This is a genomic window from Rhizobium sp. CSW-27 (assembly GCF_018760785.1).
Lineage (GTDB): Bacteria > Pseudomonadota > Alphaproteobacteria > Rhizobiales > Rhizobiaceae > Neorhizobium.
The window spans coordinates 281,277-336,224 of the sequence record NZ_JAHHZO010000005.1 but is presented as its reverse complement, the minus strand read 5'-3'; the positions used below and the strand labels follow the sequence as shown (position 1 = coordinate 336,224).

The window sequence follows — 54,948 nt, the reverse complement described above, 5'->3', positions numbered from 1 at the left end:
CATTGCCAGACAGGGTCGGCTTCACGTATACCGCCACGGCGCCGGCCAGAATTCCGGCAAAGGCAGCAATCAGGATCAGGCGGACGGACGGCAGACCCAGCGGTCTCTTGTTCGGCATATCAAACTCCAGGACGGGCACTCATGGCAGACGGCACGAAGGATCAGGCTTCCTCCAACCAGATGTGGGGCGGGCGCTTTGCCTCGGGACCGGACGCCATCATGGAGGAGATAAATGCCTCCATCGGCTTCGACAAGAAGCTCTATGCCCAGGACATCCGCGGCTCGATCGCGCACGCCACCATGTTGGCCAAGCAAGGCATCATTTCCACCGAAGATAAAGACAAGATCGTCGAGGGGCTGAACACGATCCTGTCAGAGATCCGCGAGGGCCGCTTCGAGTTTTCGCGCAAGCTTGAAGACATCCACATGAACATCGAGGCGCGGCTCGCCACGTTGATCGGCCCAGCGGCCGGCCGCCTGCACACCGCCCGCTCGCGCAACGACCAGGTGGCGCTCGACTTCCGCCTCTGGGTGAAGGAAGAGCTTGCCAAGACCGAGGCCATGCTGAGCGACCTGATCGCGGCCCTGCTCGACAAGGCGGAAGCCCATGCCGACACGGTCATGCCGGGCTTCACCCATCTGCAGACCGCCCAGCCGGTAACCTTCGGCCATCATTGCATGGCCTATGTCGAGATGTTCGGTCGTGACCGGGCCCGCGTGCGCCACGCCATAGACCATCTGGACGAAAGCCCGATCGGCGCGGCAGCCCTTGCCGGCACCGGCTTTGCCATCGACCGCCACATGACGGCCGAGGCGCTCGGTTTCCGCGAGCCGACCCGCAACTCGATCGACACCGTCTCAGACCGCGATTTCGCGCTGGAATTCCTGTCGGTCGCCGCCATCTGCGCCGTGCACCTGTCGCGTTTTGCCGAAGAGATCGTCATCTGGTCGACGCCGCAATTCGGCTTCATCCGCCTTTCGGATGCCTTCTCCACGGGCTCCTCCATCATGCCGCAGAAGAAGAACCCGGATGCCGCCGAACTGGTGCGCGCCAAGACCGGCCGCATCAACGGGTCGCTGGTGGCGCTGCTGACGGTGATGAAGGGCCTGCCGCTCGCCTATTCGAAGGACATGCAGGAAGACAAGGAACAGGTCTTCGATGCTGCGGAAAACCTGGAACTGGCACTTGCGGCCATGGCCGGCATGGTGCGCGACATGACGGTGCGCGCCGACCGCATGCGCGCGGCTGCCGGCTCCGGCTATTCGACCGCTACCGATCTTGCCGACTGGCTGGTGCGCGAGGCAGGGCTTCCCTTCCGCGACGCCCACCACGTCACAGGCCGCGCGGTGGCGATGGCCGAGGCGAAGGGCTGCGACCTCGCCGCCCTGTCGCTTGCCGATCTGCAGTCGATCCACGCCGCCATCACCGACAAGGTGTTCGACGTGCTGTCCGTCGATGCCTCGGTCGCCAGCCGCGTGAGCTTCGGCGGCACGGCCCCTTCGGAGGTGCGCCGGCAGATCGCCTGGTGGCGGGGCCGCAATTGATCCATCACCAGAATTGACTGCACAAGCGGGCGGAACTTCGCTATGAACGGGCTCCGCCCGCCTGCGCCCCAGGCCGTTGACAAAGGAACAGGAATGTCGAACCAGCGCCATCTCGCCCGCATCGCGATCGTGCTCTGCATCGCCGGCGTCGCCGTCACCGGCTGCGGCCGCAAGGGCACGCTGGACAAGCCGAGCACGCCCGTCGAGCAGCAGAACATCCGCAAGAGCAACGAACAGAAGAAGGAACCGGTGGCGGAAAAGCCCTTCCTTCTCGACCCGCTTCTCTGATCGCGAGCCCGCCCCCGTGAACCACTTCCATTACATCGACGGCGTGCTGCACGCCGAAAACGTCGCCATTCCGGAGATCGCCAAGGCGGTCGGCACCCCCTTCTACTGCTATTCGACCGCCACGCTGGAGCGGCATTATCGCGTCTTCTCCGAGGCCTTCGGCGACGTGGACGCCATGGTCTGCTACGCGATGAAGGCCAATTCGAACCAGGCGGTGCTGAAGACGCTGGGCAGGCTCGGTGCCGGCGTGGACGTGGTCTCGGGCGGCGAACTGCGCCGGGCGCTGGCCGCCGGCATTCCGGCCAGCCGCATCATGTTTTCCGGCGTCGGCAAGACGCCGGCCGAAATGGATCTGGCGCTGGAAGCGGGCATCTATTGCTTCAACGTGGAATCCGAGCCGGAACTGGAAGTCTTGAACCTGCGCGCCCTGAAGCTTGGCCGCAAGGCGCATGTCTCCTTCCGCATCAATCCGGATGTGGACGCGCGCACGCATGCCAAGATCTCGACCGGCAAGAAGGAAAACAAGTTCGGCATTTCCTATGAGCGCGCCCGCGCCGTCTATGCCCATGCCGCGACGCTTGACGGCATCACGGTCAGCGGCATCGACATGCATATCGGCAGCCAGATCACCGAGCTGCAGCCCTTCGAGGATGCCTTCCGCCTGCTGCGCGAACTGGTGGAAACGCTGCGTGGCGATGGCCACCGCATCGATCACGTCGATATCGGCGGCGGGCTCGGCATTCCCTACAAGGACGACAACAATCCGCCACCGCTGCCGGATGCCTATGCCGGCATCGTCAAGGCGCAGCTGAAAAGCCTGAACTGCAAGATCGTCACCGAGCCCGGCCGGCTGATCGTCGGCAATGCCGGCATACTGGTGACCGAAGTGCTCTACGTGAAGGATGCGGGCGACAAGACCTTCGTCATCGTCGACGGCGCCATGAACGACCTCATCCGCCCGACGCTTTACGAAGCCTATCACGGCATTCGCCCGGTCATCATTCCGGCCGACGACACGCCGCGCATCAAGGCCGACGTGGTAGGCCCCGTCTGCGAAACCGGCGATTACCTGGCGCTCGACCGCGACATGGCACGACCGCAAGCCGGCGACCTGTTCGCGGTCGGTTCGGCCGGCGCCTACGGCGCGGTGCAGGCCGGCACCTATAATTCCCGCCTGCTGGTGCCGGAAGTGCTGGTGCGGGGCAGCGAGTTCCATGTGGTCCGCCCGCGCGGCAGCTACGAGGATCTGATCGGCCTCGATTCCGTGCCGGCATGGCTGGGCTGAGACACCCCTCGCGTTCACATTTCAGCGAAACGACAAGAAAGCGGGGGCATTTGGCCGCCGCGCCCTCGTCTTCGCCACAAACACTGGTATCCTGTGCGAAGCGGGTTCGCGCGATGCGGTGCCCGACGTCGGTTGACGCCGCCACCCACAGGAGACGGACCGCATGAGCCCCAGCAGGATGCGCTTCACCCGCAAAGGCGCCTTCGATGCCCACCCGGATCTCGCGCGCCGCGTTGCGACGAAGCGGGCGGTCGCCCGTTTCGTGCTGTTCTGCGAAAGGCTGGCGCCCCTCCTGCTCGCGCCGCTCACCGTCATTGCCCTTTTCCTCGCCACCGGCTGGTTCGGCCTGTTCCGGCAGATGCCCGAGATCCTGCGCTGGGTGGCCTTCGGTCTTTTCGTCTTTGCCTTCCTGAGTTCCATCCTGCCGCTCGGCCGGCTGCGCTGGCCGGCCGCCAGCGATGCGGACCGCCTGCTGGAGGCCCGCAACCACCTGCCGCACCAGCCGGTTGCCGTGCAGGAGGACGAGCCGGCCTTCGACACGCCCTTCGCGCGCGCGCTCTGGAAGGAACACCAGATCCGCATGGCACGGCGCATCGCGGCCCTTGATGCCGGCCTGCCGCAGCCCGATATCGCCCGCCATGACCGCAACGGGCTGCGCGCCTTGCCGGCGCTGCTGCTGGTCGCGGCATTCGGCTATTCCTTCTCCAATGGCGGCGGCAGCCCTGCGGACGTCTTTGCCCCGTCTGCGCCGGCCGCGCGCACCAATCCGGATCTGCGCGTCGATGCCTGGCTCACCCCGCCCTCCTATACCGGCCGCGCACCGATCTTCCTCACCGGGCGCGAGGCGCCGGTGGAAGGCAGCGTGCGGCTGCCGCAATATTCCGAACTGACCGTGCGGGTGACCGGTGGCGAGGGCGACGAGCGGGTGAGTTTCGCACCGCTCGAGGGCGGGCCGGCCCGCGAGCTTGCCGCCGAAGGAGCCGAGACGCAGGGCGCGCCCTCCGCGGAGGCAGCGACACCGGCCGGCGCTGCCGCCCAGCCGCTCGGCCCGCGCAGCTACAAGATGAAGGTGGCGCAAAGCGGCGACCTGACCGTCAACGGCCAGCAATGGCTGTTCGACGTGATCGCCGACCGCGCACCGGAGATCGCCTTCGATCGCCAGCCGCGCCGTGCCGTCAACGGCGCGCTCGAAATCGGCTTCACCGGCAAGGATGATTACGGCATCCAGAAGGCCTTCGCACTGATCGAGCCGGTCGAGCCGCAGGATGACGGGGCAAGGCCGCTCTATCCGCTGCCGGACTTCAAGCTCGACCTGCCGCGACAGAATTCCCGCGACATCAAGGGCCTGACCAGCCGCAACCTGACCGAACACCCGCTCTCCGGCAAGCGGGTCCGCATCACGCTGGTGGCCGTGGATGGCGCCGGGCAGGAAGGGCGCAGTCCCTCCGTCGAGATGGTGCTGCCGGCCCGTCGCTTCGCCGAGCCGCTGGCCGCGGCGGTGGCCGAACAGCGGCAGATCTTTGCGCTGGACACCCGGCAGATGCCGCGTGCGATTGCGCTCAACGAAGCGCTGGCCCTGCGCGCCGACGAGACCATTCCAAACCTTACCCATTTCCTGCTGATCCGCTCGGCGCTGGAGCGCATGAAGCTTGCCCGCAGCGAGGAGCAACTGAAGGACACCGCCGACTATCTGTGGGAAATCGCTCTCGGCATTGAGGACGGCGACCTTTCCCAGGCCGAGCGCCGGCTGCGGGACGCGCAGCAGGCATTGTCGGACGCGCTGCAGAACAATGCATCCGACGAGGAAATCGCCCGCCTGATGAAGGAACTGCGCGAGGCGATGCAGAACTTCATGTCGGAACTGGCCCAGCGCATGCAGAACATGCCGCAATCGCAGCAGGACATGCAGGCGCAGAATGTCATCCGCCAGCGCGACCTGCAGAACATGATGGACCAGATCGAGAATCTCGCCCGCTCCGGCAATCGCGACGCCGCCCAGCAGATGCTGTCCGAACTGCAGCGGATGATGAACAACCTGCAGGCGGGCCGCCCGCAGCGGCCGCAGCAGGGCCAGCAGCAGCAGACGAGCCGCATGCGCCAGCAGATCGACAAGCTCGGCGAGATCATGCAAGAGCAGCAGCGCCTGATGGACCAGACCTTCCAGATGGACCAGGCCCTGCGCGACCGGATGCAGCGTGGCGATCCGGGCCAGCAGCCCTATGACCAGGGTCAGAACCGGCAAGGGCAGCAGCAACAGCAGGGTCAGCAGGGCCAGCAGTCACTCGACCAGATGACCGAGGAGCAGTTGCGCGAGGCGCTGAAGAACCTGCGCGCCCAGCAGGAGGGTCTCGGCAAGAAGCTGCAGGAACTGCAGAAGGGGCTGAAGGAACTCGGCATGCAGCCCGGCGAGGGCTTTGCCGAAGCGGAACGCGAAATGGGCAATGCCGGCGAAGCGCTCGGCAAGGGCCAGGGCGACCAGGCCGTCGAAGGCCAGGGCAACGCGCTGAACGCGCTGCGCCAGGGCGCCCAGAACATGATGCAGCAGATGATGCAGGCCATGCAGCCCGGCCAGGGCCAGCAGGGCCAGGGGCCTGGCGAAGGCATGGCCTCGCAGGGCGGCCAGAACGGCCGCGATCCGCTGGGGCGGCCGCGCGCCACGTCCGGACCGGAATTCGGTGACCAGGTGAAGGTTCCGGACGAGATCGACGTGCAGCGCGCCCGCGAGATCCTTGACGCCATCCGTGAACGGCTTGGCAACATGATGTCCGGCGAGGAAGAGCGGCGCTATCTCGAACGCCTGCTGGATATCCGCTGATCTGTGCCGCTCGGCGCCGCCTGCGGCGCACCGTCAGGCGGTCACGCGGCCGGCAGGCCTTGGTCAGCGACCCATCGGCCGGATCGGGTTCGGACCGCAAAAATCCGGAAGAGAGAGCGATATGAGGTGGCGGACCGGTCAGGCGGCCTTCGGGGCCAGCGCCTGCGCCACGGCACGGCGGATATCCGGCAGGGCAAATGGCTTGTCGACCACGTCGATGACCTTGGCCATCAGGTCGTCGGCGCGTTCGCGCTGCTCGGCATAGCCCGTCATCAGCAGGATCTTCAGCGACGGGAACTGTGCCGCGGCGCGATGCGCCAGTTCGATGCCGTCCATCACCGGCATGCGAATATCCGACAGCAGCAGGTCATAGCTGCATTCCTCCAGGCGCTGGAGGCCTTCCGCACCATCAGCCGCCTCATGCGTCTCATGGCCATCCAGGCGCAGGGCGCGTGCCACGAAGGAACGCAGCGAATCCTCGTCTTCAGTGATCAGGATCTTGGCCATGGCAGATTTCTCCCGTGCATCATGCATCAAATCGGGATCCAGATGACCCGGATTTCCTTTGCGAGGAGTAAACGGCCGGAAGCCCTGAAACCGGATGGTTAATGCCCGGTATCAGGTTACGCGCCTCAGCCCTCGGCCGGTGCATCTCCGGTAACCACCCCGACGAAGGGCAGCTCGCGGAAGGCGTAGGCGACATCCATTCCATAGCCGACGACGAAGTGATCGGGGCAGTCGAAGCCGACATATTCCGCCTCGAGCGCCTCCTTGCGCTTCATCCGCTTGTCCAGGAGTACGGCCACGGTGACGTTGCGCGCGCCGCGCTCGTAAAGCAGTTCCTTGGCGAATTTCAGCGTGCGGCCGGATTCCAGAATGTCATCGATCAGCAGCACGTCGCGGTCCTGCACGTCCGAATCGATGTCCTTGACGATGCGCACACCCTGCGAGACCGTGCCGGCGCCGTAGCTGGATAGCGTGATGAACTCGACTTCCGGCGCAAGCCCGGTCTCGTGCAGGGCACGCAGCAGATCGGCGGCGAAGATGAACGAGCCCTTCAGGATGGCGATGACGAGGAGATCCTTCGTCGGCCCCTGAGCGATCTCGCGGGCAAGAACCTGGTTGCGGTGAGCGATCTGCTCTGCGGTGTAAAGCGGCTCGATAACTTTGCCGCGCACGATGGGCATGGGGCGTCTCCCGGACTTGTCAAACCCCGCCGATATCACGTTTCAGGAGCGGGAGGCACCCTGCCCTTCGAAGGAAAGGCGCAGTTGCGGGCTTTTTCCACCGGGGTGCGGCAGCGTAAGCGAAAAGCCGCGGCTGTGACCGCCATCCATCACAGCAACCGGCGCCGCGATGAGGGCCGAAGAAACCACCCTGTCACCTTCCGTCAGGTCGGCGCGGATCGGCAAGACCTGCAGCGGGCGTGCGGCACGATTCTCCACCACGCCGCTCACCGTCAGCACCGGCTGCTGGCCGGAAAAGCCGGGCGTCAGCGTGACATGGGTGATGTCGAGCCCCGCGCCCTCATGCGCATCGGCGCTTTCGCCGGAGATCAGCGAGAAGCCGCCGCACAGCGCAAAGACGACGACGAAGACGAAGGCCACGACGGCGGAAAAGAAATCCGCCGACATGCGCATCAAAAGCGCTTCCAGCCGTTCCGTCACCCTGGCAAGGCGCGAGGCCGGTTCGCCGAGCAGAGGCGCGCGGCGGCGAAAGGCACGGTGCAGGTTGTCATTGCCGACGGGACGCGGTCTCGCACCGCAGGTCGAACGTGGCGCTGCCTCGCCGAGCGTCTCGAAGGTGGCATCCACCACATCCGCCGCGCGGCGCGGTGCGGCCGGGCGGGGCGATGGCCTGTTCTGCGGCGGCAGAATGTCATGGTCAGCGGCGTCGTGACGGTGCGAGCGGAATGCGCCCATGGTTCTCTCCCCGCCTCTTCCACATGCGTGTGGACGTCAGGCATTGAAACGAATCCCGCCTAGTCGTAAATTCGAATGGTTAATGCTTCGCAAAGCCCCTCCGGAAACACCGGATTTTCCGGGTTGGATTCAGGATCCATAAACCCTTGCCATTTACCAAGGGCCCCTCAGCAATACCAATGGACTGGACGACGCGTTGATCCATTTCGAAAATGTCGGTCTGCGGTACGGAATGGGCCCGGAAATCCTCCGGGATCTGACCTTCGATATCCCGAGACGCTCCTTTCAGTTTCTCACCGGCCCTTCCGGCGCCGGCAAGACCACGCTTCTGCGCCTTCTGTTTCTGTCGCTACAGCCGACGCGCGGCCTGATCCGCATGTTCGACCGCGATCTGTCGCAGATTCCGCGCGCCGAACTGCCGATGCTCCGGCGCCGGGTCGGCATCGTGTTCCAGGATTTCCGGCTGCTCGACCACCTGACCACCTACGAGAATGTCGCGCTGCCGCTGCGCGTGCGCGGCAAGGAGGAAGCCGGCTATCGCAACGACGTGATCGAACTGTTGAAATGGGTCGGGCTTGGCGAGCGCATCAACGTGCTGCCGCCGGTGCTGTCCGGCGGGGAAAAGCAGCGCGTGGCGATTGCGCGCGCCCTGATGGACCGTCCGGAAATCCTGCTCGCCGACGAGCCGACCGGCAATGTCGATCCGCCCATGGCCCGCCGGCTGCTGAACCTGTTCCTCGAACTCAACCGGCTGGGCACCGCCGTGGTGATCGCCACCCACGACCTGACGCTGATGGACCAGGTGGATGCCCGCCGCATGATTCTGACCGAAGGGCGGCTCGATATCTATGAATGAGATCAGCCGCACCCGCGCCGGCCGTCAGCCGGACCAGAAGGCCCAGGCCGCCGATCCGGCCGCCTCCCCGCAGCGCCGCCCGGAAATGCGCGTGCGTCCCACCGGCCCCATCCTGCCGCCCTCCAACATCCAGGGCAATGCGCTGATGGTGGTGATCGCCATCATGTCCTTTCTCGCCTGCCTGACCCTCGGCTCCGTCAGCATGGTGCGCTCCACCGCCGCCAGCTGGGAAAGCCAGATCTCCCGCGAGATCACCATCCAGATCAAGCCGGATGACGGGCTGGACATGGATGCGACGCTGAAGAAGGCACGCGATCTGGCGCTCAGCTTCGTCGGCACGAAGGAGGGCACGATCATGGACGATGCGGCAACCGCGCGCCTGCTGGAGCCCTGGCTCGGCACCGGCCTGGATCTCAAGGAACTGCCTGTTCCCCGGCTCATCATCATCACCATCGATGAGCGGCATCCCCCGGATTTCGCCGCCATGCGCAACCTTCTCAAGACGGAAGTGCCGCAGGCCTTTCTCGACGATCACCGCACCTGGGTGGATCGGCTGGTCTCCATGGCCCATACCACGGTGCTGATCGGCACCGGCGTCCTCATTCTCGTCTTCACCGCCATGATCCTGACGGTGATCTTCGCCACCCGCGGCGCGCTGTCGGGCAACCGGCACATCGTCGAGGTGCTGCATTTCGTCGGGGCCGAAAGCGCCTTCGTCGCCACAGAGTTCCAGAAGCACTTCCTGAAGATCAGCCTCAAGGGATCGGCGGCAGGCGGGGCACTGGCGGCATTGCTGTTCGCCACGGCCGGCTTCTGGCAGAGCCAGACGCGAGCCACCCCGGAGACCGACCAGGCGACCGCGCTCTTCGGCACCTTCACCATCGACTTCATGGGCTATCTCGGAATTCTTGCCACAATCATCGTTATTGCCTTGCTGACGACGCTGACGGCGCGTTTCACCGTCATGCGCACGATTGACGAGATCGACCTGATCCGCTCCGACCCGGCGCGTTCCGATGGCCTGCCCGGCAGCTGATTGCGGCCGGGGGCTGTTCTCGCGGCAAAACTCGGGCTAAGGACGAGGCCATGACCCTTGGCGAGACCATGCGCAAATCCGGATTGCCGCGGCCCCCGGGCAGGCAGGGATGGTCCAGCAGGCGCAGCCTATTCCGGCGCTGCCTGCGCTACGCCGGCATGGGCGTGATTCTGGCGGGCACGCTGCTGTTGGGCGGCTTCCTTTGGTTTGCCGATGCCGTCACCTCGCTGCAGGCGCCCGAGGGTATCAAGGCGGATGCCATCGTGGTTCTGACAGGCGGATACCAGCGGATCGACCAGGCACTCGGCCTGCTGCGCGACGGTGCCGGCAAGCGCCTGCTGATTTCCGGCGCCCATCCGTCCGCTTCGCCCGCGCAGATCCGCCGCTCCACGCAGGGCTCGCCCGATCTGTTCCACTGCTGCGTCGACGTGGGCTATGGCGCGATCGACACCATCGGCAATGCCAACGAGATCACCCGCTGGATTCGCGACCACGGCTACCGCTCGGTCCTGGTCGTCACCAACAACTACCACATGCCGCGCAGCCTGCTGGAGCTGCGCGTGCTGGACCGCCACACCGATTTCATTCCCTATCCCGTCATCAATGCCGACCTGAAGCGCAAGGCCTGGTTCACAGAGCCGGACGTGCTGCGCATCATGCTGGCGGAATATGCGAAGATGGCGGCCGCCAGCCTGCGCTCCTATTTCGGCATCAGCCAGGGCACGGGCCTGCGCACCCAGGAGGAGATCCGCGAGGAAAGCACGAAGCCGCCGCCGCATCGATAGGCTGCTTCCGTCGGACGGCCGGATGGTGTAGGCACGGCGCTGCCGATGCCCATCTGGAAGCCCGTCATGCTGGTCCTGCGTTCATTCCTGTTCAACACCCTCTTCTATGCCAACCTGATCCTGAGGATGATCGTGCTGACACCGGTCTATTTCCTCCTGCCGCGCAAGAAGGCCTTCGCCATCCCGAAGGGCTGGGCCCGCTCGAACCACTGGCTGATGGAAAAGATCGTCGGGACCACCTTCGAGATCGAGGGGCTGGAAAACATTCCGAAGACCGGCTGCATCTTCGCGCCGAAGCACCAGTCCTTCTGGGATACCTATGCGCTTCTGCCGTGGATGGACGATCCCGTCTACATTCTGAAGCGCGAGCTCACCTGGATTCCGCTGTTCGGCTGGTATGTGAAGAAGCAGCGGATGATCCCCGTGGACCGCGGCGCGCGCGGCAAGGTGATGGTCGAGGTGATGCGTCGCACCAAGATCGAGATGGACAAGGGCCGCCAGCTGATCATCTACCCGGAAGGGACCCGCCGTCCGCCGGGTGCGGAACCGGCCTATCGCTACGGCATTGCCCGCATCTACCGCGACACGCAGGTTCCCGTGGTGCCGATCGTCATGCATCCCGGCCTGTTCTGGCCGCGCCGCAGCACCCTGCGCTATCCCGGTCACTTCAAGGTGCGCATCCTGCCGGCCATAGAGCCCGGCCTGGATCCGGATGCCTTCTTCGCCCGACTGGTGGAAACGCTGGAGACGGCAAGCGACCAGCTGCTGCTCGATGATGTCGCGGCCAATCCGCAGCTGCCGCTGCCGCCGACCGCCGCAAAGCGACTGGCAGAACTGAAGGCTCAGGCGAGCGCCGTCCGGGCCTGAAGCGCCGCGACACAGGCGGCCACCCCTTCCAGCCAGTGATCACGAATGCCCATGTCCTTCAGATGCGCCACCGTGTTGGCAACATAGGCATGGTTGGGGCCGGACTGCCCCCTGGAGACATGCACGATACGCGCAGCCTCCTCCACCTCGAGCGCCCCTGCATATTGCGGATGGCCGCGATCCACGACATAGCCCACCGCCTTCACCTGGCGGCCATCTTCCAGCAGCAGAGGCAGGTGCCGCTCCAGATAGACATGGGTGACGAGTTCGCGCTGGCGCAGATAATCCAGCACCGCCTCGCGCTTCGCCTCGGCCACGCGGAAGGCCACGCCGCGGCAGGAGCCGCCCCTGTCAAGACCCAGCACCAGGCCCGGGCGCTCCGGCGTGCCACGATGGACAAAAGAGCGGACACACAGGGAACGTCGATAGCCATGCGCACGCGCGCCCAGCCGCATTTCGTAATCGAAGCCCGGATTCCACATCAGGGAACCGTAGCCAAACACCCAAAATTCGTCCATATCCCACGCCAAACCGCACGCACTCGAACGAGCACCATTGGAGAACATCATGGCAGCGTCAAGCCGAAGCGGCGTTTCCGCAAAAATTTGGGCACTGGCAGCGCTGATCGTCGTGGCCATCGCGCTCTATACCGCAGGCTGGTTCTATGCGGCCGCAACGCTGAAGGCCAATACGCTGGCAGCACTCGGCAAGCAGCAGGATCGCGGCGTGACTGCCGAATGCGCCGACGCGACCTATCGCGGCTATCCGTTCCGCATCGGCCTGTTCTGCTCGAAGGTCACCATCGATGACAGCGCCAAGGGCATTTCCGCAAGTTTCGGCGCGCTGCGCTCGGCCGCGCAGGTCTATGCGCCGAGCCACATCCTCTGGGAACTGGATGGCCCGTCCGAACTGCGCACCGGCAACGGCCTTTCCGTTACCTCGCAATGGAACGACCTGCAGGCAAGCCTGAACACCGTTGCCGGTGGCCTCGAGCGCAGCTCGACCGTGATTCGCGGCCTCACCGCGGCCATCACTTCGTCACAGACCGGTCAGGCCGTCGATCTGAAGGTCGAGCAGGCCGAGATCCATGCCCGGCAGAACGGCGCCGATCTCGATGCCGCCCTCACCCTGCGCAACTCGGACCTGACGGCCCGCGGCCTGCCCCTGCAGATTCCCCGCTTCACCGCCGTTGCGGATGTGACGCTGGCCGGCAAGGCCGGGCTGCTGGAAGGGCAGGACGATACCGGCACCGGCCTTTATGGCACGAAGGGCGAAATCCGCCAGTTGGGCATCGATCTTGGCGACGGACAGATTCTCAGCGTCAGCGGCCCGATTTCCATCGACACCGAAGGCCGGCTATCCGGCAAGCTGAAGCTGCAGGTGGAAAAGATCGGCGCATGGCGCGAACGCCTGTCCGGCAACTTCCCGCAGCTGGCAAAGACCATCGACACCGCCTCGAAGATGCTGTCGGCCCTGACGGGAGGCGGTGACAGCGCAAGCCTCGACCTGACGCTCAATCGCGGCAAGATCCTGGTCGGCGGCTTCATCGCGGTTGGCGAGATCCCGCCACTCTGAGGGCGGGGCCTTCTACGGCCCCATCCCGGATATCGTCAGGTCTTCGGATCGAGCGCGTGGCGGCCGAAATCCGGCGCGTCCACGTCCTGGCCCGCCTCGACGATCGAGCGGCGGATGGTGCGGGTGCGCGAGAACAGGTCGAACAGCTTGTCGCCCTCGCCCCAGCGGATCGCCCGCTGCAGGGAGGCGAGGTCTTCCGAAAAGCGCGCCAGCATTTCCAGGATGGCGTCCTTGTTATGCAGGCACACATCGCGCCACATGGTGGGATCGGAGGCCGCCAGACGCGTGAAATCGCGGAAGCCTGAGGCGGAATACTTGATGACTTCCGATTCCGTCACCGTTTCCAGATCGTCCGCCGTGCCGACGATGTTGTAGGCGATGATATGCGGCAGGTGCGAGACGATCGCCAGCACCTTGTCATGGTGCAGCGGATCCATCTCGTCGATGCGCGAACCGAGTGCCGCCCAGAAATCGCGTAGCCTTCCAAGCGCCTCCGGGTCCGTGTCCGGCAGCGGCGTGAAGATGCACCAGCGGCCCTTGAAGAGGCCGGGAAAGCCGGCATCCGGGCCGGATTTTTCCGTGCCCGCCAGCGGATGGCCGGGAATGAAGTGGACGCCTTCCGGCACATGCGGCTGCATCTGCGCGATCACGGAGGCCTTGGTGGAACCGACATCGGTGAGGATGGCGCCGGGCTTCAGGCTGGGCGCGATCTGTTCGGCCACCATGCCGGAGGAACCGACCGGCACCGAGACGATGACCAGATCCGCCCCCTTCACCGCCTCGGCTGCCGAGGTTAGATAGCGGTCGCCAAGCCCCAGCTCTTCGGCGCGCTTCAGCGTTGCCTCGCTGCGGGTGGAAATCACTAGCTCGCCGGCCAGGCCCTTGTCCCGGATGTCACGCGCGATGGAGGATCCGATCAGGCCGATGCCGATCAGCGTGATCCGCTCGAACAGAATGCCACTCATGCCTTGCTCATGAACTCGCCGAGAGCCTCGATCACGCCGCGATTGGCCTCTTCAGAGCCCACCGTCATGCGCAGCGCATTCGGAAAGCCGTAGCCCTTGACGGCGCGCAGGATGAAGCCGCGGCTCGTCAGAAACTCATCGGCGTCCGGCGCCCGCTTGCCATCCACATCGGGAAAATGGATCAGCAGGAAGTTGGTGACCGACGGAGTGACCTTGAGACCGAAGGTTTCGAAGGCCTGCGTCAGCTTGGTGAGCCACAGCTGGTTGTGCTCCACGGCCTTGCCGATGAAATCCTGGTCGCGGATGGCCGCAGCACCGGCGGAAATGGCCGGCGCATTGAGATTGAAGGGGCCGCGCACGCGGTTCAGCGCATCCAGAATGTCGGAGGGGCCATACATCCAGCCGACACGCAGCGCCGCAAGCCCGTAGACCTTGGAGAAGGTACGCGTCATCACGACGTTCTGGGCGGAGGACACCAGTTCGATGCCGGCCTCGTAGTCGTTCTCGCGCACATATTCGGCATAGGCCGCATCGAGAACGAGGATGACGTTCTTCGGCAGGCCGGCATGCAGGCGGCGCACTTCGGCGGCCGGCACATAGGTGCCTGTCGGGTTGCCGGGATTGGCGATGAACACCATCTTCGTCTTCGGCGTCACGGCGGCCAGAATGGCATCGACATCGACGCGGCAGTCCTGTTCCTTCACCGTCACCGGCGTCGCGCCGGCGCCCATGATCTGGATCTTGTAGACGAGGAAGCCGTGCTCGGTGATGATCGCCTCGTCACCGGCGCCGAGATAGACATGGCACAGCAGGCCGAGCAGTTCGTCGGACCCGTTGCCGCAGAGGATATTGGCGATGTTCAGCCGGTGGGTTTCGGCAATCGCGGTGCGCAGTTCGATTGCCTGGCCATCGGGATAGATCTCGAGGTGGCCGGCCGCCTGGCGGAAGGCGTCGAGCGCCTTCGGGCTTGCGCCGAGCGGCGTCTCGTTGGAGGACAGCTTGAAGACGCGCGCAACACCCGGCGCATGTTCCTTGCCCGGCACATAAGCGGCGACATCCAGGATTCCGGGGCGGGGAACGGGCTTCAGCTGGGCGCTATCCATCGGGCAAGACCTTCGAAAAAGATGATCCTTCGCCCTTAATCCTGTCGGCCGCTTTTGTCGAGGCCACAAGGCCTCAACTGCGGCTTCTGGTGGTCGGAACACCCTGCGCGCCGAGCACCGGCACGAAGACGCGCCGCGAGGCGCGCGCCGCAACCGGCAGGCCCTGGTAGAGCCGCTTCTGCGCCTCCAGCACCAGCACGCCGGAAAAGGCCGGCCAGAGCCGGCGCCCGATCCGCTCGAAGCCGTGCCTGAGCTTCAGTACGGTGCGGAGCTTCGACGGCGGAAAGAACAGCGCTTCGGCGCTGGCGGAAGGGGTGAAATTGGTCTCGCGCATCAGATTGGTCAGCTGGCGGCGCGAATAGGGACGGCCGGAGCCGAAGGGGGTGTGTTCCATGCGCGCCCATACCCCGCGCCGGTTCGGCACGACGATGACCAGCCGCCCGCCGGGCGCGAGGATGCGCCACAGCTCCTTCAGCGTCTCGCGCGGGTTCTCGGCGAATTCCAGCGAATGCACCATCAGCACGCGGTCGATGCTGGCATCCGGCAGCGGCAGCTCCTCATCGAAGACAAGCGCGGTGGAAGAAAGTTCGCCGACCGGCCAGTTCACCGCCCCCTGCCCCGCCGGCATGAAGGCGAAGGTGCGCTCGGTATCGGCACGGAAGCGATCGAGATAGGGCACGGCATAGCCAAGCCCCACCAGCCTTTCCTCCGGCAGGCGCGCCCAGAGCGAGGCGAGCGCCATGGTGATCGAATGCTCGGCAAAGCGGCCGAGCGGCGACTGGTAGAACTCGCGGAGGTCGACGATATCGGCGTGCATGGCGAAAAGCTATCAGAGGGTGGTTGGACTTCAAGTCGGTGGCCTCTACATTGGGGCAAGACCGTTTACACGCAATGGGCAGCACTGATGAAAACTCTGGCGATTGAAGTCTTTATGTGTCGCAGCGACAATTATGGCGTGCTTCTGCACGATCCGGAAAGCGGGCTGACGGCCTCGATCGATGCCCCGGAGGAAGCTCCGATCGTGGCGGCGGCCGAGGCCCGGGGCTGGACGATCACGCATATCTTCACCACGCATCACCACACCGACCATGTCGAGGCGAATCTGGCGCTGAAGGAGCGTTACGGCTGCGAAATCATCGGCCCGGTCAACGAGGCGGTGGCAATCCCGGGGCTTGACCGCACGGTGGCCGATGGCGACGAATTCCTGTTCGGCGAGCATCCGGTCCGCGTCTTCGAAACACCCGGCCATACCGCCGGCCATGTCTGTTACAGCTTCCCCGAGGACAAGCTGCTGTTTGCCGCCGACACGCTGTTTGCGCTGGGCTGCGGCCGCCTGTTCGAGCGCACCGCTGCCGACATGTGGCATTCCATGCAGAAGCTCTGCGTGCTGCCGGACGAGACCGCAATCTACTTCGGGCACGAATACACCCAGTCCAACGCCCGCTTTGCCATCAGCATCGATCCGGACAACGAGGTACTGCAGCGGCGCGTGCGCCAGATCGATGAGGTGCGTGCCGAAGGCCGCTTCACCATTCCGACCATGATGGGACTGGAGAAGGAAACCAACCCCTTCCTGCGCGTCGCAGATCCGGCCATCCGCCGCACTCTCCTGATGGAGGGTGCGACCAATGAGGAGGTGTTTGCCGAAATCCGCAAGCGCAAGGACAATTTCAAGTGACGGCCGACGAGATCATCACGGCGCTCGCCATGCAGCCGCACCCGGAGGGCGGCTGGTACACGGAAACCTTTCGCGACGTGGACGGCGGTGCCCGCGGCCATTCGACGGCGATCTATTACCTGCTGAAGGCCGGCGAGCGCTCGCACTGGCACCGCGTGAAGGACGCGGCCGAAGTCTGGCACTTCTATGCGGGCGAACCGCTGAAGCTTCGGCTGGCGAAGGATGGAGAAGCCGCGCGTGCGGAAATCCTCGGGCTTGACCTGTCCAGGGGCGAGCGGCCGCAGATCGTGGTGGTCGCCGACGAATGGCAGTCGGCCGAGCCGCTGGGCGCCTTCACGCTGGTCGGCTGCACGGTAGCGCCCGGTTTCGAGTTCGCAAAATTCGAAATGGCGCCGCCCGGCTGGGAACCCGGCGCCTGACACGCCCTATTCTGCCGGTGCCTCGGCCGCCGGCCGGCGACGGATCATGTCCTTTGCAGCCAGCGCCGCACCGCCGGTGATCAGCAGGCAGGCAAGCGCGATCCGCAGACTGGGCTCGGCAAAGTCGAACAGGACCAGGATCAGCGTGGAGAGCAGCGGTGCCGCATAGCTTGCGGCACCAAGGATCTGGATGTCGCCGGCCTTCACCCCGTAATCCCAGGCATAGAAGGCCGCCCCCACCGGCATCAGGCCAAGCCCGACAATGGCGATCCACTCGCTTGCGCCAGCGGGCCAGACCGTCTGCTCGAGCGCCAGATGGCAGAGCATCGACAGGATGGAGGTCGCGAGGCAGAAACCCGTCACCACATCGGTGGACACGGCCTCGAAACGCCGGGTCAGCAGCGAATAGCCGGACCAGGTGAAGGCGCAGAGGAAGGCCGCGCCATAGCCGACGAGATAGGCGCCGTCGAAGGAAATGCCGGCGCGGGAAACGATCGCGACGGTGCCTGCCAGCCCCGCCAGCGCGCCGGCCAGATGATGCCAGCGCAACCGCTCGCCCGGCAGCAGCGCCGAGCCGACGACGATCAGCAGCGGCCAGAGATAGGCGATCAGCCCCGCCTCCACCGCTGGCGCATTGCGCAGCGCCGTGAAATAGAGAAAGTGATAGCCGAACAGTCCGCCAATGCCGGTCAGCCAGACCTTTGCCGGCTGGCGCAGCAGTTTCAAACGTTCGGGGCGCACGACAAGCAGGAGAACGCCCGGCAGACTGCCGATGGCAAAGGTGATGGCCGAAAGCTGGAAGGGCGGCATGGTGCCGGAGGCTGCCGTCATCAGGGCCAGCAGCGACCACATCAGGATTGCCGTAAAGCCGATCAGCGTACCCTTGATCTTCACATCTGCCCCCTGCAGCCCTTGTGCCCCAGGAAGCCCCGGAAAGCCTTTTGCCGGGCCGACAGGATCGACCCCGATTATCCGCCGTATTTCACCGCCGTCACATAGACGTCCCCGACCTTGGTCGGAATGCGGGCATAGACGGGAGCATATACATTGACCTTGTCCGCCTTGGCAAACCAGACCTCCATGCGCACACCCTTCAGATATTCGATGTCGCTGCGGCCCTGCTTGTAACCCGATTTCGGCACATAACGCACCTCGCAGACGATGGCATCGCCCTTGTAGCCCTCGGTGGAGAAGACCTTGCTGCCCTTCGGCGAAAGAATGAGGTCGAGCCGCGATTCCCCGTCATAGATCGGCAGCCGACTGGGGCAGATCCGGGCCCCTTCCGGAAAGATCAGCCCGGAAAGCGGATCGAGCACGGCGCGCAGGTCGCCATTGCTGACCGGAATCCAGTTGGACGGCCGCGCCCTCGGCTCCGGCTCGACGGAGGTGGAAACCACGTCACCATTGCGATAGCGGATCTCGTAGCGTCGCGTCTTCTTGTCCTGGCGATAGACCAGCGAATAGGCGCGCGCCTGCAATCGCTCGCCGCGAACGGCACCGCTGACGCTGGTATCGGCCGAGATGTCGCTGAACAGGCTGACAAGGCCGGATGCCTTGAACGAGCCGTCGATCCTGTAATCATTGCGGTCGAACTCGCTGGAGAACGAGGCGCGCGCAATCGGCAGAACGCCGAGCGAAATGTTGTACTCGCTGAGGTGGCGGATGCCGGCGGTTGTCGCCGGTGTTGCGGACAGTCCCAGACAGGCGGCAAACAGGAGGAGGGAACGGCTCCGGCGGAGCATGGTCTTGCCTTGGTTTTGAAGTGACGCTTGCTCACTATAGCCTGTGCAGTGTGGCAAGAAAATAGCGGGAGAAATCGCAGCCCGCGTCGGAATCTGGCCCGCCGCGCCATGTTTGGCTTGACGGGGACGGCCTCACTGACTATAGAACCGCAACTTTCCAATCAGGACCAGTTGGATCGGCAGGCCGGGCATTGCCCGAATCCCCGTTCAATTGCTAAGAAGAACAAAGGTGTACCCATGTCCCGTGTGTGCGAATTGACCGGCAAGGGCGTCCAGTCGGGCAACAATGTCAGCCATGCCAACAACAAGACGAAGCGTCGGTTCCTGCCGAACCTGTGCCATGTCACGCTGATTTCCGATGCTCTCGGCCAGCGTTACCGTCTGCGCGTTTCCGCCCATGCCCTGCGCTCCGTCGAGCATCGCGGTGGCCTGGATGCCTTCCTTCTGAAGGCAGACGAGACCGAACTGTCGATGCGCGCTCGTCTGCTGCGCCGCCAGATCGTCAAGAAGACCGCCGAAGCCGCTGCTGCCTGAGGCTCAAGCGTCCATCACTGGTTTCAGGAAGGCTTGACGGTTCGCCGTTCAAGCCTTTTCTGTTGCCGTTCGTTTCCTCTTGCTGGTGGCATCACCCAGGGTAAAAAAATGCAGTATCTCCGCGCGACCATCATTTACGTGCTGCTGATGACGCTTGTCGTCGTCGCCTCCAACTTCCTCGTGCAGTTCCCGGTTCTCGGCAGCCTGTTCGGCATCCAGCTGAGCAATCTGCTCACCTGGGGCGCCTTCATCTATCCCGCCGCCTTCCTGGTGACCGACCTCACCAACCGCCAGTTCGGGCCGAAGATCGCCCGCCGCGTGGTCTTCGCCGGTTTCGTCGTCGGGGTTGCGATTTCCTATTACACCTCGCTGCCGCGCATCGCGATGGCCTCCGGCACGGCCTATCTGGTCGGTCAGTTGCTCGATATCTCCGTCTTCAACCGCCTGCGCCGCCAGACCTGGTGGCAGGCGCCGCTCGCCGGCTCGCTGTTCGGCTCGATGCTGGATACGGTGCTGTTCTTCTCGCTGTCCTTTGCACCGGCCTTTGCCTTCCTCGGCGCCAATGACGATTTCGCCATCAGCCAGGCGCCGATCCTCGGCATCTTTGCCGCCGAAGCGCCGCGCTGGATCTCCTGGGCGATCGGCGATTTCGTCGTGAAGCTGCTGGTCGGGCTGGTAATGCTCCTGCCCTATGGCGCGCTGATGAGCGTTCTGAAGCCCATGCCGCCTGCCAAGGCGGCCTGACCTTCCGTCTTACGATGCCTGGCCGATGACGGTATGGCGGAGCACGACCTCCGCCAACTCCTCCGCAGGCCGCATCGAATCGAGCCGCAGGACAGGTGTCTCGCGGCCGGCAAGCCAGGCCTCATGGGCGGCAAGGCTGCGCTGCTCCGGCCCGGCGGTATCGTAACTCGCCGCCCATTCCAGAAAGGCGCGACTCGTCTCGGCCATGTCGCCACCCGGCAGGATGCGGTTGCCGTAGCGCTCGGCCTCGCGGCGGCGAATGCGCTCCATGCGCACCGCAGGATCGAGCTGAAGGAACACGATGAGATCGTAGAGCGGCTCCAGCGGCGTGCCCCATTTGAGCGCCGAGCCGGTGAGCACCCAGCCCGGCGCCCCCGCCATTGCCTGCTCGATCAATTGAAGGCGTTCCGGCACCGGGCGCGGCGTCGTGAAGGGCGGCTCGGTCGGCATCCAGAAGAAGGTGTCGGTGTCGAGATGCAGGATCCGCAGCCGCTCGCCGATCAGGCGCCCAAGCGTCGTCGTTCCGGAGCCGGACGCTCCCAGAATGTGAATCCGCACCATATGTATTGCCTCCGGGCCAGCCTACTGCATCAGGCGGAATTCCAGCATCAGGCTGCGCTGGAGAACCGACTGGTTGTCATCTGATACGAGAATGACATGCGGATGACCATCCGTCCCGGCAATGACGTCTATTCCTTCCATGTTGTCGATCGCAAAGCCCATGTCTGCCTCCAGCAGCACCGGCCCATCGACCAGCGCGCCGGGCCGCAGCGCGCTGCCGGCAATGCGGCGAATGCGCATTCCCACGCCCCCGATCACGCTGAAGCGACGCTCCAGCAGCAGAAGGTCACCGCCGGGGAGGAAAGCACCGTCCGTCACGTTCCACGGCTCATGGTGCACCACGCGGAATGCCCCCTTCAGCGGCCCGTCCAGGATCGCCGCATGCAGATGACCCTCACGGTCCGTGCTGTCCTCGGCAACCGTCAGCAATGCGCCCTTCAACGGGCTCGCAGCCGGTGCCGCGACCAGTGTTTCCAGGCCGCCATTGCTGCGCATGTCCCCCTTCGGAATCAGAATGTCGAGGCTGCGCTGCGGCCGCGCCTCCTCGAAACCGGGATCGGAGTAGAGATCGACGCGATGCCGCCGTTCGAAGCTGACTGCGGCCTGTCCGGCGCGCAGCGCCAGCCCTTCCGCATCGATGTCACCCTTGTTGCGCGGCTCGCGGCCGCGTCGGTCGCGCATCGCGGTGATGCGCACCTCCGTAAGGCCGGAAAGACGGCCGCTCGCCTCCCGCTCGATGCGCCCCGTCAGCCAGTAGCCATTATCCAGCACGGCGACGAAACGCTGCCCGTCCGGTCGGAACCGGATGGCCGACAGCGAACCGAACAGCGGCTGGGGCGAGGTGAGTTCGAGGCCGCCGACGAATTCGAAGGCGCCGAAGCGGCGTTCATCGGAGCCGCTGTGAAAGTTGTCGATCGGCCGGGCCGCGACCGGGGCCGACACCGTCTCTGCCGCCGTCATGGTGACGGAGGCGAGAAGCAGGCCGAACATGCACGAGACGCGCCGCAGCTTCATGCGGGGCGCGCGATCAGCCGGCCCGCCTGAGGCGTCCGCGCGGGCTGCCGCTGTTCTCGTCGAAGAGCGAGGCCAGCTGCTCGGTCATCGCACCGGCCAGTTCGTCCGCATCGACAATGGTCACGGCACGGCGATAGTAGCGCGTCACATCATGACCGATGCCGATGGCCAGCAGTTCGACCGGCGAGCGGTTTTCGATCTGGTCGATGACCGCTCGCAGGTGCCGCTCGAGATAATTGCCCGGATTGACCGAAAGCGTGGAATCATCAACCGGCGCGCCGTCGGAGATCATCATCAGGATCTTGCGCTGCTCGGGACGACCGATCAGGCGATTATGCGCCCACATCAGCGCTTCGCCGTCGATGTTCTCCTTCAGCAGGCCTTCGCGCATCATCAGGCCGAGATTGCGGCGCGAACGGCGCCAGGGCGCATCCGCCGCCTTGTAGACGATGTGGCGCAGGTCGTTGAGGCGGCCGGGCGTCGGCGGCTTGCCGCTGGCAAGCCACTGTTCGCGGCTCTGGCCGCCCTTCCAGGCCTTGGTGGTGAAGCCGAGGATTTCCACCTTCACGCCGCAGCGTTCCAGCGTGCGGGCGAGAATGTCGGCGCAGGTTGCCGCCACCGTGATCGGGCGACCGCGCATCGAGCCGGAATTGTCGATGACAAGCGACACGACCGTATCGCGGAACTGCGTGTCGCGCTCGCGCTTGAAGGAGAGCGGCTGCATGGGGTCGATCACGAGACGCACCAGACGGGCCGGGTCGAGATAACCCTCTTCGAGGTCAAAATCCCAGGAGCGGTTCTGCTGCGCCATCAGGCGGCGCTGCAGGCGGTTCGCGAGACGCCCGACGGCACCCTGCAGATGCGAGAGCTGCTTGTCGAGGAAGGCGCGCAGGCGATCCAGTTCCGCCTCGTCACACAGTTCTTCCGCGGTGATCTCCTCGTCGAATTCCTGCGTGAAGATGTGGTAGTCCACCTTCTCGTTGAAGTCGTCGAAGGGCAGGTTCGGGCGACGGGTTTCGCCGGGCGTCTCGGACTGGTCGTCCTCGTCGTCGCTCATGTCGTCGTCGGAAATCTCCGCGCCGTCCATCTCGCCTTCGTCAAGCTGCTCTTCCGCAGCCTGGCTTTCCTCGGCCGGGGCCGCATCGGAGCCCGCATCTTCCTCGACCTCGTCATTCTCGGTCTCGTTGCTGCGCGGCTGCTCCTCGTCGTTCTCGTTCTCCATCTCCTCCGGCTGGTTTTCCTCGTCGCCGTAATCCTCCGCCATCTGCATGGAGGAAAGCATGTGGCGAACGAGCTTGCCGAAGGCCTGCTGGTCCTCGATCACGCCCTTCAGATTGTCGAGTTCGGCGCCGACCTTCTCCTCGAAGAAGGGACGCCACAGATCGAGAACCTTGCCGGCGCTCGCCGGCGGCTTGGTGCCGGTCAGCTTTTCGCGCACCAGCATGGCCATGGCCTCGCCGATCGGCGCGTCCTCCTGGCGATCCACGCCGGAGAAATTCGCCTTGGAATATTTCTCGGCATTCATGCTGTTGAGATTGGCGGCAACGCCCGCCATGCGCAAGGCGCCGAGCGATTCGACACGCGCCTGCTCGACCGCGTCGAAGACGGCGCGCGCATCCGTGCCCTGCGGCGACATCGTGGCGTGCACGCCGGTATCGTGGCAGGCGAGCCTGAGCGCCATGGAATCGCCGAGACCGCGGGTCACGGCCAGTTCCTGCGCCGTCGGCCGCTTGGAGATCTCCGGCAGGCGGATGCGCTCGCCCGCCATGCCGGGCCGCTCGTTGGCGAAGGACACCTCCACCTCGCCGCTGCCGGCAATCGAGCGAACGCAGCCGGTGATGGCCCGGCGCAGCGGCTCGGTATCAACCGGTCCGCCGCTCTTTGCCTTCGAATTGTCACCCCGGCCTGCCATTTCGATCTACCTTGCTTGCCTGCCTGTTGGCCTTATGCGCCCAGAACGATGTTCACGGCGCTTTCCTTCAGTTCGACACCGAAGGCGCGCTGGTACTGCTCGGCCACCAGCGTGCGCTCCAGCTCATCACACTTGTTGAGGAAGGTGATGCGGAAGGCGAAGGCGACATCGCCGAAGATTTCCGCGTTTTCCGCCCAGGTGATCACGGTACGGGGGCTCATGACAGTCGAAAGATCGCCGTTGACGAAGGCCGAACGCGTCATGTCGGCAACGCGCACCATCTTGGAGACGGTTTCGCGGCCTTGAGCGGTGGCGCCGAAGCTTTTCACCTTGGCGGCGACGATATCGACTTCCTTCTCGTGCGGCAGATAGTTCAGCGTCGTCACGATCGACCAGCGGTCCATCTGCGCCTGGTTGATCTGCTGCGTGCCGTGATAGAGGCCGGTCGTATCGCCGAGGCCGACCGTGTTTGCCGTTGCAAACAGGCGGAAGGCCGGGTGTGGACGGATGACACGGCTCTGGTCGAGCAGCGTCAGGCGACCGGACGATTCCAGCACGCGCTGGATGACGAACATCACATCCGGGCGGCCGGCATCGTATTCGTCGAAGACGAGTGCGACATTGTGCTGGTAGGCCCAGGGCAGGATGCCGTCCTTGAATTCGGTGACCTGCTTGCCGTCCTTCAGAACGATCGCGTCCTTGCCGACGAGGTCGATACGGCTGACATGGCTGTCGAGGTTGACGCGCACGCACGGCCAGTTGAGGCGGGCGGCGACCTGCTCGATATGGGTGGACTTGCCGGTGCCGTGGAAGCCGGACACCATGACGCGACGGTTGTGCGCGAAGCCGGCCAGGATGGCGAGCGTCGTGTCGCGGTCAAACAGGTAGTCGGGGTCGAGGTCGGGAACGTAAGGGTCGCCATTGCTGTAGGCCGGAACCCTCAGGTCGGTATCAATGCCGAAGACTTCCCGGACAGACACCGTCGTATCCGGGAGGTTGGAAATATCAAGATCGATTTTGCTCATCACCACTCCACGCCGCACCCAGGACGGTACGGCCGCAATCCTTGCTGCCATGCATCAGAACGGCTTAACAGAAACCGGACTGCTTTAACAATTGGTAGGCCTGTACGACAGCGCGAAAACGTTCCTCCGAACCGCGATCGCCGCCATTCGCGTCCGGATGATGCTTTTTGACGAGTTCCTTGTAGCGGCCCTTGATTTCAGCCGCCGTTGCGCCCGCGGTCAAGCCCATTGTGTCGAAAGCTTTCGCTTCCAGCGTCTTTAGTCTCCGGACCGCCGGCTGGACGGGCCGGCTGCCTGCCTGGCTGTCGCGCACGAAGCCGAACGGATCCTTCACCCGGTTGAAGCTTGCTGCCGAACCGGAACGCTGGCTGGCATGCAGCGGCGCTTCGCGGGCGGCCTTGTTGACGCCAACCGTCCAGGTGGGGCGATGGCCGGTTATCGCCTCCTTCTGGTAGCGGGCAATCTCGTTGTCCGACAGGCCGGAAAAATAGTTGTAGCCCTTGTTGTATTCCTTCACGTGTTCGAAACAGAACAGGAAGAACTGACCCTCCGCATTGCGGCCAACGGGGGCGCGGTGGGCACCCGGCTTGTCACAGCCGTCCCACTGGCAGGTCGGCGCCTGCGGCGCCGCGTCCTGCTCCCGTTTGCGGCGCGTTCGGATACGGTCGAAGTATTTGGAATCCAGTCTCATGCGAGCAGATTATGGGGTGCCGAGGCGGGGACAACAAGAATTGACAAAGCGGTTTGTTGCTGCTTTCTGGGACCCCCTTTTCACAGGTCCGGAGCCTGCCCATGAGTGAGCCCACATCCGTCCGTGCCCGCATCGAGACGAGGCTGTCCGAGGCACTCGGCCCGGAGCGGCTGGAGGTGATCGACGAAAGCCATCACCATGCCGGTCATCGGCCGAACATCACCGGCACCGGCGAAACGCACATGCGCGTGCGCGTGGTCTCCGCGCGCTTTTCCGGGCTCGGCCGGCTGCAGCGTCACCGCATGGTCAACGAACTTCTGAAGGCGGAACTTGAGGCTGGCCTGCATGCGCTGGCAATCGAGGCGGCAGCCCCCGGCGAGGCGACGCGCTGGTAGCTGGGCGACAAAAGGTCGCCGTCGGCCACGTCAGCCCTTCAGCGGAATGTCTTCAGCAGGGCGGATGCGCAGCCTGGTGATGCGGTTCTTCTCCCGTTTCATCACCGTGAAGCGCTTCCCGTGGAAGGTAAAGCTCTGACGCTCCTGCGGGATCAGCTTGGATTCGTGGATGACGAGGCCGGCAATTGTGGTGGCCTCCTCGTCGGGCAGGTTCCAGTCAAGCGCGCGGTTGAGGTCGCGGATCGGCACCGCACCGTCGACCACGATCGAGCCATCGGCCTCCTGGCGCACGCCCTGGATCTCCAGATCGTGCTCGTCGGCAATATCGCCGACGATCTCTTCCAGAATGTCCTCGAGCGTCACGATGCCCTGCACCTCGCCATATTCGTCCACCACGACAGCGAAATGCACCTTGCGGCGCAGGAAGGCGTTCAGCTGATCCTTCAGGCTGGTGGTGTCCGGCACGAACCATGGCTTCTGGGCAATCTTCACGATATCCAGATCGCGCGGCTCCATGTCCGGTTCGGCAAGAGCACGCAGGAGATCCTTGGCATGCACGACGCCGATGATGTTCTCCGTCGAACTGCGCCACAGCGGCATGCGGGTGAACGGGCTTTCCAGCACCGTGCGCACCACCACCTCCGGCGGATCGTCCGCATTGATCGCCCGCATCACCGTGCGGTGCTTCATCACGTCGGAAACCTCCAGTTCCTCAAGGTCCAGCAGCCCGCCCAGCCGGTCGCGGTCGGCCTTGATGAACGAACCTTCCTTGTGCAGCAGGTCCAGCGCACCGCGCAATTCCTCATGCGCCGAGAGCATCGAGGTGCCGTGCGACAGGTTGACGCCGAAGAGGGAGAGGATCAGACGCACGATGGCATTCACCCCGCTGGACAGCGGGCCGGCAATGCCGACGAAGATGCGCACCACCGGCGCCACCGCCATGGCGAAGCGGTCAGGCGTCGAAATCGCCCAGCTCTTCGGCAGAACCTCGGAGAAGACGACAAGCAGCACCGTCATCAGAAGCGTGGCCGCCGCCACGCCGGTCTGGCCGAACAGGCCGAGAAACAGGCTGGTGGTCAGCGATGAGGCCAGGATATTGACGAGATTGTTGCCGATCAGCAGCGCTCCGATCAGCCGGTCGCGCCGCTCGATCAGCCGGTTGACCAGCCCTGCCCGCAGATCGCCATTGCTTTCCAGCGTGTGCATGCGCGCCCTCGACACCGCCGTCAATGCCGTCTCGGAGCCGGAAAAGAAGGCCGAGGCGGCAATCAGAAGGACGATGGAAACGAGCGTCAGCCAGTATTCGGCCAGAAAGGCAAGGATCTCCTGCAGCATCACGCCTTTCGCATCTCCTCGAGGAAGGACTGGACTTCGGAGGCCGGCACGTCGTCGGCAATGAAGGACTGGCCGATGCCGCGGGTGAGGATGAAGGTCAGCTGGCCGCCCTTCACCTTCTTGTCCTGGGCAATGGCATTCATCAGCACCTCGGTCGGCAGACCCTCTCCAGGTATGTCCAAAATCCGCGTCGGCAAGCCCACGGCCTGCAGATGCGCCTCGACGCGGGCCGCGTCGTCCGGGCTTGCGAGGTTGAGGCGGGCCGAGAAACGATGGGCAAGCACCATGCCGATCGCCACGCCTTCGCCATGCACCAGCCGGCTGCTGTCGTAATGGGTGGCGGCCTCCAGCGCGTGGCCGAAGGTGTGGCCGAGATTGAGCAGTGCGCGACGACCGGTCTCCCGCTCGTCCTCCACCACGACATCGGCCTTGGCCTGACAGCTGACCGCGATCGCTTCGGCGCGGGCGCTGCCGCCGGCAAACACCGCCTGCCAGTTCCTCTCCAGCCACTCGAAGAAGTCCGGCTTGTCGATCAGTCCGTATTTGGCAACCTCCGCATAGCCGGCGCGGAATTCGCGCTCGCTCAGGCTGTCCAGTGCACGGGTATCGGAAAGCACGAGATCCGGCTGGTGAAAGACGCCGAGCAGGTTCTTGCCATGGCGGGTGTTGATGCCGGTCTTGCCGCCGACGGAGGAATCGACCTGCGACAGAAGCGTGGTCGGGATCTGCACGAAACGCACGCCGCGGCGCACGATGCCGGCGGCAAAGCCGGCGAGATCGCCGATCACGCCGCCACCTAGCGCGATGATGCAATCATTGCGCTCGATGCGCGCCGACAGCGCCATGTCGCAGACCGCCATCAGCGGTTCGACGCTCTTGGTCTTTTCGCCGGCCGGCAGCGTCAGCGAAACGGCCTCGATACCGTCCGTCTGCAGGCTGTCCATCAGCGCTTCCAGATAGAGCGGCGCCACATGCTCATCGGTAACGATCGCCGCCTTGCGGCCCTTCAGCCGCGCGGTGATTTCGCCGCCGGCATGGGCGATCAGGTCGGGCCCGATCAGGATGTCATAGGCCCGCTCGCCCAGCGGCACGTGGACGAGACGATCCGGATTGCTCTCGACTGCAGTGTTCATCAGGCTTTGCCTTCCTCGGCCGATGCGGCAAGGGCGGCCAGAACCTCCTGGGCCATGGCGTCCTTGCGAATGTCGCGGGATTCGACCGTCAGGTCGGCCTCCGCATAGATGGGGTAGCGCTGGTGCATGAGGTTTTCCAGCGTCTGCTTCGGGTTCTCCGTCTTCAGCAGCGGGCGGTTGTCGCGCTTGTTGACCCGCTCCCAGAGAATGTCGAGTTCGGCCCTCAGCCAAAGCGACAGACCACCGCGCTTGATGACGGCGCGGGTGCGCTCGTTGATGAAGGCACCGCCACCGGTCGAGACCACCCGCGGCCCGCTCTTCAGCAGGCGCTCCACCACGCGCGTTTCCAGCGCCCGGAACTCTGCCTCGCCATAGGCGGCAAACAGTTCGGGGATCGTCATGCGCGACACGCGCTCGATCTCCGCGTCGGTATCGACGAACGGCAGGGACAACTGCTGGGCAACAATGCGGCCGACGGCGGACTTGCCCGCGCCCATCAGTCCGACGAAGATCAGGTTCCGGCCGGCAAGGGCCGCGCGCGCCCGATCGCTCAGCGTCAGGGGCTCTGTCGATGGTATGACAAGATCGGGCATCGCGGTCTTAAAGCTGTCCTCTAGCAGTCCTCTGGGCAACCCTATCGACAAATGGCACAGCAGCGTCAAGCCACGGCGGTGCTGAAAGCGGGTTGCGGCGCGGGTTCTTGCGCTCCTCTTCCGCATTGCCCATAAGAGGGGCGCCTCGAAATGCGGAGCAAGGCATGCCGACCCTCTTTCGTTTTCTGTTCATCATCGCCGTGCTGTGCGGCCTGATCTACGGAAGCATGATGGCCCTCGTCCTCCTGGTCGAGCCGCGCGAGCGGGACGTGACGGTGCGCGTCCCCTCCGAGCGCCTCAATCCGCCCCAACCGTGAGTGCTGCCGTGGCCGACCTGTCCCGCGCCCATGCGGAAGCCTTTCTCGAAATGATGAGCGCCGAGCGCGGTGCAGCCGCCAATACGCTCGCCTCCTACGAGCGCGACCTCGAGGACCTTGCGAACTTCCTGTCGACGCGCCGCACCGGCCTGACCGCCGCCAGCAGCGCCGATCTCACCGATTATCTCGCGCATCTGGCCCGCCAGGGCTTTGCCGCTTCCTCGCAGGCGCGCCGGCTCTCGGCCATGCGGCAGTTCTATCGCTTTCTCTATACGGAAGGCCTGCGCGAAGACGATCCGACCGGCATTCTCGATGCGCCGAAGAAGCAGAGGGGGCTGCCGAAGATCCTGAGCGAGGCAGAGGTGAGCCGGCTTCTGGCGCGCGCCGCCGAGGAGGCCTCCGCGACCGACGGATCCATCGGCGAGCGCATCGGGCGGCTGCGCATGCTCGCCCTCCTCGAACTGCTTTACGCGACAGGCATGCGGGTGAGCGAACTCGTCTCGCTTCCGGCCAAGGTGCTGGACCAGGAAGGCCGTTTCCTGATGATCCGCGGCAAGGGCAACAAGGAACGGCTGGTGCCGCTGTCACGCTCGGCAATTGCCGCCATGGCCGCCTATGGCAGGACGCGCGCCGAAGCGATCTCGGCAGGACGCGAGGCGGAGAGCGCGTGGCTGTTTCCCTCCGCAGGCAAGCAGGGCTACCTGCCGCGCCAGGTGTTTGCCCGCGATCTCAAGGGGCTGGCGGCACGGGCCGGGATCCGCACCAGCGCCATTTCTCCGCATGTGCTGCGCCATGCCTTTGCCAGCCACCTGTTGCAGAACGGAGCAGACCTGCGCGTCGTGCAGGAACTGCTCGGCCATTCGGACATTTCCACCACACAAATCTATACCCATGTGCTGGAAGAAAGGCTGAGAGAAGTGGTGGAAATGCACCACCCTCTTGCAAAAGCCACCAAAAACCCTGATTAGAGCGCGGGCGGGGGGCGGCACGGCCGCCAACACGATCGGAACACGGAGCTCATGCAGACCTATCTCGACTTCGAAAAGCCCATCTCCGACCTGGAAGGCAAGATCCACGAGCTGAAGAAGCTGGCGGCGGAAGATGAGAGCATAGACACATCCGACGAGATCCAGCGTCTGGAAGTGCGCGTGCGCGAGGCGATGCAGGACATCTACTCCAAGCTTAACGCCTGGCAGAAGACACAGGTTGCCCGCCATCCGCAGCGCCCGCACTTCATCGATTACCAGAAGCGCCTGTTCACCGAGTTCACGCCGCTGGCCGGCGACCGTTCCTTCGGTGAGGACGCCGCGATCCAGGCCGGCCTTGCGCGTTTCCGCGGCCAGCCGGTGGCCCTTATCGGCCAGGAAAAGGGCAACGACACCAAGTCGCGCATCAAGCACAATTTCGGCAGCCCGCGTCCGGAAGGCTATCGCAAGGCGATCCGGATCATGGAAATGGCCGACCGCTTCGGCCTGCCGGTGATTTCGCTGGTGGATACGGCAGGCGCCTATCCGGGCGTCGGAGCTGAAGAACGCGGCCAGGCGGAAGCCATTGCCCGCTCCACCGAGATGTGCCTGGCGCTGAAGGTTCCGATGATCTCGATCGTCATCGGCGAAGGCGGCTCGGGCGGCGCCATCGCCATTGCCACCGGCAACAAGGTGTTCATGCTGGAGCACGCGATCTATTCGGTCATCTCGCCGGAAGGGGCCGCCTCCATCCTGTGGCGCGATTCGACCCGTGCCCGCGAAGCCGCCACCAACATGAAGATCACCGCCGAGGACCTGAAGGCGCTCGGCGTCATCGACGACATCATTCCCGAACCGCTCGGCGGCGCACATCGCGAACCGGAGACGGTGATCGACGCGGCCGGCGCCCTGATCGAGGCCTCCCTGCAGGATCTCGGCCAGCTGTCGCCGGAGGATGTGCGCAAGCATCGGCGCCAGAAATTTCTGGAAATAGGCCGCAATCTCTGATCAATTGTCGCATCGTGTGGCGCTTCCGGCGCCACGCTTCACGATTTCGTGCAGGGCGACCGGCGCGACATGGTAAGATAATGTAAAGCTTACCGCTTTATTACGAATGGCAGAATGGGTATGTGCTTATCGGCCTGCCCTTTAGATCGTCACACGTGATTTGTCCGATGCGCTTGAAACTGATCGCTACCGTCCTTCTGATGGCCACTGCGCTGGCGGGGTGCAACGACACCCTCGACACGGCGATGGATCTTTCCAAGGTGAAGAACAAGGTCGAGCAGCCTCTGCCTGACCGCATCATTGCGGAAATGCAGAAGAAGGACATGCCGCGCAATTCGCCGATCATGATTCGTGTCTTCAAGGAAGAAGGCAAGATGGAGATCTGGAAGGCGAAGGCGGACAACCGATTCGACAAGATCGCCGAATACGATATCTGCGCCTGGTCCGGAAAGCTCGGCCCGAAGGTCAAGGAAGGCGATCGCCAGGCGCCGGAAGGCTTCTACAACCTGACGCCGGCGCATCTCAACCCGAATTCGAAATATTATCTCGCCATCAATACCGGCTTCCCGAACCGCTACGACGCGGTGAACGGACGCACCGGTTCGAACCTGATGATCCATGGCGCCTGCTCCTCGTCCGGCTGCTATTCGATGACGGACCAGCAGATCCTCGAGATCTATGCCTTTGCCCGCGACGCCTTCCGCGGCGGCCAGACCACGGTGCAGCTGCAGGCCTTCCCCTTCCGCATGACGGCGGAGAACATGGCCCGCCACCGCAACAGCGAGAACCTCGAGTTCTGGAAGATGCTGAAGGTCGGCTATGACAATTTCGAGGTGACGAAGCGTCCCCCCGAGGTGAATGTCTGCGAGAAGAAATATGTCTTCAACCAGCAGATCCAGGGTTCGGGCAGTTTCTCGCCCGCCGCCGCCTGCCCGCCGATGTCGACGCCGCCGGCACTGACCGCCTCGCTCGCCTCCTATGAGAAGGAATACCAGCTGGCCTATACCAAGGCGATGGACAAGCTGGATGGCAAGGTCTGGTACGAGCCGACCGAGGCCGAACGCAAGGCGATTGTCGCCGACAAGCGCAAGGGCCGCGATCTCGCCTACGCCCCGACCGGCACCTCGCTTGCCGCCGGCAAGCTGGTCGAGCCGGAAGAGTTTGAAAAATTGATGGCGGCGCGCCTCGCCAGGAGCCAGCCCGCCGGCACCCTGCTTGCCTCGGCGGCACCGGCCGGCGCATCCGGCAGCGCTGCCAAGCAGGGCCGTCTGCCGGCCGGCACGGCAAGCGTCCAGCCGGGCGAGCGCTCCGCGATGTCGGTTGCCACCGCGATGAACGGGACCGGCCGCTCCGCCGCCGCATCCCCGGCGCAGCAGACCCAGACCGCCGCCGTCCAGCCGGCCAGCACCACCACCGGCGCCATTCCGGTGCCCGCGCCCAATCCGCTGGCCTATGCCGCCGTGCAGCCGGTCAGCGACGAACAGAAGAAGCCCTTCTGGAAGTTCTGGTAGGGCCGGTGGCATCCCCTCCGGTCTATGATCTCAGGGGGCTGAAATGCCCCCTGCCCGTGCTGAAGACCCGCAAGAAGCTCGCCAGCCTGCCAATCGGCGCGGAACTCTGCGTCGAGACGACCGATGCACTGGCCGCGATCGATATTCCGCACGCCTGCCGCGAGGATGGTCAGCGCCTGCTTGCCTGCGAGGTGACCGCATTCGGCCACCGCTTTTTCATCCGCAAGGAATGCGATCCGCCGCCGCGTGGCGACGAGGAGTTCTGAGTGCCGGTCGGGCAGACCCGTGCCCTCCCCTGGCGTCGGAGCCCTCTTGTCAGAGCCGCAGGCCCGGCACAGCGAGCGGATTATCCTCGAGGGCCGCGCGGTCCGGCCGGTCGATGCGCGGCTCGCCGGTGAAGGCGGCAAACAGGTCGGTTACGAAATCCTCGGACAGGCCCTGGGTGATCAGCACCATGCGCGTGCGCCGGTCGCTGCCGTCGGGCCAGCGCGGCAGGCGCTCCGGCGGATGAAAGATGCTCTGCACCCCGTGCAGCACAAGCGGCCGCTCCGGATTATCGGCAAGCTGCACGATCGCCTTCATGCGCAACAGCTTTTCGCCATGCGCCGAACGCAAAAGGTCGACGAACATTTCCACCGCCATCGGCGCAATCGGCCGGTCATGCACGATGGCAAAGGAGCGGATGTAATCGCCGTGACGGTTGACGTCATGATGATGGTGATGGTTCCCCCGCGGCGCATGACCGTGACCATGGTCGTGAGCGTCGCCATGGTGATGATCATGATGGTCGTGCCCATCATGATCATCGTGACGGTGGCCGTGATCGTGGTCGTGGTCGTGGTCGTGATCCTCCTGCAGCCAGCGGGAGACATCGGCGATCTTGCTGTCTGGATCGTAGAGGCCGTTGACAAGCAGCGCTGCGGTACCCGCCTGCTCGGCATCGCCGTCGCAAACGGCTGCTCGGGGATTGAGTTCGGCCAAGCGTCGCATCAGCGGCGACAGCGCGTCGGGTGCTGCCAGCCGCTTCTTCGTCAGCACCAGCCGATCGGCCACCGCCACCTGGCGCAGCGCCTCCGGATGGCGCGCAAGCGTCGAAAGACCATGAACCGCATCGACCACGGTGACGACGCCATCGAGCGAAAAGCTCTGCGCGATCACCGGATTGCCCATCACCGCCTGCATGACGGGCGCCGGGTCGGCGAGCCCCGTGGTCTCTATGACAACGCGACGGATCGGCTTCAGGCGCCCGGTCTGGATCTGGTCGACGAGCGAGGCCAGCGTCTCCACCAGCTCGCCGCGCACCGTGCAGCACAGGCAACCGTTCGACAGTTCCAGCAGCGTGTCGCCGGAGGTTTCGACCAGGAAATTGTCGATGCCAACCTCGCCGAATTCGTTGATGATGACGGCTGTATCGTGCGCCTGCGGGTCCCTGAGGATGCGATTGAGCAGCGTCGATTTGCCGGCACCGAGAAAACCGGTCAGGATGGAGACCGGAATGCGATCGCTTGCCAGGGCCATGATGAAGATATCCTGTGAGGGTTAAAGCGATGCCGGACGCGGGATCGGCACCGGCACGGAGGCCTCCGGCACATCCGCGCCGCCCGCCGTCTTCGGAGCTTCCGGCGGTGCGATGATCTCGGCCAGGCTGAAGGCCGGCGGCTCGGTTCTTTCCAGAATATAGGGCGAATGGATCACCATGCGCCCCTGCTCGTCGCGGCCTTCGCTGCGCACCTTGGCGGCCTTCGGATTGCAGATGTCGGCGCTGATATCCACCACTGCGTCGCGATCCGGCCCGTAGGGCGCAAGGCTGGAAAGCGGCACGCCCTTGCCGGGATCCTGCGTCAGTGCCGCCTGCAGGAGCGCTGCCGATTCCTCGGCGCGCCCCGCGAGACTGTCGGAGCCGAGCACCACCGATACCACGGTTCGGCCGTTGCGGGTGGCAGACGACACCTGGTTGAAGCCGGAGGCACAGATGAAGCCGGTCTTCATGCCGTCGGCACCATCGAACCGGCCGATCAGCATGTTGTAGTTCGGATAATCCTTGGCGCCGGTGGTGATGCCTTCCAGCGCGAAATAGCTCGCATATTGCGGAAAACTGCGACGCAGCGTCAGCGCCAGCACCGCGAGATCGCGCGCCGTGGTGTACTGCCCCTTGCCAGGCAGGCCATGCGGGTTGATGAAATGCGAGGATGTCATGCCGAGGCGTTGCGCCGCATCGTTCATCATCGTGACGAACTGGTCGGAACTGCCGCCGCCCACGGTTTCCGCCAGCCCCATGGCCACGTCATTGGCGGACTTCACCACCAGGATCTTCAGCGCGGCATCGATCGTCAGCGTGGCGCCGGGCTTCAGGAACATCTTGCTCGGCAGCTGGTCGACGGCCTTGCGGCTCATCACGATCGGCGTTTCCAGCGTCACCTTCCCCGCCTTCAGCGCCTCGAAGGTGACGTAGATGGTCATCAGCTTGGTGAGCGAGGCGGGATACCACCTGCGGAAGGCTTCCTGATGCGAGATCACCCGCCCGCTGGCCACATCCACCACCATCTTCGGATTGGCCTCGGCCAGATGCGGAAGCCCGGCGCCGAGAAGCGCGACGCTGAGGACAAGGGCAAGCCTGCGATACGCGGCTGACGGTCTATTCGGACTGTGGGGCAAGGAGCGGCCTCGTGATGGACTGCCGGATGTTCCGTGGCGGGTAGAACGCCTCTATGGCCAAGGAATGGCAAAGATCATTGATTCCGTCAATTCTGCGGCGCAATATCGCCGCCGATGACCGGCGCTTTGCGCCAGCCCGTGCCAGTGACAGGAATTGCGATGCCGATCTTGAACAGAGCCGCCGAGATGCAAGCGGAAATCAGCGCCTGGCGGCGCCATATCCATGAAAATCCGGGCCTTCTCTACGAAGTGCAGGAAACCGCCGCTTTCGTGGAGGAGAAGCTGAAAAGCTTCGGCGTGGACGAAATCGTCACCGGCCTCGGCCGCACCGGCGTGGTCGGCCTCATTCGCGGTCGCGGCGAGGGCGGCCGGGTGATCGGACTGAGGGCGGACATGGATGCCCTGCCGCTGACCGAGATCACCGGAAAGGCCTGGGCCTCGCGCCAGGAAGGCAAGATGCATGCCTGCGGCCACGACGGCCATACCGCCATGCTGTTGGGGGCTGCGAAATATCTGGCCGAAACCCGTAATTTCAACGGCACCGTCGCCGTCATCTTCCAGCCGGCCGAGGAAGGCGGGCGCGGTGCGCTCGCCATGGTCGAGGATGGGCTGATGGACCGCTTCGGCATTCAGGAAGTCTATGGCATGCACAACATGCCGGGCATGGCGCTTGGCACCTTTGCCATCCGCAAGGGCGGCATCATGGCCGCCCCGGACAAGTTCACCATCCAGATCAAGGGGCGCGGCGGCCATGCGGCAGAACCGCACCGAACCGCCGACCCGATCGTCATCGGCGCACAGATCGTCGGCGGCCTGCAGATGATTGCGGCGCGCAACGCCAACCCGCTGCGCTCCGTCGTCGTCTCCGTCACCCAGTTCCATGCCGGCACCACGCACAACATCATTCCGGAGGAGGCGGTGATCGCCGGCACCGTCCGCAGCCTCGATGAGGGGGTGCGTGATCTCGCCGAAGCCCGCATCCGCCAGATCGCCGAGGGCATTGCCGCCACGCATGACGGCGCGGCCGAGGTGGATTACGAGCGCGCCTGCCCCGTGACCGTCAACCATCCGGAAGAGACGATGCACGCGGCCAAGGCGGCAATGGCGATTGTCGGCGAGAAGAATGTCAATACCGAGGTCGACCCGAGCATGGCCGGCGAGGACTTCGCCTTCATGCTGCAGGCCCGCCCCGGTGCCTATATCATGATCGGCAATGGCGACACCGCCGCCCTGCACAATCCCGCCTATGATTTCAACGACGAAGCCATCGGCTATGGCGTCTCCTACTGGGTGAAGCTCGCAGAGCAGCGCCTCGCCGACTGAGGTGGCAACAAAGGCCCTCCCCGCCGGTCTGCCGACTTGTCGGCAGCGCCCGGCTGCGGTATGTAGCCAGTCGAAAGCGTCAGTCCACGTAGCTCAGCAGGATAGAGCACAGGATTCCTAATCCTGGGGTCGGAGGTTCGAATCCTCTCGTGGACACCATTTCTCCCCTTACTCCAGCCGATTATCCCCTTGCCGCCGGCTGATCAGGCCGCCCCACCGGAGGCAAGGCCCAGCCAGTCGCTGATCAGCCACCAGCCGCCCAGCAGGACAAAGGCGGTGAAGGCAAGCGCCAGAAGTCCGAGGCCCAGTCCGCCGGCCACGGCCGCCCCATCCCTTTGCGCAAGCCCCAATGCCACGAAGAAGATCGACAGGCCCGGCAGCACATTGCCGAAAGGGATCGGCAGGGCGATCAGCACCGCCATGACAAAAACGACGCCTCCCAGGGGCCGCAGGGCGGCACGACCGGCCAGTGCCGTGAGGCGCGGCCTCAGCCAGGTTTCGAGCCAGGCGAGCTTCGGGCCGAGCCGCACCGCCATGGCCTTCAGCAGGGCCTCAGGCACCTCGACCCGGGCAAGCCGTTGCGGCAACATGAAGCGCTCGGCACCGATCACCAACTGCCCGGCCAGCAGTGCCAGCGCCGTGCCGAACACCATGCCGGCCGGAATGCCGGGCGTCGGGATGATCGCCGGAATGGAAAAGACCAGCAGCACCAGCGCGGTCGCCTGCTCTCCCAGGAGAGACAGCAGCCCGCCGAGCGTTGCCCGCCCCGGCCCCATCCGCTGCGGCAGTTGCGCCAGCAGCTCGGCCAGCCCTTCCGCACGGATATCCGCAGAGGATGTCTCACCCATGCCAGCCTTCACCAGCCGTTCTCGGGCCATATGCTGCCTGCGCCGCCGCAGGATGCCTCTCGGTGCCGATTTCGAATTCTCGCCTTTTCACGCCGCTCCTTTTCCGGTTCGCCGCGTCAAGGGCAAACCGACAGGGACAGGATATGGGAAGGCGGATGGGCGATGCGAAGGGCAGGCCCGGCAAAAAACCGCGCGCCGCCGCCGGCACCGGCGCTGAAGGCAGGTGTCCGGCCGGACGTTAGCGCTATCATTTTGCCGCCAGCGATGCGCCGCCGGGAGAGATCGCCTCCATGAAGACGATGCTCTGCTGGCAGAGCCTTGCCTCGTCGATGAAGGTATCGAGGCATTCCAGCAGACGATTGCGGCGGCACGCCACCTCCTGCTCCGGCAGGGGCGAGAGGTTGAAGGCACCAATTCCGGCAAGGAAGGCCTGCAGCGCCGCGCTGAGCGAGGGCATCAGGTCGATGAGGTAGACGCTCGGCTGACGCGGATCCAGCGCGGCGGTCATATAGGCGGACAGGTTCCTCGGAATGGAAAGGGCATCCTGGCGGCCGCAGGTCGCCACCAGATCCCGCAGCCTGTCTGCATCCACTTTGTCGATTGTCATGGTCGTTCCCTGGCAGGACGTTTTCAGTCTCAGTTCCGATGCAGGCAGACGACCGACGCGGGACTTGCCCCCCCATCCTGCGCCCTGATGACGCCGCTGCTTCCGGAACGCGAAGACAAGGTTGATGTTATCACGAAAAAATGAGTAGCCTCAGAAATGAGCGTGTCAATGCTAGCGCTCAAAGATTGAGCGAAGCTGTGGACGATGAAACCGCCCGGAGCGGGCGCACATCCGCGCCCGCCTCAGCGCTCCCGCACATGCTCCATACGAAAGCCAAGGCCCATCAGTCGCCCGGCAAGATGCGCCAGCAGCGGAAAGCGGGCGATGCCGCGAATAAAGGCCGGCGGGCCCTTGCTGCGCTTCTCATCCACCCGATCCTTGCGCCGGCTCGAGCGCATCATCAGTTGCAGCTTCTGGGTCGCCTTCGTCGGAAACAGCCGGCGTTTCTCCACCGCGGCCAGATGGGCGTCCGTCAGGCGGCCCTCCTTCAGCGGCCGGGCAAGGAGATTGCCAGCCGCCACCGCATCCTGAATGGCGAGATTGACGCCGACGCCGCCGATCGGCGACATGGCATGCGCCGCATCGCCAATGGCCAGCAGGCCGGGCTTCCACCAGCGCTTCAGCCGGTCGATCCGCACCTGCAGAAGGCTGACATCCTCCCAGCCGGCAATCTCGTTCATCCGCGACGCCGGCAGCGGCGAAACCGCGCGCACCATGTCACGAAAGGCTTCCAGCTCTCCGGCGCGGATCTCGGCAAAACTGCCACGCCGGACGATATAGCCGCATTGCCAGTAATCGCCGCGATCGATCAGCACGAAACCCTGGCGCGGCCCGGCATGTCCCATGGTCTCGGCGGGATCGCCCTCCTGTTTCGACAGCTTCATCCAGACCACCTCGCTGGGGCTGCCAAAACTTTCGACCTCCAGCCCCGCCTTTTCGCGCACCACGGAATGGCGGCCATCGGCCGCGACGACGAGGCTCGAACGTAGCATCATTGGACCATCGGCACGCTGGAGTGCGAGCCCGGTGACACGACCACCCTCCTCCAGCACATCCACCACCTTCGTTGCCATCATCAGCCGGAAGTTGGGGTACTTCCCCGCCTCCTTTGACAGGAAATCGAGAAAATCCCATTGCGGCATGAAGGCGATGAAGCGGTTGCGCACCGGAAGCCGGGAAAAATCCGCCATGGTGATGGTGCGTCCGCCCATCTCCGCCGACAGTTTTGGCGCGCGGGTGTGCGGAAGCTTCAGGAACGCCTCTTCGAGGCCCAGTTCGTGGATTACTTCGAGTGTCGAGGGGTGGATGGTATCGCCGCGAAAATCGCGCAGGAAGTCGCCGTGTTTTTCGATGACGGTGACATCGACACCCGCGCGGGCCAGAAGCAGGCCGAGCATGAGGCCCGCGGGGCCGCCGCCAGCAATGGCGCAGGTTGTTGTCAGATCCATTTCCGCCATGTCACCCCTCCGCGAACGCATTGTCTTGCAGTCTACCGCATCTGGCACCGGCGGGGATGAAATTCAATGCGACGCTTCCGCCCTTGTGAGCTGTCTGCGGCCCCTGTAAACGAGCGGTAACAAACGCGGACCCTTGGCATGACAGTGACGAAGCGCAGCATCTCCATTCTCGGCTCGACCGGCTCCATCGGCACGAACACGCTGGATGTGCTGACGCATCTGGAGGATCACGACGCTTTCGAGGTCGTTGCCCTGACCGGTGCCGGAAACATCGAGCTTCTGGCCGAGCAGGCGAAGGTACACCGGGCGAAGCTCGCCGTGACCGCCGACGAAAGCCAGTATGTGGCGCTGCGCGATCTTCTCTCCGGCACCGGCATCGAGGTGGCGGCGGGCCAGACGGGCCTGCTCGAAGCCGCCAGCGCCGAGGCCGGCATGGTGATGGCGGCAATCGTCGGCACGGCCGGGCTTGCGCCGACGCTTGTCGCGGCACGGCGCGGCGCCGATATTGCGCTTGCCAACAAGGAATGCCTGGTTTCGGCCGGCGACCTGTTCGTCTCGGCGGTGAAACAGGGCGGCGGACGCCTGCTGCCGGTCGACAGCGAACACAATGCGATCTTCCAGGTGCTGGAGGAAAACCAGCGCCACGCCATCGAGCGTGTGATCCTGACGGCCTCCGGCGGACCCTTCCGCACCTTCACCAAGGCGCAGATGGCGGACGTGACGGTGGAGACGGCGCGTGCCCATCCCAACTGGTCGATGGGCCTGAAGATCTCCATCGACAGCGCCTCGATGTTCAACAAGGCGCTGGAGATGATCGAGGCGAAACATCTCTTTGGCCTGTCGCCCGAGCAGGTGGAGGTGATCGTCCATCCGCAATCGATCATTCATTCCATGGTGGGTTATGCCGATGGCTCCGTGCTGGCACAGCTCGGCTGCCCGGACATGCGCCACGCGATCGGCTATGCACTGCACTATCCGCGCCGGGGAAAGCTGCCGGTGGAGCGGCTGGACTTTGCCAAGCTCTCCCGTCTTGATTTCGAGGCGCCCGACGAGGAGCGGTTCCCAGCGCTGAGACTGGCGCGGCTGGCCATGACCCGCGGCGGGGTGCAGGGTGCCGTGCTGAACGGCGCCAAGGAAGTGGCGCTCGACGCCTTCATTGCCGGCGACCTTCCCTTCCTCGCCATGGCGGAGATCACCGAAGCGGTGATGGAGGAGCTCGCGCATCTGCCAGCCGCGACCAGCATGGACGATGTGTTTGCCGCGGACCTGGAAGCGCGGCATGCGGCAGGTCGCCGGCTGGGATAAGCCTCAGGCGGCGCGAACTTCGCTCAGCAATTCTGGATGCTGGTCCAGCAGGCGCAGCAGCTTGACGAGGGCCACGGGCGGGCGGCTTTTGCCGTTTTCGTAGCGGGAAAAGGCATTGACGCCGCCGCCGAAAATTTCGCCCGCCTGCTTCTGGTCCAGTTTCAGCTTGCGGCGAACGGCTGCGATATAGGCAGGATCGACACGCACGGCATTCACCTGCCGCTGGAATTCGCCGATCAGACGGCTGAACCGGTCACCCTCAACAGCATCGAGGATCACCTCGTCGCAGGCCGGGCAAAAGTCTCCCGTGACCGCGGGGATCAACGTCTCTTCACCCTTGTAGACATAGGGTACATCGCGCGTGTCTCGCACCAGATCGGCAGCACCACAGCACGGACATTTCATGATCACAGCTCCTTGAACGACACGATCAGCACGTCATCGATGACGGTGAGCTTCAGATAGACAAGATCGCCAAGCTGGGTCCGCGTCCGGTAGACATCCTGCCAGATGGCATGATCGGCATGCGTGGTCATCGCCTTGTAAAAGTCACGCAAAGTGAGCGCCATGACCACCTCGCACATGCTGGCAAGATCAACGATGCCAAGCGCCCGTGCCCCGATGAAGGCCGATCCGGTCGCCCTGACGCGGCCCGCCTGCACCAGCAGTTTCACACGATCCAGAGGGCAATGCGGCTTCCGTTTCTCCATAAATAACCTAGTAGGTTAACCGAGGCAAGCCTTACGCGTTTCGGCGCCGGCCCTCCATCAGGTCCAGAATGGCGCGCGCCGCATCGAGCACATTGGTGCCGGGGCCGAAGACGGCGGCAACGCCGCAATCGAGCAGGAACTGGTAATCCTGGCGGGGAATGACGCCGCCCACCACGACAATCACATCCTCCGCACCCTGTGCCTTCAGCGCCTCGATCAGTTGCGGGGCGAGCGTCTTGTGGCCGGCGGCAAGCGAGGACATGCCGACCACCTGCACCTTTTCCGCGACCGCGAGGCTCGCGGCCTCATCCGGCGTCTGGAACAGCGGCCCGGCCACCACCTGGAAGCCGATATCGCCGAAGGCAGAGGCAATCACCTTGGCTCCACGGTCGTGCCCATCCTGGCCGAGCTTGGCGACCAGCATTTTCGGCTTGATCCCTGTCGCTTCGGCATAGGTGGCGAGACGGGTCGTGAGCGTCTGGTATTCCGGATCGTCCGCATAGGCCGGACCGTAGATGTTGCTGACCACCTCCGGCACCGCGGTGTGATCGCCAAAGGCCTGACGCATGGCATCGGAAATCTCGCCGACGGTGGCACGGGCGCGCGCCGCGTCCACGGCAGCGGCCAGAAGATTGCCCTCGCCGCTTTCCGCCACATGTTCCAGAAGCGCCAGCGCTTCGGCCACACGCTTCGGATCACGCTGGCGCTTGATCTGTTCCAGCCGCTTGATCTGCGAATTGCGCACCGCGGTGTTGTCGATGTCGAGGATATCGATGGGCTCCTCGTTTTCGAGCCGGTATTTGTTGACGCCGACGATGATCTCCTCGCCGCGATCCACCCGCGCCTGGCGCCGCGTCGCCGCCTCCTCGATCAGCCGCTTCGGCAGGCCGTCGGCGACCGCCTTGGTCATGCCGCCCATGGCCTCGACCTCCTCGATCAAGCCCCAAGCCTTGTCCGCGAGCTCCTTGGTGAGGCTTTCGACATAATAGGAACCAGCCAGCGGATCGACCACCTTTGTGACGCCCGTTTCATGCTGCAGGATCAGCTGCGTGTTGCGGGCAATGCGGGCGGAAAACTCCGTCGGCAAGGCAATTGCCTCATCCAGCGCATTGGTGTGCAGCGATTGCGTGCCGCCGAGCACGGCCGACAGCGCCTCATAGGCGGTGCGGATGACGTTGTTATAGGGGTCCTGTTCCTGCAACGAGACCCCGGAGGTCTGGCAGTGGGTGCGCAACATCAGCGAGCCCGGCTTCTTCGGCTGGAACTCCTCCATGATCTTCGACCAAAGCAGGCGGGCGGCGCGCAATTTGGCCGCTTCCATGAAGAAGTTCATGCCGATGGCAAAAAAGAAGGAGAGACGCCCGGCGAATTCATCGACGTTCAGGCCGCGTGCGAGCGCAGCGCGCACATATTCGCGGCCATCGGCCAGCGTAAAGGCCAGTTCCTGAACCAGCGTCGCGCCGGCTTCCTGCATGTGATAGCCGGAAATCGAGATGGAGTTGAAGCGCGGCATTTCCTTCGCCGTATAGGCAATGATGTCCGCAATGATCCGCATCGAGGGTTCCGGCGGATAGATATAGGTGTTGCGGACCATGAACTCCTTCAGAATATCGTTCTGAATGGTGCCGGAGAGCTGATCGCGGGAGACGCCCTGTTCTTCGCCGGTAACGATGAAGTTCGCAAGAATCGGGATCACCGCGCCGTTCATCGTCATGGAGACGGAGATATCCTGCAGCGGAATGCCGTTGAACAGGATCTTCATGTCCTCGACGCTGTCGATCGCCACCCCTGCCTTGCCGACATCGCCGACGACGCGCGGATGATCCGAATCGTAACCGCGATGGGTGGCGAGATCGAAGGCGACGGAGACACCCTGCTGGCCGGCGGCGAGCGCCTTGCGATAAAAGGCATTGCTCTCTTCGGCGGTCGAAAAACCCGCATATTGCCGGATCGTCCAGGGGCGGCCGGCATACATGGTGGCGCGGGGACCACGCACGAAGGGTTTGAAACCGGGCAGGCTGTCGAGATGGTCCATGCCCTGCAGATCATCTGCCGTATAGAGCGGCTTGACCGGGATGCCTTCCGGGGTGTGCCAGACGAGCGTCTCCGGTGATACCTTCAGCTCCTTTTCGGCGAGCGCCTGCCAGTCCTGCTTAACCGTGCTGCTGATCTTCTCGGACATCTGCTCTCTCCTCGGTTTCACGGTGTCGTTCAAGGTCTGCCTGAAGGGTTGCGATCAGAGCCCGTCCCGCGGCGCAGGCGTCCGCCATGGACTGGCGAAGCGCAGCCAGGCTTTGTCTTCGCTCCCCCGTCAGAGGCGGCAAAGCGGCCGGCTTGCCACCGGACGTGCCGGGCCATACCGGTGCCGGAACCTTCCTTTTCGGTCGCATGCCGCACTCCTCCTTCGACAAGACACAGCTTTCCCTTGGCGATCCGTGAACTGGTCGGTCGGGGCACTGAAAGATGCGCCGAATTGAGTTTTAATGAATGCATCTTTCAGCACCCCGTTCGGCAGTTTATGCCCGCAGCCCGATCACTCCGAGATGGACAACACCAGCTTGACCTGATGTCTCGCCCGTCGCCTTCCACGCGGCTGAGACGTGGTCTGCGACGGGTTTTGAAGGACGGCGGTGTTTCACCCGCCGCCGCGCATCTCGTCGGCCCGAAGCCCGGCTGGTGCCCTTGGCGCCAGCTGTGACCCTTTCGCGGACCCGGACGATGGGCCTTTGCGTCTTCTTCCCACCGCCCGAACCGGCCCCGCATCGCCGGCACGCCTGCCGGTGTATCCGCTGCGGGACGGGATGATTGTAGACATGCGGCGAGAGGGTGGGGATGAACGGGACAAGAATTCCCGCCCATGTCCCTGAAATTGCTCGATCCGACGGGCTGGATCATCCCCAGGATCGGCGCCTGAACGGCGGCTTTGACGCCGGTGCCACTCAGTAGTATTCTTGAAGAAGAACGAGGATTAAACCGCCATGACCGTAAAGACATCCGTTTCGATTTCCGACCAGCAGGACGCCTTTGCCCGTCGACTGGTGGAAGAAGGCCGCTATTCCAGTGTGAGCGCCGTGGTGCAGCAGGGGCTGGAACTGCTGCGCGAGCAGACTGAGAGGAATGAGGCGGAGCTGGCAGCGCTACGGGCGTTGATTGAAGAGAGAAGTAAGGGGCCTTTCTTGAGCGCGGAGGAAAGCAGCCGCCGTATTGATGCGTTGATTGCGCGCAAGAAAGCTGAATATGGCCTTTGAGCTGTTCCGGGCCCCTGCAGCGGACCGAGACCTCGACATGATTTTCGAGCATCTTGTCGAGTCCTATCTCTCTCTCGGAGATGACTTGCAGGATGCCGTTGCACGTGCTGCAGCACGTTTGAAAGCTATAGACAGGGATATGCTTGCGCTTGTTCGTGCTCCGCACCAGGGGAGTCTGCGACATCAGATCTCGCCGGGACTGCGTCAAGTGACCAAGAACCGCACGATTTTCTATTTTAAGGTCGATGAAGCAAAGCACGAAGTGAAGGTCTTGGCGGTGTTTTTCCGTGGCCAAGACCACGAGAAGCACATCCTCAAACGGCTCGGCAACCAGCCCGGCGATGCGTGACCATTGATCCAAGCCGTAAGAACCCATCTCACTCGAACTCCATGATCAACTCGTCCACCGCCAGGCTCTGACCGGCGCTCGCGGCAACACGTTTGACCACGCCCTTGCGTTCCGCCTTCAGCACGTTTTCCATCTTCATGGCTTCGACGGTCGCGAGCGTCTGGCCGGCTTCCACCGTCTCGCCCACCTTCACCGCAACGCCGGTAATCACCCCCGGCATGGGGCAGAGCAGCATTTTCGACGTATCCGGCGGCAGTTTCACCGGCATCAGTTTGGCCAGTTCCGCCACGCGCGGCGAACGGACCCGCGCCGAGACATCCATGCCATTGCAGCGAAGCCGGATGGCGGAACCGACAAGATTGACCTTCACGCCAAGCTTTTGTCCATTCACCAGGAAATGCGCATGCGTCTGGCCGGGATGCCAGGAACCGGCAACGGTGACTGCCTCGCCACTCTGCGCAAAGGCGACGACCTGCGCATCCGCACCGGCCGTCAGCGTCACCGCATGGCGGGTATCCCCCAATTGCACCACCCAATCCTTGCCGACGACACGGGCATGGTTGCCGATCGTGCCGGAAATCTGCGCCGCCCGACCCTGGATCTGGGCATGGATGACGGCGGCAATGGCGGCAAGCTGCTGCGATGATGCGGCATCCGGCGCGACACCGGAGAAGCCATCGGGAAATTCTTCCGCGATATAGGCGGTGGTCAGTTTGCCGGAGCGGAAACGGTCCTGCCCCATGACGGCGGAGAGGAAGGGCAGGTTGTGACCGATGCCCTCCACCTCGAAATCATTGAGCGCCGCGGCCATGGCATCGATTGCCATGTCGCGCGTCTGCCCCCAGGTGCAGAGCTTGGCGATCATCGGATCGTAATACATCGAGATCTCGCCGCCTTCGTAGACGCCGGTATCATTGCGCACCACGCTGCCATCGGCCTGTTTGCCTTCGACCGGCGGGCGGTAGCGCGTGAGCCGGCCGATGGAGGGCAGGAAGTTGCGGAACGGATCTTCCGCATAAAGCCGGCTTTCGATGGCCCAGCCGTTGAGCTTGACCTCATCCTGGGTGAGCGCCAGTTTTTCGCCGGAGGCCACGCGGATCATCTGCTCGACAAGATCGATGCCGGTGACGAGTTCGGTCACCGGATGTTCCACCTGCAGGCGGGTGTTCATTTCGAGGAAGTAGAACTTGTTGGCCTTGCCATCGACGATGAATTCCACCGTGCCGGCGGAATGGTAACCGACGGCTTTCGCTAGCGCCACCGCCTGCTCGCCCATGGCACGGCGCGTCTCCGGCGTCAGGAAGGGCGACGGCGCCTCCTCGATCACCTTCTGGTTTCGCCGCTGGATCGAGCATTCACGCTCGCCGAGATAAAGGCAGTTGCCGTACCTGTCGCCCAGCACCTGGATTTCGATATGGCGCGGTTCGGTAACGAATTTTTCGATGAAGATGCGGTCATCACCAAACGAACTTTTCGCCTCGTTTTTCGAGGACTGGAAACCTTCACGCGCTTCCGCATCGTTCCAGGCGATGCGCATGCCCTTGCCGCCGCCGCCGGCGGACGCTTTGATCATCACCGGATACCCGATCGAGGCGGAAATCCTGACCGCTTCGTCGGCATCCTCGATCAGGCCCATATGGCCGGGCACGGTGGAGACGCCCGCTTCCGCGGCGATCTTCTTCGAGGTGATCTTGTCGCCCATGGCCTGGATGGCGCCGACCGGCGGGCCGATGAAGGTGACGCCTGCCTTTTCCAGCGCCTCGGCAAACAGCGGATTTTCCGAGAGAAACCCGTAACCCGGATGCACGGCATCGGCGCCGGTCTTTCGGATGGCGTCCAGGATCTTGTCGATGACGATGTAGGACTGAGACGAGGGCGCCGGGCCGATATGCACCGCCTCGTCGGCTTCGCGCACATGAGCCGCATTGGCATCCGCATCGGAATAGACGGCGACCGTCTTGATGCCCATTTTCTTTGCCGTGCGGATGACCCGGCAGGCGATTTCGCCGCGATTGGCAATGAGAATTTTCTGGATCGGCATTCCGTCACCCCTCCGCAATGTCTTCGAAAGCCTGCGGAAAATTCTTCCGCGCCACGGCCTCATTCAATTTCAGCTTCGCTGTGTAGGAGGCGGGATCGAAGCCGCGTTCAGCGGCGATCACCTCGCGCCCGAACAGGCGGCTGAGCCGCTCGCCATCCAGATTGCCGCGTTCGAACGGCTCGGTGCCGAAGAAATGCCAGAGCGCCTGCACGAAGCCGATATCGGCAAGCGCCACCGTCTGGTCCAGCGTGCGGTAGCGCGGCATGGCATAAAGCTTGGTGACCTTCGAATTGGCCCGGCGCAGCGTGTATTGCCACTGCGTGCCGGGAAGGCCCAGGGGAAAGCCGCGATGTTTTGGCATTTCGGGGATCTTGGCCATCATCCACGCTCCGGCGCAAAAAGCTGGGTGCGCATCATCAGACCTCGAACACGTCGTCAAAGGATTCGGGGAAGTTCTGGCGGGCGACGCGCTCGTCGATGCGCAGCAGCGCCTCGTAGGACATCGGGTCGAAATCCTTTTCCACCGGCACCACCTCACGGCCGAACAGCAGGTTGAGGCGGGCGGCATCCAGATTGCCGCGCTCGAACGGCTCGGCCCCGAAATGATGCCAGAGCGCATGCAGGAAGGCCGCATCGATGCGGTGTTCCTTGCTGCCGGGGCGCGCCTTGCGCGGCAACGCCTTGATGGGCGTGACACCCTTCGGATTGGCGCGGCGGATGGTGAACTGGACGCCGGTTCCGGGCATGCCGCCGGGAAAACCGCGATGTTTGGTCATGTCGGGCAGGGCCACGGTGTTCTTCTCCAGTCCTTCATTCTGTCTCTTGGCGCGGGGATCAGCCCCGCGCCGGCTGGCCTCCCCCGGCTGATGGCGCGAGGGGAAACCGTGTGTCGTTCACGTCAGAGCGTCAGCCCATCGAAATCGGAGGCTGCGTGGCGTTCGGGCAGGAAGGTGCCGGGATCGCCGGAGGCCTTGTTGACGATGGAGCCGCGCTTGACGCCCGGACGGGCTGCAATCTGCTTCGTCCAGCGCTGGACATGTTCGTATTCATCGACCGACAGGAAGGTGCCGGCATCATCATAGGCGCCATGCAGGGCAAGGCGACCATACCAGGGCCAGATCGCCATGTCGGCGATGGTATAGGTCTGGCCGGCCATGAACTCGTTGTTGGCGAGGTGGCGGTTCAGCACGTCCATCTGGCGCTTTACCTCCATGGCATAGCGGTCGATGGCATATTGTATCTTCATCGGCGCATAGGTGTAGAAATGGCCGAAGCCACCGCCGAGGAAGGGGGCAGAGCCCATCTGCCAGAACAGCCAGTTCAGCGTTTCGGCACGGGCGCGGGCTTCCGCCGGCAGGAAGGCGCCGAATTTTTCTGCGAGATAGGTCATGATCGAGGCGGATTCGAACAGCCGGATCGGCGCGCCGCCATCCTTCGGCTGATGGTCCATCAGGGCCGGGATCTTGGAATTCGGATTGACCTCGACAAAGCCGGACCCGAACTGCTCGCCCTTGCCGATATTGATCAGCCAGGCATCATATTCCGCGCCCGAATGACCGGCGGCCAGCAGCTCCTCCAGCAGGATGGTCACCTTCTGGCCGTTCGGCGTGCCGAGCGAATAGAGCTGCAGCGGATGCGCGCCGAACGGGCGCTCCTTCTCATGCGTCGCGCCGGCGATCGGCCGGTTGATATTGGCAAAGGCACCGCCATTGCCGGGCTCCCAGGTCCAGACCCTGGGCGGCTGATAGCCTGCGGGCAGGTTGTTTTCCGGCGGAAATTTGGTGTCGGTCATCAGAGAATATCCTAGATTTGAAAGGGAGGCGTACGTGACGCCCGCGATGATATAGGAAGAAGACGGTTCCGTTTCGCCGCTTGCCGTTCATTTTCCCTTTCACGTCGATTTTATTCGGCCGCCTCGGCGGGAGGCTTGGCGCCCGGATATTTCCTGCCCTTGAGCATGCCTTCAATGCTCAGGTCCTCGTCGAGGTGCGGCCAGTGCACCCCGAAGGGCGACAGTTCGATCACGTTTCGCTGTTCGTGCGTCGCAGCGAGGAGCGGCGGATACCACCAAAGTGGCGTAACCAGCGTCGCGCCATCCGCAAGCTCCACGACCAGAGAGGTCGCCGTACAGCAGGCGGACACCGGCTCCAGCAGATCCTGATCAATTTCCAAAGTGCTCATGCCACTTCTCCAGAAAGTCCTGCTGATGGTCTTTTACCACGGCGAGAAGGTCCTTCAGTTCCTTTTCCGAACAACGCTTGTTGCGTGCAATCGCAAGACGCTCCAGCCAGATCTTGGTTTCCTTCCGGTCCTTGCGAACATGGACATGCGGCGGCTCATCCCGGTCGAGACTGTAGAATTCAAACCGCCACCCTTTCCACTCAAAGACGCGCGGCATGGTTCGCTCACAGCGGAATGGTGTCGTGCTTCTTCCAGTGCGTCGTCACCTGCTTGTTGCGAAGGCTCGCAAAGGCCCGCGCAATACGGCGGCGCGAGGAATGCGGCATGATCACCTCGTCGATGAAACCGCGCTCGGCCGCCACGAAGGGATTGGCAAAACGTTCCTCGTATTCCTTCGTGCGCGCCGCGATCTTCTCCGCGTCGCCCAGTTCCGAACGGTAGAGAATTTCGGTCGCGCCCTTGGCGCCCATCACGGCGATTTCCGCCGTCGGCCAGGCATAATTGACGTCGGCGCCGATATGTTTCGAGGCCATCACGTCATAGGCGCCGCCATAGGCTTTTCGCGTGATCAGCGTCACCATCGGCACGGTGGCTTCCGAATAGGCGAAGAGGAGTTTTGCGCCATGCTTGATGACGCCGCCATATTCCTGCGCGACGCCCGGAAGGAAGCCCGGCACATCGACCAGCGTCAGGATGGGAATGGAAAAGGCATCGCAGAAGCGCACGAAACGGGCGGCCTTGCGCGAGGCATCGATATCGAGGCAGCCGGCCAGCACCATGGGCTGGTTGGCGACGACGCCGACCGTCTGGCCTTCCAGCCGCATGAAGCCGGTGACGATGTTTTTGGCAAAGGCTTCCTGGATCTCGAAGAAATCGCCCTCATCCGCAATCGCGTAGATAAGTTCCTTCATGTCATAGGGTTTCGTGGCCGAATCCGGGATCAGGCTGTCGAGCCGCATCTCAAGACGGGCCGGATCGTCGAAGAAGGGGCGCACCGGCGGCTTTTCGCGGTTGTTGAGCGGCAGGAAATCGAAGAGCTGGCGCACGGCTTCCAGCGTTTCGATATCGTTCTCGTAGGCCGCATCGGCAACGGAGGATTTCTTCGTGTGGGTGGAGGCGCCGCCCAGTTCTTCGGCCGTGACAATCTCGTTCGTCACCGTCTTCACCACATCCGGGCCGGTGACGAACATGTAGGAACTATCGCGCACCATGAAGATGAAATCGGTCATGGCCGGCGAATAGACGGCGCCGCCGGCGCAAGGCCCCATGATCACCGATATCTGCGGAATGACGCCGGAAGCCTCCGCATTGCGGCGGAAGACTTCGGCATAGCCGGCAAGCGACGCCACGCCTTCCTGAATACGCGCGCCGCCGGAATCGTTCAGACCGATGACGGGTGCCCCGACGCGCACGGCCATGTCCATGATCTTGCAGATTTTTTGCGCATGGGTCTCAGAGAGGGAGCCGCCCAAAACCGTGAAATCCTGGGAGAAGACATAGACCTGTCGGCCGTTGATCGTGCCCCAGCCGGTGATCACGCCATCGCCCGGCACCTTCTGCTCGGCCATGCCGAAATCGACGCAGCGATGCGTGACATACATGTCGTATTCTTCGAAGGAGCCTTCATCGAGCAGAACCTCAATGCGCTCGCGGGCCGTGAGCTTGCCCTTGGCATGCTGCGCATCGATGCGCTTCTGCCCGCCCCCAAGACGCGCTTCCGCCCGCCGTGCTTCCACTTCGCTCAAGACTGCACGCATGCTGCCTCCCAGATTCTGCTTTTCCGCTTGTTGTATCCTGCTGGACCTGCAGGCGAAACATGGATTTTCGTTGAATGGGTGGCGATGTGTAATCTATGTATATGCAAACTGCATTTTGCGAAGTTGCAAATCATGGCCATCGGGAAACTCTATATCGGACGCAAGGTGCGCGAGTTGCGGGATACGGCGCGCACCACGCAGGCACAGTTTGCCGAAAGGCTCGGCATTTCCACCAGCTATCTGAACCAGATCGAGAACAACCAGCGACCGGTTTCCGCCGCCGTGCTGCTGGCACTGGCGGAGAAATTCGGCATCAGCCTTGCCGAACTCTCGTCCGGCGAAGGCGACCGGCTGCTCTCGGCGCTTTCGGAGGCGCTGTCCGATCCGCTGTTCGACGGCTACACGGCCAATCTGCAGGAGTTGAAACTGGTCACGCAGAATGCGCCGGCGCTGGCGCATGCGCTGATCGCGGCCCATCAGGCCTATCGCCGCTCCAGCGAACAGCTGGCCAGCATGGATGACCGGCTGGACCGGGCAGCCCTGACGGAGGCGACGCCCTATGACGAGGTGCGCGACTATTTCCACTTCGTCGACAACTATCTGCACGATCTCGACATCGCCGCCGAAACGCTGGCGGGCGAACTGGGGCTCGGCGGCGGCGAGAACCATGCGGCGCTGCAACGCCATCTCGGCAGTCGCTTCGGCATCAGCGTGGAACGTGCAGCACTTGCCGACGACCTGATCCGAAGCTTCAACCCGGCAACGCGCCGCCTGCTTCTGAATGCCTATGCGACGCCGGCAACGCGCGATTTCCAGATGGCGCTGCAGATTGCCCAGTTGCATGCGGCCGAGATGATCGACCGCATGGTGCGCGAGGCAGGCTTTCGCACACCGGAGGCAGCCGATATCTGTCGCATCGGCTTGCAGAACTATTTTGCCGGCGCGCTGCTTCTGCCCTACGAGAGCTTCCTGAAACGCGCCCGCGCGCTGCGCCACGATCTCGACCTGCTGGCCGCCCATTTCGGCGCCAGCCTGGAGCAGGTCTGCCATCGCCTCAGTACGCTGCAAAGGCCGGGGCAGAAGGGGGTTCCGATCTTCTTTGCCCGCGTGGACCGCGCCGGCAACATCACCAAGCGCCACAGCGCGGCCAAACTGCAGTTTGCCCGTTTCGGCGCCGCCTGTCCGCTGTGGAATGTGCACCAGGCCTTCGAGATGCCGGGGCGCATCATCCGCCAGCTGGCGGAAACGCCGGACGGCGTGCGTTATCTCTGTCTTGCCACCCAGATCACCAAGGGCAGCGGCGGCTTTCGCGCCGTGCAGCCGCGCTATGCGCTGGCGCTGGGCTGCGAGATTTCCGATGCCGGAAGCTTCGTCTATGCCGACGACCTTGATCTCGACAACCGCGCCGCCTTCGAGCCGATCGGCATTTCCTGCCGCATCTGCGAGCGCCACACCTGCCCGCAGCGCGCCATGCCGCCGCTGAAGAGCAGGCTTGCGGTGGACCACGACAACCGCTCGATCGTGCCGTACCGAATTGTATGAGGGAGAAACAGGCATAGGAAACGAGGGAACACGCGGTTGGTTCGAATTCACACGCTCAGGCGCGCAGGCATTGCGGCTTCGCGCCCCCCTCATCCGGCTGCCGCCATCTTCTCCCCGCCGGGGAGAAGACACGCGGAGGACCGCCTTGCGCCAATCAAGCCGCAACACCGGACGTTAGCGCTCTTTTTCATCAATGAGAGGTTGGGCTGAACGTTGGCCACCTGGCCTCTTCTCCCCATCGGGGAGAAGTCCCCGGCAGGGGGATGAGGGGGAAAAGCCGAAATCGTGGTGCCGTGCGCTGTGGTTCACAGGCTTTCGCAGACGGCGACCCGCAGTTCTTCCGGATAGGCGCCGTTGCAGCCTTCCAAGGCATTGTTGGTGAGACTGACCACCGTGACACCCTGATCCGGCAGGATGAACCAGGTATTGCCGTAGACGCCGCCCCACTGCACGGCACCGGCCGGCAGCGCCGTCATGGCAGCCAACGGATCGGTGATGATCGCGCCGAAATAGCCGAAACGCTGGCCCGGATTGCCGGGCACATCACCGATCCGGTTGGAGAGGCCGGCTGCGGCCATTTCCCTGGAGAACAGCGGTTCGCCGCCGGTGCGCACCGTCTCCAGCAGCCGCATCACATCGCGCGCCGTGCCGGCCATGCCGGCACCACCCGACTGGAAGGCCCGGGCATTCAAGATGCGCGACGGCGAGAAATAGGCCTCGAACCGCCCCTCTTCCCGCGCGTGCCAGGGATCCGGCATGCGCACCGGGCCATCGGGCGAATCGGCATAGGCAACGGCCAGCCGCGACAGATCCGTGACGTGGAAACGGGCATCCTTCATCTGCAGGGGGGCTGCCACATGTTGAACGACGGCATCCTCCAGCGAGGCACCGTGGACCTGCTCGATCACCGCGCCCAGAACATCGATGGCGGTGGAATAGGCCCATTGATCGCCGGGGCGGAAGGCGAGACGGGTGCCGCTCAACCGCGAGAAATTCTCCCTCAGCGACAGGCTGGTATCGCTGAGGCCCTGATTGACGGCGCGGTCTGCCGGCAACTGCTCGAGGCCCGCATCATAGGCGAGGCCGGAGGTATGGGTGATGAGATGGCGAACGCGCACATCCGCCGGCGTGCCGTCCGGATTGAGCGGACGAAACCACGGCAGATGATCCACCACCGCATCATCCAGCGAAAACAGTCCGCGCTCGACCATGGCAAGCGCGGTGGCCGCGACGATCGGCTTGGTGACGGAAGCATAGCGGAAAATGGTGTCGAGGCTGACCGGCACCCCGGCCTCGCGATCCTGATAGCCGACGGCGCGCTCCAGAACGGGCACGCCATCCCGAAAGATCAGCACCACCGCGCCGGTGATGCGGCCGCTGGCCGTCACCTGGTCGAGAAGGGCATTCACACGATCCATGGACACGGCCGACACTCCCGCAAAAAACAAAAGGACGTATCATGTCTCCATGATCCGTCCTTCGAATTCAAGCAGGCAATGCCCGTATCAGGCAACCGCACGGGCGAGTGCGCAACGCGACCACAGCTGATGCAGGGCGCCGACCAGATGCTCGATATCGGCATCCGAATGCAGCGGTGTCGGCGTGATGCGCAGGCGCTCGGTCTTGCGCGGTACCGTCGGGTAGTTGATCGGCTGGACATAGATGCCGGAGTGATCGAGCAGCAGGTCCGAGATCCACTTGCACTTGGCGGCATCCCCCACCATCACCGGCACGATGTGGCTGGGATTGGGCATATGCGGAATGCCGCGGGCATCCAGCGAGGCACGCAGCTTGCGCACGCGGTCCTGATGGCGGGCGCGCTCGAAGGGGCTTGCCTTCAGGTGACGGATCGAGGCGAGCGCGCCTGCGGCGAGCGCCGGCGGCAGGGCCGTCGTGAAGATGAAGCCGGAGGCGAAGGAGCGGATGAAATCGCAGACCGCGTGCGAGCCGGTGATGTAACCGCCCATCACGCCGAAGGCCTTGCCGAGCGTGCCTTCGATGATGGTGATGCGGTCCATCAGGCCCTCGCGTTCGGCAATGCCGCCGCCGCGCGGACCATACATGCCGACCGCATGCACTTCGTCGAGATAGGTCATGGCGCCGAATTCGTCAGCCAGATCGCAGATTTCCCTGATCGGCGCGATGTCGCCATCCATCGAATAGACGCTTTCGAAGGCGATCAGCTTCGGTGCCTTCGGATCGGCAACCGCAAGCTTGGCGCGCAGGTCGTCCAGATCGTTATGCTTCCAGATGACGCGCTCGCACTTGCCATAGCGGATGCCCTCGATCATCGAGGCATGGTTCAG

The 54,948-nt window shown here is 64.0% G+C and carries 59 protein-coding genes and 1 tRNA gene (2 of these 60 running past the window's edge); 25 read left to right on the top strand and 35 right to left on the bottom strand.

Going from position 1 to position 54,948, the window contains the following annotated elements; genetic code table 11:
- Positions 1-118: the start of a thiol:disulfide interchange protein TlpA gene (tlpA, locus tag KLP42_RS12970; RefSeq protein WP_215567147.1), read on the bottom strand. The gene continues 542 nt to the left of window position 1, outside the view; 118 of the gene's 660 nt are visible here — the first part of the coding sequence; its start codon is at positions 116-118; its stop codon lies beyond the left edge, outside the window.
- A 23-nt stretch (positions 119-141) separates the two neighbouring features.
- Between tlpA and argH the strand changes: the two genes are divergently transcribed.
- The 4 genes from argH (at position 142) to KLP42_RS12950 (ending at position 5,933) form a co-directional block, all read left to right on the top strand.
- On the top strand, positions 142-1,545 hold the full coding sequence (argH, locus tag KLP42_RS12965; RefSeq protein WP_215567146.1) for an argininosuccinate lyase: 1,404 nt from the start codon (positions 142-144) through the stop codon (positions 1,543-1,545).
- A 93-nt stretch (positions 1,546-1,638) separates the two neighbouring features.
- Complete coding sequence (locus KLP42_RS12960) at positions 1,639-1,833, top strand: lipoprotein (protein WP_215567145.1); 195 nt, start codon at positions 1,639-1,641, stop codon at positions 1,831-1,833.
- A gap of 16 nt (positions 1,834-1,849) precedes the next feature.
- Positions 1,850-3,118, top strand: a complete 1,269-nt coding sequence (lysA, locus tag KLP42_RS12955; RefSeq protein WP_215567144.1) for a diaminopimelate decarboxylase — start codon at positions 1,850-1,852, stop codon at positions 3,116-3,118.
- A gap of 163 nt (positions 3,119-3,281) precedes the next feature.
- Positions 3,282-5,933 (top strand): TIGR02302 family protein, encoded by a 2,652-nt coding sequence (locus KLP42_RS12950; protein WP_215567143.1) that lies wholly within the window; start codon positions 3,282-3,284, stop codon positions 5,931-5,933.
- Between the two features lie 138 nt (positions 5,934-6,071).
- Here KLP42_RS12950 and KLP42_RS12945 read toward each other — a convergent pair whose 3' ends face one another.
- The 3 genes from KLP42_RS12945 to KLP42_RS12935 all read right to left on the bottom strand — a co-directional run bounded on the left by KLP42_RS12945 (position 6,072) and on the right by KLP42_RS12935 (position 7,855).
- Entirely contained in the window at positions 6,072-6,440 is a 369-nt protein-coding gene (locus KLP42_RS12945; RefSeq protein WP_215567142.1) for a response regulator, read from the bottom strand.
- A 125-nt stretch (positions 6,441-6,565) separates the two neighbouring features.
- Positions 6,566-7,120, bottom strand: coding sequence for a hypoxanthine phosphoribosyltransferase (hpt, locus tag KLP42_RS12940; RefSeq protein ID WP_215567141.1), 555 nt, complete (start codon positions 7,118-7,120; stop codon positions 6,566-6,568).
- A gap of 42 nt (positions 7,121-7,162) precedes the next feature.
- A complete protein-coding gene (locus KLP42_RS12935) occupies positions 7,163-7,855 on the bottom strand; it encodes a hypothetical protein (protein WP_215567140.1) in 693 nt (230 codons plus the stop codon).
- Between the two features lie 196 nt (positions 7,856-8,051).
- Between KLP42_RS12935 and ftsE the strand changes: the two genes are divergently transcribed.
- The 4 genes from ftsE (at position 8,052) to KLP42_RS12915 (ending at position 11,399) form a co-directional block, all read left to right on the top strand.
- Positions 8,052-8,711, top strand: coding sequence for a cell division ATP-binding protein FtsE (gene ftsE, locus KLP42_RS12930; RefSeq protein WP_215567139.1), 660 nt, complete (start codon positions 8,052-8,054; stop codon positions 8,709-8,711).
- A gap of 85 nt (positions 8,712-8,796) precedes the next feature.
- Positions 8,797-9,747, top strand: coding sequence for a cell division protein FtsX (locus KLP42_RS12925; protein WP_252192970.1), 951 nt, complete (start codon positions 8,797-8,799; stop codon positions 9,745-9,747).
- Between the two features lie 50 nt (positions 9,748-9,797).
- A complete protein-coding gene (locus KLP42_RS12920; RefSeq protein ID WP_215567137.1) occupies positions 9,798-10,532 on the top strand; it encodes a YdcF family protein in 735 nt (244 codons plus the stop codon).
- A gap of 66 nt (positions 10,533-10,598) precedes the next feature.
- Positions 10,599-11,399 (top strand): lysophospholipid acyltransferase family protein, encoded by an 801-nt coding sequence (locus KLP42_RS12915; RefSeq protein WP_215567136.1) that lies wholly within the window; start codon positions 10,599-10,601, stop codon positions 11,397-11,399.
- Here KLP42_RS12915 and KLP42_RS12910 read toward each other — a convergent pair.
- A complete protein-coding gene (locus tag KLP42_RS12910; RefSeq protein ID WP_215567135.1) occupies positions 11,375-11,917 on the bottom strand; it encodes a gamma-glutamylcyclotransferase in 543 nt (180 codons plus the stop codon). The two genes, KLP42_RS12915 and KLP42_RS12910, sit on opposite strands and share 25 nt — an antisense overlap.
- A 49-nt stretch (positions 11,918-11,966) precedes the next feature.
- Between KLP42_RS12910 and KLP42_RS12905 the strand changes: the two genes are divergently transcribed.
- Positions 11,967-12,974 carry a DUF2125 domain-containing protein gene (locus KLP42_RS12905; protein ID WP_215567134.1) on the top strand — a complete coding sequence of 336 codons (1,008 nt, stop codon included), beginning with the start codon at positions 11,967-11,969 and terminating at the stop codon, positions 12,972-12,974.
- A gap of 35 nt (positions 12,975-13,009) precedes the next feature.
- Here KLP42_RS12905 and KLP42_RS12900 read toward each other — a convergent pair whose 3' ends face one another.
- From KLP42_RS12900 to KLP42_RS12890, 3 genes are all read right to left on the bottom strand, one after another.
- Positions 13,010-13,939, bottom strand: coding sequence for a prephenate/arogenate dehydrogenase family protein (locus KLP42_RS12900; RefSeq protein ID WP_215567133.1), 930 nt, complete (start codon positions 13,937-13,939; stop codon positions 13,010-13,012).
- The gene (gene hisC / locus KLP42_RS12895; protein ID WP_215567132.1) at positions 13,936-15,042 is read right to left on the bottom strand and encodes a histidinol-phosphate transaminase; all 1,107 of its coding nucleotides are present in this window, start codon (positions 15,040-15,042) and stop codon (positions 13,936-13,938) included. Before hisC ends, KLP42_RS12900 begins: the two co-directional genes overlap by 4 nt.
- A gap of 73 nt (positions 15,043-15,115) precedes the next feature.
- A complete protein-coding gene (locus KLP42_RS12890; protein ID WP_215567131.1) occupies positions 15,116-15,859 on the bottom strand; it encodes a class I SAM-dependent methyltransferase in 744 nt (247 codons plus the stop codon).
- A gap of 87 nt (positions 15,860-15,946) precedes the next feature.
- Between KLP42_RS12890 and gloB the strand changes: the two genes are divergently transcribed.
- Entirely contained in the window at positions 15,947-16,720 is a 774-nt protein-coding gene (gloB, locus tag KLP42_RS12885) for a hydroxyacylglutathione hydrolase (RefSeq protein WP_215567130.1), read from the top strand.
- Positions 16,717-17,139, top strand: coding sequence for a cupin domain-containing protein (locus KLP42_RS12880; protein ID WP_215567129.1), 423 nt, complete (start codon positions 16,717-16,719; stop codon positions 17,137-17,139). Before gloB ends, KLP42_RS12880 begins: the two co-directional genes overlap by 4 nt.
- A gap of 6 nt (positions 17,140-17,145) precedes the next feature.
- Here the strand turns inward: KLP42_RS12880 and yddG are convergent, their stop codons facing one another.
- The gene (gene yddG / locus KLP42_RS12875; protein ID WP_215567128.1) at positions 17,146-18,033 is read right to left on the bottom strand and encodes an aromatic amino acid exporter YddG; all 888 of its coding nucleotides are present in this window, start codon (positions 18,031-18,033) and stop codon (positions 17,146-17,148) included.
- 74 nt (positions 18,034-18,107) lie between these two features.
- Positions 18,108-18,881 (bottom strand): DUF3108 domain-containing protein, encoded by a 774-nt coding sequence (locus tag KLP42_RS12870; RefSeq protein ID WP_215567127.1) that lies wholly within the window; start codon positions 18,879-18,881, stop codon positions 18,108-18,110.
- A gap of 237 nt (positions 18,882-19,118) precedes the next feature.
- Between KLP42_RS12870 and rpmB the strand changes: the two genes are divergently transcribed.
- Positions 19,119-19,415, top strand: a complete 297-nt coding sequence (gene rpmB, locus KLP42_RS12865; protein ID WP_143127142.1) for a 50S ribosomal protein L28 — start codon at positions 19,119-19,121, stop codon at positions 19,413-19,415.
- Between the two features lie 108 nt (positions 19,416-19,523).
- Positions 19,524-20,159 carry a queuosine precursor transporter gene (locus tag KLP42_RS12860; RefSeq protein ID WP_215567126.1) on the top strand — a complete coding sequence of 212 codons (636 nt, stop codon included), beginning with the start codon at positions 19,524-19,526 and terminating at the stop codon, positions 20,157-20,159.
- A gap of 9 nt (positions 20,160-20,168) precedes the next feature.
- Here the strand turns inward: KLP42_RS12860 and KLP42_RS12855 are convergent, their stop codons facing one another.
- The 5 genes from KLP42_RS12855 to KLP42_RS12835 all read right to left on the bottom strand — a co-directional run bounded on the left by KLP42_RS12855 (position 20,169) and on the right by KLP42_RS12835 (position 25,362).
- A complete protein-coding gene (locus tag KLP42_RS12855; RefSeq protein ID WP_215567125.1) occupies positions 20,169-20,720 on the bottom strand; it encodes an AAA family ATPase in 552 nt (183 codons plus the stop codon).
- A gap of 21 nt (positions 20,721-20,741) precedes the next feature.
- Positions 20,742-21,734 (bottom strand): esterase-like activity of phytase family protein, encoded by a 993-nt coding sequence (locus KLP42_RS12850; RefSeq protein ID WP_215567124.1) that lies wholly within the window; start codon positions 21,732-21,734, stop codon positions 20,742-20,744.
- 13 nt (positions 21,735-21,747) lie between these two features.
- Complete coding sequence (gene cobT / locus KLP42_RS12845) at positions 21,748-23,646, bottom strand: cobaltochelatase subunit CobT (RefSeq protein WP_215567123.1); 1,899 nt, start codon at positions 23,644-23,646, stop codon at positions 21,748-21,750.
- 32 nt (positions 23,647-23,678) lie between these two features.
- The gene (gene cobS, locus KLP42_RS12840) at positions 23,679-24,671 is read right to left on the bottom strand and encodes a cobaltochelatase subunit CobS (protein ID WP_215567122.1); all 993 of its coding nucleotides are present in this window, start codon (positions 24,669-24,671) and stop codon (positions 23,679-23,681) included.
- Positions 24,672-24,735: 64 nt separating this feature from the next.
- Positions 24,736-25,362, bottom strand: a complete 627-nt coding sequence (locus KLP42_RS12835) for a J domain-containing protein (RefSeq protein ID WP_215567121.1) — start codon at positions 25,360-25,362, stop codon at positions 24,736-24,738.
- A 101-nt stretch (positions 25,363-25,463) separates the two neighbouring features.
- Here KLP42_RS12835 and KLP42_RS12830 point away from each other — a divergent pair, with 101 nt between their 5' ends.
- Positions 25,464-25,757: a BolA family protein gene (locus tag KLP42_RS12830; RefSeq protein WP_215567120.1), complete on the top strand. Its 294-nt coding sequence runs from the start codon at positions 25,464-25,466 to the stop codon at positions 25,755-25,757.
- A gap of 30 nt (positions 25,758-25,787) precedes the next feature.
- On the opposite strand, the gene KLP42_RS12825 is transcribed toward KLP42_RS12830, so the two are convergent.
- Genes KLP42_RS12825 through KLP42_RS12815 form a run of 3 tightly spaced genes read right to left on the bottom strand, consistent with a single transcriptional unit; the run spans position 25,788 to position 28,818 of the window.
- Complete coding sequence (locus KLP42_RS12825; protein WP_215567119.1) at positions 25,788-27,092, bottom strand: HlyC/CorC family transporter; 1,305 nt, start codon at positions 27,090-27,092, stop codon at positions 25,788-25,790.
- Positions 27,092-28,225 (bottom strand): 3-dehydroquinate synthase, encoded by a 1,134-nt coding sequence (aroB, locus tag KLP42_RS12820; RefSeq protein ID WP_215567118.1) that lies wholly within the window; start codon positions 28,223-28,225, stop codon positions 27,092-27,094. Before aroB ends, KLP42_RS12825 begins: the two co-directional genes overlap by 1 nt.
- Positions 28,225-28,818: a shikimate kinase gene (locus tag KLP42_RS12815; protein ID WP_215567117.1), complete on the bottom strand. Its 594-nt coding sequence runs from the start codon at positions 28,816-28,818 to the stop codon at positions 28,225-28,227. The genes aroB and KLP42_RS12815 overlap by 1 nt, the downstream gene beginning before the upstream one ends.
- A gap of 164 nt (positions 28,819-28,982) precedes the next feature.
- Between KLP42_RS12815 and KLP42_RS12810 the strand changes: the two genes are divergently transcribed.
- The 5 genes from KLP42_RS12810 (at position 28,983) to KLP42_RS12790 (ending at position 32,885) form a co-directional block, all read left to right on the top strand.
- A complete protein-coding gene (locus KLP42_RS12810; protein WP_215567116.1) occupies positions 28,983-29,135 on the top strand; it encodes a hypothetical protein in 153 nt (50 codons plus the stop codon).
- An 8-nt stretch (positions 29,136-29,143) separates the two neighbouring features.
- Positions 29,144-30,103 (top strand): site-specific tyrosine recombinase XerD, encoded by a 960-nt coding sequence (xerD, locus tag KLP42_RS12805; RefSeq protein ID WP_215567115.1) that lies wholly within the window; start codon positions 29,144-29,146, stop codon positions 30,101-30,103.
- A 51-nt stretch (positions 30,104-30,154) separates the two neighbouring features.
- The gene (locus KLP42_RS12800) at positions 30,155-31,108 is read left to right on the top strand and encodes an acetyl-CoA carboxylase carboxyltransferase subunit alpha (RefSeq protein WP_215567114.1); all 954 of its coding nucleotides are present in this window, start codon (positions 30,155-30,157) and stop codon (positions 31,106-31,108) included.
- Positions 31,109-31,275: 167 nt separating this feature from the next.
- Positions 31,276-32,619: a L,D-transpeptidase family protein gene (locus tag KLP42_RS12795; RefSeq protein WP_215567113.1), complete on the top strand. Its 1,344-nt coding sequence runs from the start codon at positions 31,276-31,278 to the stop codon at positions 32,617-32,619.
- A 5-nt stretch (positions 32,620-32,624) separates the two neighbouring features.
- Positions 32,625-32,885 (top strand): sulfurtransferase TusA family protein, encoded by a 261-nt coding sequence (locus tag KLP42_RS12790; protein ID WP_353844876.1) that lies wholly within the window; start codon positions 32,625-32,627, stop codon positions 32,883-32,885.
- 49 nt (positions 32,886-32,934) lie between these two features.
- Here KLP42_RS12790 and KLP42_RS12785 read toward each other — a convergent pair whose 3' ends face one another.
- Both KLP42_RS12785 and KLP42_RS12780 read right to left on the bottom strand, forming a co-directional pair.
- Complete coding sequence (locus tag KLP42_RS12785) at positions 32,935-34,137, bottom strand: CobW family GTP-binding protein (protein ID WP_215567112.1); 1,203 nt, start codon at positions 34,135-34,137, stop codon at positions 32,935-32,937.
- 21 nt (positions 34,138-34,158) lie between these two features.
- Complete coding sequence (locus tag KLP42_RS12780) at positions 34,159-35,274, bottom strand: D-alanyl-D-alanine carboxypeptidase family protein (protein ID WP_286675466.1); 1,116 nt, start codon at positions 35,272-35,274, stop codon at positions 34,159-34,161.
- A 159-nt stretch (positions 35,275-35,433) separates the two neighbouring features.
- Here KLP42_RS12780 and KLP42_RS12775 point away from each other — a divergent pair, with 159 nt between their 5' ends.
- Together KLP42_RS12775 and KLP42_RS12770 are read left to right on the top strand one after the other, a co-directional pair.
- Positions 35,434-36,597, top strand: a complete 1,164-nt coding sequence (locus KLP42_RS12775) for a M20 aminoacylase family protein (protein ID WP_215567111.1) — start codon at positions 35,434-35,436, stop codon at positions 36,595-36,597.
- A gap of 82 nt (positions 36,598-36,679) precedes the next feature.
- Positions 36,680-36,756 (top strand) — tRNA-Arg (locus tag KLP42_RS12770).
- Between the two features lie 44 nt (positions 36,757-36,800).
- On the opposite strand, the gene KLP42_RS12765 is transcribed toward KLP42_RS12770, so the two are convergent.
- From KLP42_RS12765 to KLP42_RS12755, 3 genes are all read right to left on the bottom strand, one after another.
- Complete coding sequence (locus KLP42_RS12765; protein WP_215567110.1) at positions 36,801-37,445, bottom strand: exopolysaccharide biosynthesis protein; 645 nt, start codon at positions 37,443-37,445, stop codon at positions 36,801-36,803.
- A gap of 247 nt (positions 37,446-37,692) precedes the next feature.
- On the bottom strand, positions 37,693-38,052 hold the full coding sequence (locus KLP42_RS12760) for a hypothetical protein (RefSeq protein WP_215567109.1): 360 nt from the start codon (positions 38,050-38,052) through the stop codon (positions 37,693-37,695).
- A 242-nt stretch (positions 38,053-38,294) separates the two neighbouring features.
- Positions 38,295-39,509 (bottom strand): FAD-dependent oxidoreductase, encoded by a 1,215-nt coding sequence (locus KLP42_RS12755; protein WP_215567108.1) that lies wholly within the window; start codon positions 39,507-39,509, stop codon positions 38,295-38,297.
- 138 nt (positions 39,510-39,647) lie between these two features.
- On the opposite strand from KLP42_RS12755, the gene dxr reads away from it, so the two are divergent.
- Positions 39,648-40,814 carry a 1-deoxy-D-xylulose-5-phosphate reductoisomerase gene (dxr, locus tag KLP42_RS12750; RefSeq protein ID WP_215567107.1) on the top strand — a complete coding sequence of 389 codons (1,167 nt, stop codon included), beginning with the start codon at positions 39,648-39,650 and terminating at the stop codon, positions 40,812-40,814.
- A gap of 3 nt (positions 40,815-40,817) precedes the next feature.
- On the opposite strand, the gene KLP42_RS12745 is transcribed toward dxr, so the two are convergent.
- The 3 genes from KLP42_RS12745 to scpA are packed head-to-tail and all read right to left on the bottom strand — an operon-like array spanning position 40,818 to position 43,706.
- Positions 40,818-41,219 (bottom strand): type II toxin-antitoxin system MqsA family antitoxin, encoded by a 402-nt coding sequence (locus KLP42_RS12745; protein WP_215567106.1) that lies wholly within the window; start codon positions 41,217-41,219, stop codon positions 40,818-40,820.
- A 2-nt stretch (positions 41,220-41,221) separates the two neighbouring features.
- A complete protein-coding gene (locus KLP42_RS12740) occupies positions 41,222-41,524 on the bottom strand; it encodes a type II toxin-antitoxin system MqsR family toxin (RefSeq protein WP_215567105.1) in 303 nt (100 codons plus the stop codon).
- A 31-nt stretch (positions 41,525-41,555) separates the two neighbouring features.
- Complete coding sequence (scpA, locus tag KLP42_RS12735; protein ID WP_215567104.1) at positions 41,556-43,706, bottom strand: methylmalonyl-CoA mutase; 2,151 nt, start codon at positions 43,704-43,706, stop codon at positions 41,556-41,558.
- A 796-nt stretch (positions 43,707-44,502) separates the two neighbouring features.
- Between scpA and KLP42_RS12730 the strand changes: the two genes are divergently transcribed.
- Positions 44,503-44,772 (top strand): type II toxin-antitoxin system ParD family antitoxin, encoded by a 270-nt coding sequence (locus tag KLP42_RS12730; protein WP_215567103.1) that lies wholly within the window; start codon positions 44,503-44,505, stop codon positions 44,770-44,772.
- Positions 44,762-45,121, top strand: coding sequence for a type II toxin-antitoxin system RelE/ParE family toxin (locus KLP42_RS12725; RefSeq protein ID WP_215567102.1), 360 nt, complete (start codon positions 44,762-44,764; stop codon positions 45,119-45,121). The genes KLP42_RS12730 and KLP42_RS12725 overlap by 11 nt, the downstream gene beginning before the upstream one ends.
- Positions 45,122-45,149: 28 nt before the next feature.
- Here the strand turns inward: KLP42_RS12725 and KLP42_RS12720 are convergent, their stop codons facing one another.
- The 7 genes from KLP42_RS12720 to KLP42_RS12690 form a co-directional block, all read right to left on the bottom strand.
- Positions 45,150-47,162 (bottom strand): acetyl-CoA carboxylase biotin carboxylase subunit, encoded by a 2,013-nt coding sequence (locus tag KLP42_RS12720; protein WP_215567101.1) that lies wholly within the window; start codon positions 47,160-47,162, stop codon positions 45,150-45,152.
- Positions 47,163-47,166: 4 nt separating this feature from the next.
- Positions 47,167-47,541, bottom strand: a complete 375-nt coding sequence (locus KLP42_RS12715; protein ID WP_215567184.1) for a hypothetical protein — start codon at positions 47,539-47,541, stop codon at positions 47,167-47,169.
- 37 nt (positions 47,542-47,578) lie between these two features.
- A complete protein-coding gene (locus KLP42_RS12710; RefSeq protein ID WP_215567183.1) occupies positions 47,579-47,938 on the bottom strand; it encodes a hypothetical protein in 360 nt (119 codons plus the stop codon).
- Between the two features lie 122 nt (positions 47,939-48,060).
- A complete protein-coding gene (yghU, locus tag KLP42_RS12705; protein WP_215567100.1) occupies positions 48,061-48,954 on the bottom strand; it encodes a glutathione-dependent disulfide-bond oxidoreductase in 894 nt (297 codons plus the stop codon).
- Between the two features lie 110 nt (positions 48,955-49,064).
- Positions 49,065-49,343, bottom strand: coding sequence for a DUF2442 domain-containing protein (locus tag KLP42_RS12700; protein WP_215567099.1), 279 nt, complete (start codon positions 49,341-49,343; stop codon positions 49,065-49,067).
- Complete coding sequence (locus tag KLP42_RS12695) at positions 49,324-49,560, bottom strand: DUF4160 domain-containing protein (protein WP_215567098.1); 237 nt, start codon at positions 49,558-49,560, stop codon at positions 49,324-49,326. The genes KLP42_RS12700 and KLP42_RS12695 overlap by 20 nt, the downstream gene beginning before the upstream one ends.
- 7 nt (positions 49,561-49,567) lie before the next feature.
- Positions 49,568-51,100, bottom strand: a complete 1,533-nt coding sequence (locus KLP42_RS12690) for an acyl-CoA carboxylase subunit beta (RefSeq protein WP_215567097.1) — start codon at positions 51,098-51,100, stop codon at positions 49,568-49,570.
- Positions 51,101-51,232: 132 nt separating this feature from the next.
- On the opposite strand from KLP42_RS12690, the gene KLP42_RS12685 reads away from it, so the two are divergent.
- Positions 51,233-52,642, top strand: coding sequence for a helix-turn-helix domain-containing protein (locus KLP42_RS12685; protein WP_215567096.1), 1,410 nt, complete (start codon positions 51,233-51,235; stop codon positions 52,640-52,642).
- Positions 52,643-52,947: 305 nt separating this feature from the next.
- On the opposite strand, the gene KLP42_RS12680 is transcribed toward KLP42_RS12685, so the two are convergent.
- Together KLP42_RS12680 and hemA are read right to left on the bottom strand one after the other, a co-directional pair.
- A complete protein-coding gene (locus KLP42_RS12680; RefSeq protein ID WP_215567182.1) occupies positions 52,948-54,060 on the bottom strand; it encodes a serine hydrolase domain-containing protein in 1,113 nt (370 codons plus the stop codon).
- An 87-nt stretch (positions 54,061-54,147) separates the two neighbouring features.
- On the bottom strand, positions 54,148-54,948 hold the 3' portion of the coding sequence (gene hemA, locus KLP42_RS12675) for a 5-aminolevulinate synthase (protein ID WP_215567095.1). It continues 414 nt past the right edge of the window; the window shows 801 of its 1,215 coding nt (coding positions 415-1,215); its start codon lies off the right edge, out of view — the gene reads right to left on this strand; the stop codon is at positions 54,148-54,150.

Coding starts and splice junctions, on each gene's coding strand:
- KLP42_RS12810 (WP_215567116.1), top strand. CDS start 28,983: ATGCCGACCCTCTTTCGTTTTCTGTTCATCATCGCCGTGCTGTGCGGC.
- scpA (WP_215567104.1), bottom strand. CDS start 43,706: ATGTCCGAGAAGATCAGCAGCACGGTTAAGCAGGACTGGCAGGCGCTC.
- KLP42_RS12695 (WP_215567098.1), bottom strand. CDS start 49,560: ATGCCGCGCGTCTTTGAGTGGAAAGGGTGGCGGTTTGAATTCTACAGT.
- KLP42_RS12835 (WP_215567121.1), bottom strand. CDS start 25,362: ATGAGACTGGATTCCAAATACTTCGACCGTATCCGAACGCGCCGCAAA.
- hisC (WP_215567132.1), bottom strand. CDS start 15,042: ATGGATAGCGCCCAGCTGAAGCCCGTTCCCCGCCCCGGAATCCTGGAT.
- KLP42_RS12935 (WP_215567140.1), bottom strand. CDS start 7,855: ATGGGCGCATTCCGCTCGCACCGTCACGACGCCGCTGACCATGACATT.
- KLP42_RS12685 (WP_215567096.1), top strand. CDS start 51,233: ATGGCCATCGGGAAACTCTATATCGGACGCAAGGTGCGCGAGTTGCGG.
- KLP42_RS12945 (WP_215567142.1), bottom strand. CDS start 6,440: ATGGCCAAGATCCTGATCACTGAAGACGAGGATTCGCTGCGTTCCTTC.
- KLP42_RS12715 (WP_215567184.1), bottom strand. CDS start 47,541: ATGGCCAAGATCCCCGAAATGCCAAAACATCGCGGCTTTCCCCTGGGC.
- gloB (WP_215567130.1), top strand. CDS start 15,947: ATGAAAACTCTGGCGATTGAAGTCTTTATGTGTCGCAGCGACAATTAT.
- KLP42_RS12760 (WP_215567109.1), bottom strand. CDS start 38,052: ATGACAATCGACAAAGTGGATGCAGACAGGCTGCGGGATCTGGTGGCG.
- KLP42_RS12690 (WP_215567097.1), bottom strand. CDS start 51,100: ATGCGTGCAGTCTTGAGCGAAGTGGAAGCACGGCGGGCGGAAGCGCGT.
- KLP42_RS12915 (WP_215567136.1), top strand. CDS start 10,599: ATGCTGGTCCTGCGTTCATTCCTGTTCAACACCCTCTTCTATGCCAAC.
- KLP42_RS12795 (WP_215567113.1), top strand. CDS start 31,276: ATGCGCTTGAAACTGATCGCTACCGTCCTTCTGATGGCCACTGCGCTG.
- KLP42_RS12850 (WP_215567124.1), bottom strand. CDS start 21,734: ATGAAGCTGCGGCGCGTCTCGTGCATGTTCGGCCTGCTTCTCGCCTCC.
- yghU (WP_215567100.1), bottom strand. CDS start 48,954: ATGACCGACACCAAATTTCCGCCGGAAAACAACCTGCCCGCAGGCTAT.
- argH (WP_215567146.1), top strand. CDS start 142: ATGGCAGACGGCACGAAGGATCAGGCTTCCTCCAACCAGATGTGGGGC.
- KLP42_RS12740 (WP_215567105.1), bottom strand. CDS start 41,524: ATGGAGAAACGGAAGCCGCATTGCCCTCTGGATCGTGTGAAACTGCTG.
- KLP42_RS12905 (WP_215567134.1), top strand. CDS start 11,967: ATGGCAGCGTCAAGCCGAAGCGGCGTTTCCGCAAAAATTTGGGCACTG.
- KLP42_RS12700 (WP_215567099.1), bottom strand. CDS start 49,343: ATGAGCACTTTGGAAATTGATCAGGATCTGCTGGAGCCGGTGTCCGCC.
- dxr (WP_215567107.1), top strand. CDS start 39,648: ATGACAGTGACGAAGCGCAGCATCTCCATTCTCGGCTCGACCGGCTCC.
- cobS (WP_215567122.1), bottom strand. CDS start 24,671: ATGAGCAAAATCGATCTTGATATTTCCAACCTCCCGGATACGACGGTG.
- KLP42_RS12960 (WP_215567145.1), top strand. CDS start 1,639: ATGTCGAACCAGCGCCATCTCGCCCGCATCGCGATCGTGCTCTGCATC.
- KLP42_RS12720 (WP_215567101.1), bottom strand. CDS start 47,162: ATGCCGATCCAGAAAATTCTCATTGCCAATCGCGGCGAAATCGCCTGC.
- KLP42_RS12825 (WP_215567119.1), bottom strand. CDS start 27,092: ATGCTGCAGGAGATCCTTGCCTTTCTGGCCGAATACTGGCTGACGCTC.
- KLP42_RS12775 (WP_215567111.1), top strand. CDS start 35,434: ATGCCGATCTTGAACAGAGCCGCCGAGATGCAAGCGGAAATCAGCGCC.
- KLP42_RS12680 (WP_215567182.1), bottom strand. CDS start 54,060: ATGGATCGTGTGAATGCCCTTCTCGACCAGGTGACGGCCAGCGGCCGC.
- KLP42_RS12765 (WP_215567110.1), bottom strand. CDS start 37,445: ATGGGTGAGACATCCTCTGCGGATATCCGTGCGGAAGGGCTGGCCGAG.
- KLP42_RS12900 (WP_215567133.1), bottom strand. CDS start 13,939: ATGAGTGGCATTCTGTTCGAGCGGATCACGCTGATCGGCATCGGCCTG.
- KLP42_RS12755 (WP_215567108.1), bottom strand. CDS start 39,509: ATGGCGGAAATGGATCTGACAACAACCTGCGCCATTGCTGGCGGCGGC.
- KLP42_RS12730 (WP_215567103.1), top strand. CDS start 44,503: ATGACCGTAAAGACATCCGTTTCGATTTCCGACCAGCAGGACGCCTTT.
- KLP42_RS12800 (WP_215567114.1), top strand. CDS start 30,155: ATGCAGACCTATCTCGACTTCGAAAAGCCCATCTCCGACCTGGAAGGC.
- KLP42_RS12855 (WP_215567125.1), bottom strand. CDS start 20,720: ATGGTGCGGATTCACATTCTGGGAGCGTCCGGCTCCGGAACGACGACG.
- KLP42_RS12910 (WP_215567135.1), bottom strand. CDS start 11,917: ATGGACGAATTTTGGGTGTTTGGCTACGGTTCCCTGATGTGGAATCCG.
- KLP42_RS12890 (WP_215567131.1), bottom strand. CDS start 15,859: ATGCACGCCGATATCGTCGACCTCCGCGAGTTCTACCAGTCGCCGCTC.
- KLP42_RS12860 (WP_215567126.1), top strand. CDS start 19,524: ATGCAGTATCTCCGCGCGACCATCATTTACGTGCTGCTGATGACGCTT.
- KLP42_RS12870 (WP_215567127.1), bottom strand. CDS start 18,881: ATGCTCCGCCGGAGCCGTTCCCTCCTCCTGTTTGCCGCCTGTCTGGGA.
- KLP42_RS12920 (WP_215567137.1), top strand. CDS start 9,798: ATGACCCTTGGCGAGACCATGCGCAAATCCGGATTGCCGCGGCCCCCG.
- hpt (WP_215567141.1), bottom strand. CDS start 7,120: ATGCCCATCGTGCGCGGCAAAGTTATCGAGCCGCTTTACACCGCAGAG.
- KLP42_RS12950 (WP_215567143.1), top strand. CDS start 3,282: ATGAGCCCCAGCAGGATGCGCTTCACCCGCAAAGGCGCCTTCGATGCC.
- KLP42_RS12925 (WP_252192970.1), top strand. CDS start 8,797: ATGCGCGTGCGTCCCACCGGCCCCATCCTGCCGCCCTCCAACATCCAG.
- aroB (WP_215567118.1), bottom strand. CDS start 28,225: ATGAACACTGCAGTCGAGAGCAATCCGGATCGTCTCGTCCACGTGCCG.
- KLP42_RS12710 (WP_215567183.1), bottom strand. CDS start 47,938: ATGACCAAACATCGCGGTTTTCCCGGCGGCATGCCCGGAACCGGCGTC.
- KLP42_RS12725 (WP_215567102.1), top strand. CDS start 44,762: ATGGCCTTTGAGCTGTTCCGGGCCCCTGCAGCGGACCGAGACCTCGAC.
- KLP42_RS12830 (WP_215567120.1), top strand. CDS start 25,464: ATGAGTGAGCCCACATCCGTCCGTGCCCGCATCGAGACGAGGCTGTCC.
- KLP42_RS12815 (WP_215567117.1), bottom strand. CDS start 28,818: ATGCCCGATCTTGTCATACCATCGACAGAGCCCCTGACGCTGAGCGAT.
- rpmB (WP_143127142.1), top strand. CDS start 19,119: ATGTCCCGTGTGTGCGAATTGACCGGCAAGGGCGTCCAGTCGGGCAAC.
- cobT (WP_215567123.1), bottom strand. CDS start 23,646: ATGGCAGGCCGGGGTGACAATTCGAAGGCAAAGAGCGGCGGACCGGTT.
- KLP42_RS12745 (WP_215567106.1), bottom strand. CDS start 41,219: ATGAAATGTCCGTGCTGTGGTGCTGCCGATCTGGTGCGAGACACGCGC.
- KLP42_RS12785 (WP_215567112.1), bottom strand. CDS start 34,137: ATGGCCCTGGCAAGCGATCGCATTCCGGTCTCCATCCTGACCGGTTTT.